Origin of the sequence: Anabaena subtropica FACHB-260, from assembly GCF_014697105.1 — a bacterium.
In the GTDB taxonomy this organism is placed as follows: domain Bacteria; phylum Cyanobacteriota; class Cyanobacteriia; order Cyanobacteriales; family Nostocaceae; genus Trichormus; species Trichormus subtropicus.
The window spans coordinates 173,015-227,437 of record NZ_JACJRF010000003.1; the positions used below are offsets into that span (position 1 = coordinate 173,015).

Consider the following 54,423-nt stretch of genomic DNA (forward strand, 5'->3'; position numbering starts at 1 on the left):
CGAAGATAATATCATCACCATCGCCACCCAAGACAATATCATTACCTGCTAAGGCAATCACAATATCATTACCCCCACCAGCAAAAATCAGATCGTTGAAGGGAGTACCAATAATCAGATCATCTTTTTCTGTTCCATCAATGCGGATTAATGATGACTTGGTAGTATTTTCTAACGCTAGTTTTGCTGACAATGCTTCACTAGGTGAGAGCAAGCTTTGTAACTCGTTCAGATTATATTGTTTGGGAATAAGGGAAGAGTCGCCAACAATTGTATTATCCACGACCTTATTAGCGATCGCATCTCTAATTAACTTCAGTTCTGGATAAATCTCTGAAAGTTTTTCGAGAACATCGCCCACAATTACTTTTTCTTTTACATCCACCACGTTTATTTCTCCTATTCAAGGTCACTTGAGTTGCTGTGATTTAGCCATGCTGGAATGTGATACCAATTCAAAATTCAAAATTAAGAAAGCCAGACATGACAAAGCTTTGGTTATGGGTATCTGTCGCCTTCTTTTTTCAAAGTGGTATGATTTTTCATCCAAAACCACAAAAAATCATTGTTATGTTTCAATTTAGGTCTTAAATATTAAGAAAATATAAAGATAAGAGAAAAATCAGAATTATTTGCTTTTATTTAGCCAGAAAAAAGAAATATCAAGAGATTAAAGGATATGTATAGCAGGGGACAAGAGACAGACTTGAAAGCCTGTGAGTATAACGGTTTTATTATTTCTTGATTTTTGTTGGCGTAGCCTGCGCTATGTTGGCGCTAAAAAAAAAGAGCAGGCATAAAACCTGCTCTGACAAAAAAATAAGTTGAGATGATTAAGCACCCGTTAATTACCAATTACTGGCGCATTCAAAGAAATTTTTGGTGCTTCTTGTTTTTCTCGTGCCAAGGTCGGCACAGAATCGCGCAACCTTGCTGTCAGTTGTACAGTTGTAGAGTCATACATCTGAGTCAGCAGCTTGGGATAAAAACCAATGCCAATAATTGGTACTAGCAGACAAGCAATGACAAAGACTTCGCGGGGTTCAGCATCGATGAGTTTTTGATGAGAAACTAATTCTTCGTTTTCTTGACCGTAGAAAATTTCTCGCAACATTGATAACAGATAAATTGGAGTTAAAATCACTCCAACCGCCATTAAAAATACCACGATGACTTTAAATGTGGAGCTATAAGCATCGCTGGTAGCAAAACCGACAAATACCATTATTTCTGCTACAAAACCACTCATTCCTGGTAATGCTAAGGAAGCCATCGAACAAGCAGTGAACATAGCAAAAATTTTGGGCATCCGCTTACCGACACCGCCCATTTCATCTAACATCAGGGTGTGTGTCCGGTCATAAGTCGCACCGACAAGGAAGAACAAACTTGCACCGATTAAGCCGTGGGAGACCATTTGTAATACTGCCCCACTCAAGCCTAAATCGGTAAAAGAGGCAAACCCAATCAGCACAAAGCCCATGTGGGAAATTGAGGAGTAAGCAATCTTCCGCTTGAGGTTACGCTGGGCAAAGGATGTCAAAGCAGCGTAGATGATGTTAACTACCCCCAAAACCACAAGCACGGGTGCAAAATAAGCGTGAGCATCGGGTAAAATACCTGCATTCATGCGAATTAGGGCATAACCACCCATTTTCAACAAAATACCTGCCAATAACATATGGGCGGGTGCTGTCGCTTCACCGTGGGCATCTGGTAGCCACGTATGTAAGGGAATGATGGGTAACTTGACAGCGTAGGCAATCAGGAAGCCAGCATACAGCAACAATTGGAAATTCAGAGCATAATCTTTGAGAGCGAGCGATCGCATATCAAAGGTGACTGTATCGCCATAAAAGGCCATTGTCAAAGATGCCAGTAAAATAAACAGCGAACCGCCAGCCGTGTACAAAATAAATTTGGTGGCTGCATATTGCCGCTTTTTACCTCCCCAAATTGCCAGTAGCAAGTAAACGGGAATCAATTCCAACTCCCACACCAAGAAGAACAGCAGCATATCCTGTACGGCAAATACAGCGATTTGACCGCCATACATTGCCAGGAGTAGAAAGTAAAATAGCCTGGGTTTTAAGGTGACAGGCCAAGCTGCTAAGGTGGCTAGGGTAGTAATGAATCCAGTCAAAATAATTAGGGGCATAGATAAGCCATCTGCCCCCACTGACCAATTCAAATCCAGTTGGGGAACCCAGGGGTAACTCTCCACCAGTTGTAAATTGGGGTTGGCGAAGTCGTAGCTGGTATAAAATGCGTAAACAATGAGAGCGAAATCAATCAATCCGACAATCAGGGCGTACCAGCGTATGGTTTTGCCGTCTTTATCGGGAATGATGGGAATCAGTAGCGACGCAGCTATCGGTAATAAAATAATCGTCGTCAGCCACGGGAAATTAGCTGTATTCATCACAATTCGTCTGCTATTAAAATCATGTTTGCCAATGAGCCACTAGCTTATTAACTAACAGCTTTTTGACGATTTGGCATTGAATGTTAGGTTGATTTAATCAAATTGGCAATCCCCTATTTTTTTCTTGGCAGTATCTTTTGACTTGAGGAGTTATGGAATATCGACTGGGGTACTGCCGCCAAGTCAACAATTTTTCGTCAAAAAGTAGTTAAACTAGAACTCTGTCGATGCTGTGATGTAGCCACAAACCAGGCATTGCTAAGAACACACGCTGCTGTTTGGTGCAGAAAAAGCATGACAAGAGAATTAACCCTATGATAATGACACAAATTGAAAGTCAGATTCGTTATGTCACAAACATAGATGGAGACACAACAGATATACTTGTCCCTATAGAACTTTGGCAACAGCTGATGAGTTCAGTAAATTCTGATAACGTCAGTCGTTTAGGTTGGGTTGACGAACAAGAGCCAAAAGCAAAAATATTAGGCGATTTGCAGGAGTCTGTGCGACAAGCAGCAGCAGGACAGAGTTTCCCAGTGTCGGAACTTTGGGATGATATGAAAGCCTAGATTTATGGCAGAAGTTAGGTTCACATCTCCTTTCAAGCGCTGTCTCAAAACTCTGACTAAACGCTATCGCCAAATTCAAATTGACATTCAACCCATTATTGATCAGCTATAGGCTGGGAATTTTATTGGCGATCAAATTTCTGCAATAGACTTGACCGTTTTTAAAGTTAGAGCAAAAAATAGTGATATCCCTACGGGTAAGAGTGGTGGATATCGGTTGATTTATCAAGTTGTCTCACCTGAATGTGTCTTGCTTCTACTCAATTTATGCAAAATCGGATCAGGCAGATGTGAGTTTAGAAGAGATTGAAGATGCAATTAACAAGACATAGAAATACATAGATCAAGCGCGATCGCCTACAATATCATATCAATCAACAGTGATTCTAAAAATCCCTCTGTTTGCCGCCCTCGTAAATGAAACACCGATTAAATCGTTCCCATAGTGGCGATTGCTACATCAGAGTAGGGTTGTTGCATGAAAGAAAAAAAGACACACCAATTCGTATCTACCATTTTGCCTATTCACGCAACAATGCCCCTATAAACCCCAAAATCATGGCGTGCATCACTCCACAGAACCCCAAAACCAGTTACCTACAGCACCGGGTTCTTTTTCAGTTAGAAATTCTCTTTTAGCAGAAACAAACTCTTTTTTAGAGAGGATGCCGTCCTGATCAATATCAAGCTTAGAGAAGACAAAAGCTGATTGCTCAGCATCTAGGTCAAACACACTGAAGAAGAGACTATGCTCTTGTTGTGATATGTGACCATCACTGTCTAAATCAACAATGTCAAACACAGTCTCTATTAAAGGGTCGTTGTAATCTGGATTTGAAACTGCTTTCTCTATGCCCTGACAAAATTCTTCAGAGCTTACCTTACCATCTCCATCCAAATCCGCTTTAGACCAAAAATTCTCCCAAATATCAAGCCACTTAAACAACAAATCTTTGTGAATATTTGAACCAATTTCTGCGCCACGGATTTTGGCGAACCTCTGAGCAAAAATCTCAGCATCTTCTTTCCCAATGAAGCCTGAATTATCGGCATCCAGACAATAAAAGTGATGCAGTAACTTTTTTCTATGATATTCGCTTAACAATGCTTTTCCTCTTTGCTGACCAAACATACTTACACTACCACACCAGTACGTAGTCGATAATCACACCCACCTACTTATTGTTAATAAAGTATTTAAGGATCAGGCTATTCATGTAGTCGTAGATTCGACTGGATTAAAAGTCTATGGTGAAGGCGAATCGAAAGTACGTACACATGGAGTTGCTAAAAGGCAGACATGGCGCAAGTTGCATTTAGGCGTTGATGAGGGGAGTGGAGAAATTTTGGCTGATGCCTCTCGGCTCTGGGTTTTTTAAGTGGTTAAATACCCTGACCACTATAATGCTTACTTCTTATTTTACTGGAAGCACAAACCATAAAACCTCATATAGTGAAGACTGCTGAAGAATTCAAGCCAAAAAAAAGGAGTCTAAATTAGACTCTGAAAAAACTTAGGGGCAGACACCCGCCCACCCCCTGATTAAAATTAGGTAACACCGAAGACAATCACTAAGCCCAAAACAGCCCCGAAGACAATCAAGGCATAGAATTGAACCCGACCGTTTTCGAGATATTTTAGACCTTCACCACTGACGAGGGTGAAAAAGCCTGTCAAATTCACAGCACCATCAACAACCCGGAAGTCCACTTCCATAACTTGTCTAGCGAGGCGGCGTAAACCAAGCACAAAGACACGCTGGTAAATGTCATCGAAATACCATTTATTCAGTGATAGTTCGTAGAGTGGTTTAATTTTAGCAGCGATCGCCGCCGGGTCGATTTTACGTTGCAAATACATCAGTGAAGCCAATGTGATCCCAATCAAGGAAACACCGACTGAACCACCAGCCATGATGTAAAACTCATTGGGGTCAAATTCAGCCGCTTTTTCCAGCACTTCAGCTAGGCTTTCTGTGGGCGAAAAAATAAACCGTTCAAAGTAGTTGTTGTAGGGTGTACCTACTAAACCAATCAACATTGAAGGTATAGCCAAAACCAGCAATGGCAGAGTCATTGTCCAAGGCGACTCATGGGGAGAACTGCTGTGATGACCGTGACCATCATGATGACCACCAGTAGCAGCCAATTCTCCTTTCTTCATTGCCCCAGGGCCAAAAACAGGTGCGGGTTCTGCCGACTCTAATTCTAGAAGGATTGTTTTAGCTTTGAGGAGCTTGTCCTTGATTTTTTCGTCATTACCCCGGAATTTGCCCTCAAATGTCGAGAAATACATTCTAAACATATAAAAAGCGGTAATCCCGGCAGTCATCCAGCCAATAAACCACAGTAACGGGTTAGCAGCATAAGCAGCACCGAGAATTTCATCTTTTGACCAGAAGCCAGCAAAGGGAGGGATACCGGAAATTGCCAAACAACCAATCAAAAATGTCAGTCCGGTAGCAGGCATATATTTCCGCAGTCCACCCATTAAGCGCATATCCTGCGCTAAAGCTGGGTCATGACCAACAACAGCTTCCATGCCATGAATTACAGAACCGGAACCCAAGAACAGCATCGCCTTGAAATAGGCGTGGGTCATCAGGTGGAATAATCCAGCACTGTAAGCCCCTACACCCATCGCCATCACCATGTAACCCAACTGGGAGATGGTGGAGTAAGCCAAGCCCTTTTTGATGTCGTTTTGGGTAATTGCAATGGTAGCGCCCAAAAATGCCGTTAATGCCCCAGTGAAAGCAATCACGTTCATCGCTGCGGGAACGTGTTCAAAAACGGGATACATCCGGGCAATCAGAAACACACCAGCCGCCACCATCGTTGCCGCGTGGATTAAGGCAGAAATGGGGGTAGGGCCTTCCATCGCGTCTGGTAGCCAGACATGGAGGGGGAATTGGGCAGATTTAGCAACTGGGCCGAGGAAGACCAAAATAGCAAACAGGACAGCCAGGAAATTGCTGATAGAACCTGTTTGGACGAGTTCGGCTAGGCGATCGCCCATAACATCGAACTCGAAGCTACCTGTAGCCCAAAATAACCCCAGAATACCCAGCAGTAAACCAAAGTCGCCTACCCGGTTGGTGACAAATGCTTTTTGAGCTGCATCTGCGGCTGACTTGCGATCGTACCAGAAACCGACGAGTAAGTAGGAACACATCCCCACCAATTCCCAGAATATATAAATCTGGACTAGGTTAGGACTAACTACCAAACCCAACATCGAGGAACCAAACAGGCTGAGATAGGCATAAAACCTGACATAGCCTGGGTCATGAGCCATGTAGCCATCAGTGTAAATCATGACTAGCAAAGCTACTGATGTGACAATCACCAGCATTAAGGCTGTGAGATTGTCGATTGTGTAGCCCATGTTCAGGTGGAAATTGCCTGCTGCTGCCCATTCTAAAGTGCGGAGATAAGTAGGGTGTCCTTGGAGTTGACTCCACAGCAAGGCTAATGACAGACCCAAGGCTGCGCCCATGAGGGAAATGATCAACGCAGCATTTAGCTGCCGCAGGCGGTTTGTCCCTTGATTGAATGAAATTAAGCCTAAACCGACCAGCATTGCTCCTAAGAGAGGGAATACCGGAATTAGCCAGGCATATTGATAGATTACTTCCATCACTGACGCTTACTTTTAGGATTCTTGACTAACGTGTCGGAACTGTTAACAATTGTGACACACACCCTTGAGGATAAAATACCCCACCCGATAACAATTGGGTGGGGTATTAAGCATGGTTTTATATTTGGAGGGTGGGCAGTCATGGATCTGACAGGTGTTTGTTTTTCATCCAGTAACGGCTGACGGTTGCAAAACTGACGAAAAAATCATTATTTCATCAACCGTGGTCTGCTAAACCCTCAAACCACTGAATTTTATAATGTAAAAAAACCGTACCCTCAAAGGTTTGGGGAACGGACAGTGAGTATTAAAGGATTTAAGACTCCTCTTTGTACAAAGTTCTCATCGCCTATTTCCGGCTATCAGAACTTTGTGCTAAGTCTAGACTTAGCATCAGTTGAGTTAAGGTTGAAATCTCCAACGCCAACTGTCTTGAGGGTTGTACTTTTGCGGAGAACCCGTAGGGTATTTTGAATTTTGAATTTTGAATTGTTATGCTGTCCGACATTCCAAGTCTGCTGTTTTCGAGCTACTGTATGCTTTAGGACGGTTGGTGTAACTGAGTTTGATTTCTTCTAAAGCCAGCCTTAAGTCGTCTCTGCCACGGAAACCTTCTAGACGATGGCGAATAATCCCATTTTCAATCAAAAGTAAGGTGGGCAATGACTTTAAGCGATAAGTGTTAGAAAGTTTGAAATTTTCGTCAGCGTTAACCCCAACTAGTTTAATTTGTTCGCCACACTGAGACTGAAACTGTAATAACAAAGGGTGGATAATGCGACACAATCCACACCAAGGCGCTTCAAAATTTACTAAAACCGGAACTGGAGATTCTAAAACTTCTTGAGTAAATGTCCGCTCACTAACCGACAACACCATGACGCCTCTAGAATTATAGGGTTTTACTATCAAACTAGCTATCACCAGAAGAAGTTAGCAAGCTAGTTAATGTTTTATGGCAGCTATATTTCAACATCGCTTTTGATTTTGAGAAAAAAGCCAGCAGATTTTAAAAACTAATCTTAGGCTTTTGTCCTGCCGATCGCTTCTACTGGAAAGAGTATTTTGGCTACTTTGGCGGATACTCCCCAAGAGATTTTATTGCTCGGCAATGTGCCACTATAAAAATTGCAAAACGGATCAGCAGGCCCCCACTAACAGCTGTTTCAATTTATCCTACATTGATTTGGTAGCAATTGATAGGCTGAATTTTTCACTTAGTTAGTATTTTCTTTTGATAGTGGGGATCATGTGAAACTACCAGTTTAACCTACTAGTAGCTACAAACAACAGGGGGTGCGCCCACCAAAGTAAAGCGACAAAAATAGCAACTCCTAAATAAGCAGGGCGAAGAAATTCTTCCCACTTCATGGATTGACGACCATCAATAATTGCTGCAAAGGGAATAATTGATGTGCGCTGTTTAACAATTTCAAAAGCCTCGCCGTAACGCTTGCTCAGACGGCGATCGCCATGCCAAACTCCAAATAAATGGTGCAAAATCAACCCAAAAGAAGTCACAAGGGTAAAGCTCGTACCTAGCCACAGAGTATGGGCAACACACCAAATTACCTGTCCTACCATCTGGGGATGACGGGTAATGCGAATAATGCCCGTTTCATATAAGTATACTTGGGGCTTTTGAATAGCAGCAATTTCTAGTAGATTGAAGGTGGCAGGATACAAAAACAAAAATGAAATCGCTGACAATACCCAAACTACAGCCTTCACTCCTGGTGCGTTCTGTACCTGCCAAAGTTGTACCCCTTCATAGCGGTGATTAAAAAAGTAAACAATTAATATGACAGCCAACGGTAGACTGACTAATGCAAAAAAAATGCGATAAAGCCTTGGCCCAATGTATTTTTCTGCCCAAGGTCGCAAAGCTGCTCCGCCACTGTGGGCGATCGCAAAAGTTAATTGTAACCCCAGCATGACAAAATGACTCGGAGTCAACCAAGGATTCAACATCATATACACAAGTGAAGTAATTTAAAGAAAAGTTAATTCCATACAACCAATACCACAAAGTATTCAACAGGAGACTTTCATTAAGATGTTGTGGTACTGTCTTTTTCGATTTAAGCCTCCAAGTTATAAGATGCAATAAATCATGCCAAGTACCGCCACGGGGAATTCAACATATCCTGCGGGAAGCGAGGCGCTACAAAATTCAAAATTCAAAAAGCTGATATCTTAAGCTTTTCCCTGATTTAGAATTAGCGTTTTATTTGCGCCATCGTGTACTAATAGTTACAAAGCTATAAACATGATTTATTGCTAACGTTGCTCCTTTCAAAGTTTGTGGGTTGAACCTTATGTCTGACCTTCCTTTCACTTTAGATCAGTTACGCATTCTCAAAGCGATCGCCGTAGAAGGGAGCTTCAAACGCGCCGCTGATAGTCTCTATGTCTCCCAACCAGCAGTTAGTTTGCAAGTGCAAAACCTAGAACGACAGTTGGATGTCCCTTTATTTGACCGTGGCGGCCGTCGCGCGCAGTTGACTGAAGCTGGACATCTACTATTGAGTTACGGTGAAAAGATCCTCAGTTTGTGTCAAGAAACTTGCCGCGCTATTGAGGATTTACAAAATCTCCAAGGTGGCACTTTAATTGTCGGTGCTTCTCAAACTACTGGGACATACCTTTTACCCAAAATGATTGGGATGTTCCGCCAGAAATACCCGGATGTGGCAGTACAACTCCACGTCCATTCAACTAGGCGCACTGCTTGGAGTGTCGCTAATGGACAAGTGGATTTAGCAATTATCGGCGGGGAAATTCCTGGTGAATTGACAGAATCTCTAGAAATTGTCCCCTATGCCGAAGATGAACTAGTCTTAATTCTCCCGGTATTTCACCCTTTCACCAAACTGGAAACAATTCAAAAAGAAGATTTATACAAATTACAATTCATTACTTTAGACTCTCAATCAACGATCCGCAAAGTAATCGATCAAGTTCTATCTCGCAGCGAGATTGATACTAGGCGATTCAAGATTGAAATGGAATTGAATTCCATTGAGGCGATTAAAAATGCTGTGCAGTCAGGTTTAGGCGCAGCTTTTGTCTCTAATAGTGCGATCGCTAAAGAATTACAGATGGGTGTACTGCACTGTACCCCCATTGATGGTGTAGTCATCAAGCGCACACTATGGCTAATTTTCAATCCTAATCGTTACAGATCCAAAGCAGCAGAAGCTTTTAGTCAAGAGATTTTACCCCAGTTTGCCACCCCTGACTGGAATCAAGATGCGTTAAAATTAGCACATAAAAAACTAGTGGTAAATGTACTGGATGCAGCCATCCCCAACACTTCCGACGGCTAATATTTTGTCAAAAGTCAGTAGAGACGCGATTATACTCTTACGAGCAGCTCCTCTCAGAGTGTCTACGCGTCTGTACTTGTAGTCAATAGTAAGTAACTTTTGACTAATGACTATTGACTACGGACTATTGACTAAAAACTAAGATGGAAGTTTACTGTACTCGTCCACGCTGTCTACGTCCAAAAAATCATTGTCCTGATTTGGATGATACGACGACGCTGAAGACAACACCGCAAAAATACTGCACTAGCTGTGGTATGCCACTATTGCTAGATGGTCGATACGTGCCAATTAATCTGTTGAAAAGGGGCGGGTTTGGAGCAGCCTTTTTAGCACGCGATCGCCGCATTCCGGGGATGCCTCTTTGTGTAGTTAAACAGTTACAACCTGCTGGCAATTTAACACCAGAACAGTTGGAAACAGCAGAAAGATTATTTGAAACAGAAGCAGAAGTATTAGCTTATATAGGCAAAGAACACGCGCAAATACCTGATTTATTTGCTTATTTCCCTGTAATAGTCTCTAGCTTGCAATCAGGACTGACAGACCAGTTTTTTTACCTAGTGCAGGAATACATCGACGGGCAAAATTTAGAGGATGAATTAATCCAAAAGGGTAAATTTTCTGAACAAGAAGCCTTAGAGGTAATGCAAGAGGTTCTGAAGATACTCAAGTTCATCCATGACAAAAAAATTATTCATCGAGACATCAAACCCTCTAACATCATGCGTCGTCAAGATGGTAGACTTTTTCTCTTAGATTTTGGCGCAGTTAAACAAGTCACCGCCGCCTCCGTATCTGCTGGTTCTTCCACTGGCATTTATACAGTGGGGTTTGCAGCACCTGAGCAAATCGCTGGCAATCTAGTATTCCCTGCTACCGACATATATGCTTTAGCTGCAACGATTCTCAACTTATTGTCAGGTGAAGAGCCTAGCCAACTGTTCGATCCCTACATAAATAAGTGGACGTGGTGGAAGAAAGTCAATATTAACCCGGATTTGAGTTACATTTTAGACAGGATGCTCCTGCCTGCTGTGAATGAGCGTTTTCAGTCAGCCAATGAAGTGCTGGATGCTCTTGGTCAGTATTTAACACCACCAACGATCATCCCAAAGTCAAAATCCAGTACAAGTGCAAATACAGGTAATAACACAACTAAACCTGTTTTTTCTACCTGGGAATTATTGGCTGGTGCAGCCTTTAGCGGCTTTGAGGCAGCATTAGTTGCGATCGCTCTCTCTACTTTAATTCAATCACCAATAATTTCTTTAAGTCTTGCCTCTGTTATTTTAGGTTTATTAATATTTGCTCAAACAAAGCGCTGGATTAAAAAATTCAATTTATTGATTATTGCCGTAGTTAGCTTTGCTACTCTCTTGTTTATTCCCGAAATTGTCATCCCGCAAGTTGTATTTCTATCCGTTGCTGCCAGTTTAATAGCGATCGCTATCACAGCACTATTTCGACTTATTTATAAATTCCTGTCTCGGATTATGTAAAAACTTCTGGGATTATATAGACAACTATGTCTCAAAAAAACGAAACACTGATCCTTTTTTTAGCAAGCATTATCCCGATTGGCTTAATCTTCAGTGGCTTATGGTTTTTTAGAGATAGCTTGCCAATTAGGACAAATGATAGCAAAAACCAGTTAGCCAGCAGATGTGAAATACCATCGGAAGGAACATTTAATTATGGTGGTAGTACCACTTGGGCCCCTATTCGCAAAGATGTAGACTCTGTATTGCAACAAGTTTGCCCTAAGTTTATCTTGCGTTATGTCCAACCCCCAACTAAAAACCCAGGTTCGGGAACTGGGATTGAAATGTTAATTGATAATCAATTAGCTTTTTCTCAATCTTCTCGCCCAATTCAAGGAGCAGAAAATATAGAAGCCCAAAAAAAAGGCTTTAGTCTACAAGAAATTCCCGTGGCTATTGATGGAATTGCGATCGCCGTTAACCACGATCTAAATATTCCTGGTTTAACTGTTAACCAAATTCAAGGTATCTACACTGGTAAAATCACTAATTGGCAGCAAGTTGGTGGAGAAAATTTACTAATTACACCAATCACTCGCACGAAACAGGCCGGTGGTACAGTGGAGTTTTTTGTTGATAATGTCCTGCAAAAGGCCAATTTTGGTCAAAATATTAGCTACATTGCCACAACTACTCTAGCTCTGAGAGAAGTAGCTAAGATTAAGGGTGCTATTTATTACGCTTCTGCACCAGAGATAGTACCTCAATGTAGTATTAAACCACTACCAATAGGTCGCACTTCTCAGCAATTTTTCACCCCCTATCAAGAACCCTATATACCTCCATCAGATTGTCCCGATAAACGTAACCAACTAAACATTCAAGTTTTTCGCAATGGCGATTACCCGATTACCCGTAATTTATTTGTGATTGTGAAACAGAATGGTCAAATAGATGAGCAAGCTGGAAAAGCCTATGCAAATTGGCTTTTAACACCCCAGGGACAAAAATTGCTGGAAATAGCCGAATTTATCAGAATTAAGTAATTAACAAGTAATAGTGAGATAAAAAGGTACACTAATTTGAATAATAAAAATATCTTAACCAATTAAAACTTGTTCATGTCGCAAAAGAATGAAACTATAGAAAGCAACCCTACACGTTCTGGAGTGCAGCAAGCTCTTTCTTCTGGTGACTTTTCTGCTACTGGTGCTTCTGGTGTAATTCGGTTTGCCGGTTCAGGCGATCGCCGACGGCGGGGCGTAGCCCATCGCAACTCTCCAGTTCAACTTGTCAGAATAGTTACTGGCGATCGTTCTCGTACTGGATTTGACTTTGAGCCAGTGCGATAATGAGCGCTTGGATGACAAAAATTATACCTGATGAATTATTGAATGTATCCCATAGATGGGTTCCTCAATGTTCAAACTGCTCCTTGCCGTTGGTGTAACCGCAAAGGCGATGAATCACTCCACTCTGAGAACTCATCGTCCTCTGAATTTCTCAGTCAATGGAAAAAATTGAACACTGAGGCTTTTAAACGTAAGTTTGCCCGATTACACAATCTGTTTGTGGTGGTCAAACAGATTGATTTAACTGAGCAGTAAGTGAGTGTTGCTGGCGACAACTTACTGCTGACTGATCGGGGGTAGGAACTGATAAGCGGAGCTTGACCGTTAAACTTGACCGAAATCTGTTATTGCTGTTAATCAGACTGGTAGTTCCCAACCGTAGATGCCCTATAAACAGTCAATTACGCTTTAGCTAGCTCTATTGATTGACTCTGCTGGCAAACAAATCAAATTATCCCCTTGAGTGAGAATTAAACCACGTTGACGCAATTTACCCATCAAACGAGTGACGGTTACACGAGTTGAACCGATAGCGCTACCAATTTGGGCATGGGTAAGGGGGAAAGGCAGACAATAACCACGAATGACATCGGGATCAGTGTCACTCATAGCTGGTTCTCCATATTCCTCAATCAACAAGGTGAGAAATCCTAGAAGTCTATCAATTGTACGCCGTTGTCCCAAGGCACTGAGCCACAGCAGCTTACGCTGGTGTTGGTATCTGAAGGCATCCATCACTTCACGACGGAAGTGAGGCCAGTTGTCTAGATCGTGCCAGTACATCCACAGTACGGCTGTTTGGTCAACGTGGGCGTAGGATTGGAGCGTGAATGGAGACTGGGCAACAATTTCAAATGGCTGTCCCGCGCCTACAAATCCCAAGAAGGCTTCTTCTGGGGTTCTGTTGATCCGCCGAGAAGTCAATTGACTTGCAGTAGCACTAACCTGAGCGGTTCCTACCATGCGGATCGCACCCCTCTGCACTAAATAGAGCAAACCAGGACGTGCTGGAATCCGCTCATCTTTGCTAAAGGTGCGGCAGCGATAGTGTTCTTGAGCCCAGTCAAGAATTCGTTGCCAAGTCAAAAAAGGACGTGATGCCTCAGAAAAGGAGGATGGAGATTGCATAGGTAACAAAGAGCGTTCGGCTGAAGACAAAGACGACATAAAAAGGTGCAAGGAGTGTCTTTGTGTTTTTTGAGGTAGGCTTAACGCCTAACAGCGTCAGCCATCCAAAAAGTAGAGGGCTATTTGCGCTCTACTATTTTGTTATACTTCCTACTGTACAATGATGGTAGTAAAGTTTACATATTATTCATCGAATATTTATCAAATTTTATGCTATTCTCATTTTTCTTCGATCGGAATAATATTCTATCTCACGACAGATGACAAGCTCTCAAGTATTTTATGAAACCTAGTCTCTCATAAAAACCAAGTGCATCATAGTTTACTAGTAAGTAAAAATACGGCAATCAGACAGTTACTATACTGTTATTTACTAGCAGTTGTGGATAGCTTTAACTATCATCAGAAACAGCAAAGCACAATACAAACCAAAATTCCTCTACACAAAGGTAGAGATGATCAAAATATATTATATATTTCTGGAGTAGCTCTACGGCTCTCAAAATCTCATAATCGAGATGGAATGGAGATAGCAAGTATTATCACTTCCCAGTTATCAGTTATTTGTCAAGACAACTTACTGGTGCGAATTGTTGCTCCGGGGTGGATTCATCTAGAGTTAGCTGATTCTTTTTTAGCAACTTGGTTACAACATCTTGCAATTGCAGGTTTAGGAGAAGATGGAGAAATCATGGAACAGCAAGGCGTTGCCATTATTAAACCTTCTGGCTTATTTGCAATACAGTATGCTCATGCACGCTGCTGCTCGTTAATATTGCTAGCTCAACGCAAAGGACTAATACAATTTAGGGAAGCTTTACCAGATAACTGGCAAAGTTTGTCACTAGGCAATTTAGTTTCAGCAATGCAAATACCTTGGGTGAATGGTGAGATAAAACTGCGCCTCAATCACCCAGCAGAGAGATGTTTAATTTCTGAGTTAATACAAGCGGTAGATAATCTGATATTTCCTAATGATAGTAGGGCGATGAATTGGGAAAAATTAGGGATAGATTTAAGCCGAGCTTTTACAGATTTTTGGAGCCAGTGCCGTATTTGGGGTGAAGTTAAAACTGCCTTTCCAGAGCTAACTTTAGCCAGACTGGGATTAGTTTTAGCTACCCAGACGGTATTAAGGTTTTTACTCATAACAAAGTTGGGCAGTGTTGCACCTTGGGAACTTTAAAGGGTTTAGGGGTTAGAGACAAGAGTAGAAAAAAGACACTTTGATCCTGAGGACACAAGAATTCCCTGGGGAAACTGCTCCTTCTTTTTTCATATTTGATTGTGGAATTTTTCGGTGATTTATACTTTATAAAAAAAGATAATAAAAACTTTTATAACTAGGTATTGACGCATTACCTAATGTCGGCTATATTATCTGGTGTGTGAGGAGCGAACCAGCAGGAACACCGAGACGAAACACGGCCAGTCGTCGGTGTTCTTTCTGATTTTTAGGGTTTTTATATCCAAAAAACAAACAGGGATTTAAGCCCCTGAGTTGTGCGGGAAGATTAATTTTTAATCTACAAAATTTAACAAAGTAATTTTAAGAAAGTAGAAATTTTTCGATTGCAACAGCCGCGCCATCTTCCTCGACCGTGGGGGCTACCCATTGGGCGATCGCTTGCACTCCTGCGGGAGCGTTTCCCATAGCGACACCAAGACCGGCGTATTCCAACATTTCTAAATCATTGAAGTTATCGCCAATAGTCATAACATTTTCACGTTGTAACCCTAGCAACTCTTCGGCTAGGTAACGTACAGCATTACCCTTGTTAACAAAGGGATTCGTGGCTTCAAAGAAAGTAGCAACGGATGTAGTGAGGTAAAGTTCAGCAGGGGTATATTGCAGGCGCAAACTACCTAATAGTTTGTTAATTACTTCTGTGTCATCACACAAGGCTAAGATTTTTGTGGGTTCATTAGTTAAAGTTTGGCGCAAATCACCCACAGCAATGGGAGTAATGCCAGATCGTTGTGCGTAAGTTTCCGTTTCCTTGGTGACTTCCCGCACGTAGAGTTGATCATTAATGTAGAAATGGATAGATAGAAGCGATCGCCACTGTGGTTGTTCAAAATAATCTAATAATTGTTCAGCAGTTTCTCTAGCTACGGGTAGATGTTGATGGATTTTTTGGTTATTTGGGTCTTGAATCCAAGCTCCTTGATAAGCTGATAAGGGCAAAGTCGAGTTAATCTCTTGATGAAACCGGAGTGCCGAGCGATACATTCTGCCAGTAGCGATCGCCACTTGAATACCTCGTGCTTGAACTGCGGCGATCGCTTGCTTGACAGATTGGCTGATGGTGTTCGACTCTCCCGAAATGGTGCCATCTATATCTAGTACAAGTAGTTTAATCATTTAGTCATTAGTCCATAGTCATTAGTCAACAGTTAAAAATTGGTTTTTTTCCACAATTTACCAATCTATGGGCAATCCCAACTGGTTTAAAGTCTCTCCATTTTGCAATAGCGGCTGAATGTCGCTGTCTATTTGAATACGTCCACCAGATAGTACTAAGGCGCGTTGAGTGACTTTTCCTAGCCAATGTAGTTCATGGGATGCTATCAACATTACTTGCACTGGCAAATTTAATAATACTTGGGCTAAATGTCTTCGCCATGCTGGATCAAGACCAGTAGTTGGTTCATCTAAAATTAAAATAGCAGGCTCTAGTGCCAAAATAGCGGCTAAGGCAGCAAGTCTTCTTTGCCCACCAGAAAGTTCATGTGCTGAACGATTGGCGTAGGCTTCTAAACCAAAATCAGCTAATAACTGCCGTGCTTGATCCTTTGCTACGGCGGCTGGTACACCATAGTTACGCGGCCCAAAGGTAACGTCTTCTAAGATGGTAGGCATAAATAATTGGTCATTGGCATCTTGAAAGCCAAAGCCGATGTATCGCCTTGCTTGAGGTAGAGTGTGAGGCTCTAAAGGGATACCATTAATCCAGATTTTTCCTGATTGTGGTTGTTTGATGCCAATGAGGTTTTCTAATAAGGTACTTTTACCAGAACCAGTTGCACCCATCAAGGCCACGCGATCGCCTGATTTTAAGGTAAAAGAAATATTTTGCAGAACTGGCTCTTGACGCGGGTAAGCATAAACCAAGTTCTGCACCTCGACAACACCTGTATGGGAATTATGGCTGGAAGGGTGGGGATGAGAAGTCAAAGATTTCAAAATTTATTACTCTTTGTTGTTGGGGAGTCGGGAGAAGAAGCAGGGGTGCAGGGGTACAGGGAGCAGGAGACAAAACTAATGACTATTGACTCAAAGGTAAGAAGTGAGAGTAAAACAAGCTGCGATCGCCCAAGCAAATATGAGGATAAAAAGTTCTTTTGGCTTGAAGGTTGGATCTATGGGCAATTGACCGTTGTAACCGCGAATTGCCATTGCGGCGTAGACTCGTTCTGCCCTTTCTAGACTGCGGATATACAAGGTGCCGATCATAGATGCGCTGGCGTAGCGTAACCAGCCACCAGGGCCTTTTAGTCCTCTTAATTGAGCGCTACGCTGCATACGTGTTACTTCCGACAGCAAAATTTCTAAGTATTGCCCAGTCAAGAGTAAGTTTTCTTTGATTGCGGTTGGTACGGGTAAGCTCTTCAGGGCAATGCCGAAACTGTGGGGCGGTATGGTTAATAAAAAGCTATTCATGACAATTAAACACACGAGAGAACGAATCAGCAAAAAACTCGCTCTCTCCCATCCCAAGGGCAATGCTACTACTGACAAGAAGATTAACTCTGTACCTAGCATTCCTCCCAACTTGGGTAGAGATACGCGCAATAGAGCTACCCAAATTAAGGCGATCGCACCATACACACCCAACCAATACCAGGCATAATGCTTGAGTAAAGCTGTTCCCACAACAATCACCAGGGACAGATGCAGGCGTAACGGCAAGGCCATTTTAAGCATTCTTGGGTCTCACTACTTTGGCAATTCCAAAAGCAACAATAAAGCAAACCGCAGCCCCTAGCAGTCCAGCAATACTTGTACCAATCATTCCCAAACCCTCAATACCGTAGTCTGCTAGTGGTGTTGGTACATTTACTCTAACTTCTTCACCTAGCTGGATAAAACCTAAGTCCTCCGCAACCCTTTCTAAACCGTCAGGCCAAGCTGATGCTAGCAATGACAGCACACCAGCAACTAATACTATGCTAACAACAGGTACTAGCCAACCGCGAAACTCTTCTTGCTCTCCTGGTAATAAATCTGGTCTTGCTTGGGCTAGATAAGCCAGCACACCACCTGTAATTAACCCTTCGCCGATACCAATCAAAATATGAACACCTGTCATCGCGGGTAAAACAGCGATGGATGCAGTGCCAGAGATGACTAACTCAAGGGCGCAAGCTAAGGCTGCTACTACTACACTCACAGCCGCCGCTATACCAGCAGCCAAGGGTAAGCGGGCTTTAGATCCGCCAAATAACCTTTGTAAAGTTTGGGTTAACATCCAGCCCACCCAAACGCCGACGAATGCCATATTCAGAATATTTGCGCCCAAAGCCGTGATCCCACCATCGGCAAATAACACAGCTTGGATAATTAAAACTGTGGCAATACACAAAGCTCCAGCCCAAGGACTACCTAAAACGATAGCAGCTAAAGTTCCTCCCAATAAGTGACCACTGGTTCCTCCGGCTACCGGGAAATTAATCATTTGGGCAGCAAAAATGAAAGCAGTCGTTAAGCCGAGTATGGGGGCGCGACGAACACCAAAAGCTGCTTGCGATCGCCCACTAGCAACCAGGAGTCCTGCCAAACTTAGCAAACTCGTTGCGCCTGCTACTGGCACAGACACAAATCCATCAGGAATATGCATGATTTTCCCCGTAACTAACGTGTTATTTCACTCAGTAAAAATAATCTAATTTACATATCAAACTAATAAAAAACACTATTTTTCTTTGGTTTTCAATACCCTATTGGGGGATGTTATAATGGTTCTTAGGGAATATTGACAATTGACAAATGATCTTTGTATCTAGCGCTACGGTTCTCGATACAATTTTTGTCTTCAACCGTAGCTCTGGACTCAGAAATCAAGTTTTTATGAATGTTTCCTGACTGCTGCCTTTTTCCCGTAGTTTTAGGATTGCAAACGTACTGCTACACTACCTGCATGGGCTGGTAAACCCTCAGTTTCTGCCAGGGTGACAGCTGCTTTACCTATTGTCTGTAATGCGGCTTGATTACATTCTAAATAAGTAATTCGCTTGAGAAAATCGTAGACACTTAAGCCAGAAGCAAAACGAGCAGAACGGGAAGTAGGTAAGACATGATTGGGGCCGCCTAAATAATCTCCGATGGCTTCTGGGGTATAGCGTCCTAAGAACAGGCTACCAGCGCACCTAATTTGACTAGCCAGCAATTGGGGGTTATCTACGCACAGTTCTACGTGTTCTGGTGCTAGTTGATTGAGCAAGGGGATAGTTTCGGCAAAATCGCTGACAATAATTACTGCACCATGATTTTGCCAACTGCTACTAGCTACTTGTTTAGTGGGTAAGGTAGTAAGTATTTGCTCAATTGCTGTGACTACTTCCTGTGCAAAGGATTCAGAATCGGTAATCAAAATTGATTGCGCGCTGGGATCATGTTCAGCTTGAGATAATAAATCCCAGGCAATCCATTCTGGATTATTTTGGCGATCGGCTACAACGAGAATTTCCGAAGGCCCGGCAATACTATCAATCCCCACAGTACCAAATACTTGGCGTTTGGCTTCGGCAACGTAAGCATTACCAGGCCCGACTATTTTATCTACTGGGGTGATGGTTTCTGTACCGTAGGCTAAGGCTGCTACTGCTTGCGCCCCACCAATACTATATATTTCTGTGACACCAGCGACTTGGGCAGCAGCTAAAACGGCTGGATTTATTTCCCCACCAGGCATAGGGACGGTCATCACGATGCGTTCCACGCCGGCAATTTTGGCGGGTAGGGCATTCATCAGCACAGAACTAGGGTAGCTGGCGCGTCCTCCAGGGACATAGATTCCCACTTGTGATAGGGCTACCCAATTTAAGCCTAGTTTTACGCCTGCGGTGTCGGTGTAGCCAATATCTTGGGGTAGTTGTTTTTGATGAAAAAAACTAATGCGTTCAGCTGCTAATTCTATGGCTGCTTTCACCTCAGGAGAACATTTTGCTGCTTGTTCGGCGATGAATTCCGCACTCAAATGATGGGAATGGGGACTGTAATGGTCAAATCGGCTAGTATATTCCTTGACTGCGGTATCACCATGAACTTTCACATTAGCCAGGATCTCGCGTACTGTACCACTAACGTCAACCGTTGCTTCCCGGCGATCGCTCACCAAGGTTTGAAATCTGGGATAAAATTCTTGGTCGGTTGTTTTTAGGAGTAGCATGGAAAGTATCTCTGAACTAATGCAGGTTTGCAGTAAGGATAATATTTAGTGTAGAACTATGCTTCATCCTCAGCAATCAGCTTTTGTGTATTCTGCAAAAAAGGGATGGCTAAAAGCTTGCACTGTCAATAATCACAGGCATTTTCTGTCTACTACTGATATTGTGATTAGTATTAAAAGTTGACGATTTTGGCATTCTGGCAGGCCGAAACAGGGCAGCGATCGCTACATTAGTAGAATACAGTCACCCATTATCTGCGGTTCACATCAAACCATGAGTGCTAATCCTACCATTACTCATAATCCTTTACTTAAAGGTTCTGGTTTGCCTCCGTTTACGGAAATTCAACCAGAACAAGTACAACCAGCTTTTCAACAACTATTGGCGGAACTAGAACAAGAACTTTCTACATTAGAGGCTAATGTCCAGCCTACTTGGGATGGTTTGGTAGAACCTTTAGAAAAGTTGAGCGATCGGCTGACCTGGAGTTGGGGTATAGTGAACCATTTAATGGGTGTGAAAAATAGCCCAGAACTTCGTGTAGCCCATGAAACTGTACAACCACAAGTGGTGCAGTTCATCAACCAGTTTGGGCAAAGCCAACCCATCTACAAAGCTTTTAAGGAACTCCGCGCCAGCGATCGTTGGGAAACATTAGAATCAGCCCAACAGAGAATTGTGGAAGCTGCTATTCGTGATGCGGAACTATCTGGTGTAGGCTTGCAAGGAGAAGCAAGGGAACGTTTCAATGCCATACAAATGGAGTTAGCAGAACTTTCTACAAAGTTCTCTAACCATGTCCTCGATGCAACCACAGCCTTTAGTCTTACCCTCACCACTAAAGACGAAGTTGACGGTTTACCCCAAAGTTTACTCAGTTTAGCCGCACAATTAGCACGGGCTACTGGAGAAGAAAACGCCACCCCAGAAAATGGCCCTTGGCGCATTACTCTAGACTTCCCCAGTTACACCCCCTTCATGCAGCACAGCACTAGGCGTGATTTGCGTGAAAAGCTTTACAAAGCTTATATTACCCGCGCCTCCTCTGGTGAGTTAGATAACAACCCACTCATCGAACGGACTTTAGAGTTACGACAAGAACTAGCGAATTTATTGGGCTTCCAAAATTATGCCCAGTTGAGCCTAGCTAGTAAAATGGCTCCCAATGTTGAGGCGGTTGAGGCACTATTAGAAGAATTACGCAGTGCTAGTTACGATGCAGCAGTCAAAGACTTAGAAAATCTGAAAGCCTTTGCAGCCAACAAGGGAGCAGCAGAAGCCGCAGATTTGCGACACTGGGATATTAGCTTTTGGGCTGAACGTCAACGGGAAGAAAAATTTGCCTTCACCGCCGAAGAACTACGTCCTTACTTTCCCCTACCCCAAGTTCTAGACGGCTTATTTGGACTTGTTAATCGCTTGTTTGGTATCACCGTTACCCCTGCTGATGGTCAAGCCCCAGTCTGGCATGAAGATGTCCGTTATTTCCAAATTGCTGATGAAACTGGTAGTCCCATAGCTTATTTCTACTTAGACCCCTACAGTCGTCCCGCCGAAAAGCGTGGCGGTGCATGGATGGATACCTGCATCAATCGCGCCAAAATCACAGACAATGGTGTAACTACTGTACGCTTACCTGTGGCGTATTTAGTATGCAACCAAAGTCCGCCAGTGGATGGTAAACCTAGTTTGATGACTTTCTATGAAGTAGAAACCCTGTTCCATGAATTTGGTCATGGGTTGCATCATATGCTCACTAAGGTTAACTACACTGGAGCCGCAGGTATTAATAATGTAGAGTGGGATGCGGTAGAATTACCAAGCCAATTTATGGAAAACTGGTGCTATGAACGCAAGACATTATTTAGCTTGGCTAAACATTACGAAACTGGCGAACCTCTACCAGAGCATTATTACCAAAAGCTCCTAGCCGCCCGCAATTATATGAGTGGTAGCTCCATTTTGCGGCAACTCCATTTTAGTAGCGTGGATGTAGAATTACACTCTCGCTATCGCCCAGGTGGTAATGAAACCGCCGCCGATGTGCGTCATCGTGTTGCTCAGAACACTACTGTTTTACCCCCCCTACCAGAAGACGCTTTTCTCTGTGCTTTTGGACACATTTTTGCTGGTGGTTATGCTGCTGGTTATTACAGCTACAAGTGGGCCGAAGTCTTGAGTGCTGATGCTTTCGCTGCTTTTGAGGATGCTGGGCTAGAAAATGAAGCAGCTCTTGAGGCTACAGGTAGACGTTATCGAGATACTGTGTTAGCTCTTGGTGGTAGCAAACATCCAATGGAGGTGTTTGCAGCTTTCCGAGGCCGGGAACCGAGTACAGCTTCTTTGCTCAAGCATAATGGATTGTTACCATCTGTTGCTTAGGACTGAGGTGGAAAATTGAAACGCAGAGTGGCACAAATGTTTACGCAAAGGAATGCGGAGAATTTGCTACCTCTCTGCGTCTCTGTTTTAGAAAAATCATCTCGCAAATATACAATCCTAATTATTTAGATGGAAATTAAACCAATCTGTGAACTATTTTCTACTACAACAACTGAGCTAACTTCTTTCTGTGTCGTTCTATTGACAAAGTAAGTAATTCTTCTATTTTACAAAAATACATATATTGCTCTCATTTAAATATATAAAAATTAGTAAAATCCGTTGATGTTTCCAACTCAACAGTAAAAACAGATTTTAAAAAAATTGCTGATTATTATAAGATTTATGTTTGATTATCTGAAATATAAAAAAAATCTATTAATACAGTGATTTTTTTCTATATTTTGTGTGTAAAACCTCCTATAATCCTAGCCATTCATGGAAACATTAATGTTGCAATATTTAACGTTTCTCTAATTAAAAATATTTAATATAGATTAAAAATAATAACTAATATCATAAATTGTGAATTTTATCAGGCACTATTGAGAGTAAGCTTAATTATTACAACCCAGTCAAAAAGTTAAGTAACTCAGGTGCAGTAAAACTTAAAGAAAAATTAGTCTCTTAAAATGAATTAATTTTTGAGTGTTAATGACTAATATCTATAAAGTGGCATTGTGCTAACTTAATTACTAGGTTGTTGAGTCAGGTGGTGAACATTTCATCCGAACCAAGAACAAAAACTAAACCCCAAGCAACCTTAAGAACAAGAACTAACAATGATAGACAAGATTTTGCTAGCTGTTTCGGGATTGGGACACGCAGAAGAAATGCTCAAAACTTTGAAAGAAGTGCCATCAGTCCAATCTGCAAAAGTTACAGTTCTGCACGTAGTTACTCCCCAAACTACATCTTCTGCTATGACAGATAAGTGGGAAGAAGGCGGCAAAATTTTAGCTAGTGCAATTCAGACTTTGAATTTAGACCCTAGCCAGGTTTCTTCGATTTTACGCCAAGGCGATCCTAAAGATGTTGTTTGTCAGGTAGCTGATGAAATTGATGCTGACTTAATTATTATGGGTTCACGGGGGCTTAAACGCCTGCAATCGATTTTATCGAACTCGGTTAGTCAGTATGTCTTTCAATTGTCCTCGCGCCCAATGTTGCTGGTGAAAGATGACATTTATGTCAAAAAAATTAAGCGCGTCATGGTAGCGATGGACAATTCAGATGCAGCAAAACATTGCTTAAGTCTGGCTTTATTCTTACTGCGGGGTATTCCGGGTAGTCAATTAATTCTGGCTAACGTGACGACTGATTTGCGCGGTAAAAACTCAGAAGTAGCAGAAATTAGCCCAGACAAAAATCCTGTTTTGGCTTCAGCTGTGGCGGAAGCGCAAAAATATGGTGTTCAAACACGCTGCTTTAGCAGTAGTGGTAAACCAGGAGAAGAAATTTGTCGCTTGACAGACGAGTTGAACATAGATTTATTATTACTCGGTTCTCCCGATCGCCGTCCATCGGTGGCCAAGAATTTTGTCGATATAGACAGACTCATCGGCGCTTCTTTGTCAGATTATGTGCGAGTTAATGCTAGTTGTCCCGTATTATTAGCACGGACAAGTGGTTAATGTTTTTCCTGTAAAATCGGTTGATAAATAAAAACCCCTCAACCATTTGGTATAGGGGTTTTTTATTTTATACGAAAAGCAATCAACTATCTTTTTTACCTTCGCGGCTAGCTGTTTGAATGTACAGGATTATTAAAAACACAGAGGGTACTAGTACGAACAGAATGCTCGCTACGAACCCTAAGTCATTAACTTGCATGGCAAAGAAGCCTCTCTTTAATTTCCAGTCAACAATTTTAGAATAGCATCAACCATGCCAGTGTTAGCTCTTTTTTTTACGTCTCTAGCTACCAACACTTTAAGGTTTGGTGACTACGCTTACGGGGCCATTTACTAAAGTTTGACAGGCTAAACGGTAATTGGCTGGCTTTTTCTTTAACATCCGATTTTCCACATCTGTCGGAGTAGAAAGATTTTCTATTCCTTCTACTATCTCGACAACACAAGTACCACACTGACCGACACCACCACAATTCGTGAGTTTGCCAAAAAACTTATAGATGTCAACGCCATTTTCCATTGCTTTAAGCCGCAGATTAGCACCATCCGCAGCTATTACTTCTTTATCTTCTTTAACAAATTTGATATTACCCATAGCTGACTAATTCCTCGTTGACACTAAGCTGGTCAGGCTTTACACATATATTACTGAATTTATACCAATTTATTACAAAAAGTTAAGAATTATCAATATAGAATAATTACAAAAAATAGGACAGGTATTATTTACCAGTTTTCCGAAATTCAGCAACCTATCCAAACGCAGAAACCCTTATCAAATGTGGCTTTCTTAATTTTGAATTTTGCGGAAAGTTCTGTAGGCGGGTTTCCCGCCGAAGGAAACTTTTCAAGACGAATTTTGAATTGGTATTACCTGTCCTAGTAATTGATGATGGTTTAATTTACCTAAATCCAACAGCTGCTTGCCATACGAAAGCAAGCAATAAAAAGAAAACGGGAATAACTGGCAAAACATCAACCAGTGGGTCGAAGATTTGGTAAGCTTCAGGCAATTTTGCGAGTAATAGTGCTGCTTCCATGTTTTTTTAAATCCACCTAATCCAACACAGCTTTCATAATTGAGATGTATCTTAACATGGATTGGTCACTAGTCAGTTGTCATTAGTCAGTTGCATTATCCTCTGCTTCTAATTCTGGTGAATTGAGCCAATGTCCGAATTCTTCTAAGAAGCGATCGCTTAATATTGCTTCACGAATTTTTTGGGTAAAACGAATGAGTTCAGTAATGTTGTGAATGCTCAATAAAGTGTAGGCTAAAATTTCTTGCGATCGCACTAAATGGGATATGTAAGCACGACTGAAATTTTGACAAGCATAACAAGGACAAGTTTCATCCATTGGTGCAAAATCTTCACGGAACTTAGCATTTTTTAAGTTCCAACGTTCGCCTTTGACGATTGCTGTACCGTGTCTCGCCCAACGGGTGGGAATCACACAATCAAATAAGTCTATACCAGAGGCGATCGCAATTACCATTTCTCGATAAGTTCCCACACCCATCAAGTAACGGGGTTTGTGTGGTGGTAAAAGTGGCGCTGTAGCTTGGACAATTTGCGCCATCAGTGCTGGCGGTTCGCCCACACTCACGCCACCAATAGCATAACCAGGTAAATCTAACTGAGTCAAAGCGTTGGCAGCCTTAGCTCGTAAATCTAGATATACACCACCTTGAACAATCCCAAACAACGCCTGATCCTGGCGTTGATGAGCCGTAACACAGCGTTCTAACCAACGGTAAGTCCTATCAGTCGCCGCTTCTACCTCTGGGCGAGTGGCTGGGTAGGGAGGACATTCATCAAATGCCATGATGACATCAGCCCCTAAAGTATTTTGAATCTCTATAGAGCGTTCTGGTGTTAATTTAATGATCTGACCGTCATGTGGTGAGCGAAAAGTTACACCTTCTTCCGTAATTTTTCTCATCTCACTCAAGCTGAAAACCTGAAACCCACCAGAATCTGTGAGCATCGGCCCATTCCAGCCCATAAACTTATGTAACCCACCACCCCCAGCCACAATGGCTTCCCCTGGTTGGAGATGGAGATGATAAGTATTAGATAAAACCATCTGCGCCCCAGTTTCCTTAAGCTGGGCTGGGGTGACAGTTTTGACATTCGCCAGTGTTCCTACTGGCATAAATCTGGGAGTTTCTACAGGGCCGTGGGGAGTGAAAAACACCCCTGCTCTAGCTTTTGTTTGGCTACAGCGAGCTAGGGATTGAAAAGAAAATATGGCACTCAAGGTAAAAGTAAGGCGATCGCGTTTTCTGAACAAACATAACACGTTGCTGTTCTATTTAACTCACTATTTTCTATGGTTTCATTAGTGAGACGAGCAGCTATTTTAATATACTTGCGGTTAATTTAGTTACTGTGATTGTCAAATAGTTAAATAAATTATTTTCTTTGAAGGCAATTTTTAAGACATCTTCATAAATAGCGATCGCTATAGCTAAATTGTCAGAAAGCTCCTGTTTTATCCTTTCATTGCAAGAGTTAGGAAAAATTATCAAGTTTTCTAAAGTTTCTGGAATAGAGGGATTTTTCGGTGAATTAAACTAGGAAACAAGTATGCTCGATACAATTAATTACGTCAGGATTTTTATCCACAATTTTTTGTATTCCGATACTTAAATCAACTCAATAATATTTAGTAACCCAAATGAAAGCTGTAAGTTCCTTAATTATTTCCAGCCTATTATCCCTACCAATCGTGTTGAGTATAGCACCAGCAGCTAAAGCTGATTTGATTGTCTGTAGTAACTCAAAAGATAAGGCCTATGTGGCAAAAGCTTGGTACTCTGGAGGTCGTTGGGTAGCTAGTGGATGGACTCACATCTATTCAGGTCAATGTGAAGTTGTTCTTGTAGGTGATATGAGAAAAGCTTCTACCTATATTTATGTAGCCAATAAGAATTGGGAACCTTGGAGATTACAAGGAAGGAAAACATCTATATTTTGTCTTCAGCAATCATCTTTTCAAATCACTAATGCTGACAAAAGATGTTCATCACGCATGATTCCCAAGGCATTTTATCAAGTTACATCACCCGGTAACTACGACCACACAATCAGACTGAGGTAGGATATCTATTTGTTAATGATTTGGGCAAAATTTAGCTAGAACGTATCCGAACAATCATCGTCAATTTCGGCATCCCATCTAGCTGCAAGAACTTCGTCCATCATGGCTTCGATAGCGCTGACATTCCACATCCGTTCACGACGTTCTTGCACAGGTGTAGATAAAGGAATTAGCCGCAAACACGCACCCTCTTGCATCAAATCAAAGAAAGTTTCTTTTTGGGGTGATTGTTTCAACTCCAAATAATCAAAGCTAGCAATATTAAGATAAATGGCACTGTTAGCCACCAAGGTAGACCTTTGCGGGTTAGCAAACACTTCCATCACATCTCCTTCACCCTCGCTCTGTAGTTTGCCTTCTTGGGTGTAGATGTAGCGGACTCGACCTAAATCTGCTAATAAGCGCTTCATGTCGAGCTTGTTTACAATTATGCCCGTGTTGACAATACACGGAGCGAGTATTTTGGTGTCGGGTAGATGATGACTCATAAAAAAAATAAAAAATGAGCAAAGTTTTGATCCAACACAGCTAGACAAGTGCTTGCACAGCCCGTTGACCCTCTACATTAAAAAAATATCAACTTTTGGGAGCAATGGAGTAACAGCCCACCGTAGATGATCGCTTAATTAATCTTTAGGTAAAAAACAAGACTAATTGTATGGAAAATTTAGGTTGCTAAATTAAATAGTGTTGCGTTATAATCAGCACTCAAAAAAAACTAAATTATCTAGTACAGCATAGCAAAAACTGCTGAGTTATGCCTTGATTAACAGCAATTTTATTTAAATATTTAAAATACGCCGACGTGGGGAGCAGGGGGTAGGGGGAAAAGAGAATTTGATGACTACTATTGACTAAGGGTGCGACGGTCTACTACTTCTTTTAATATACAAGGGTGCGCTACTTGCGAGAAAACCTAGCTGTACCAAGAAATTATTCATACTGACGCACCCTACAAATCGTCAATTTGGAATAATTTGTTTTTTGGTGTTCCCTAATGACTATTCATACCAGAGCTAGAAGGCAGAAGCATGAGTTCCTATCTACTATACAAAGGTCAACAAGGGTAATGTACCTCTACGTCGATTACTAAGAACCACAGTTGTTGAGGAGAAAAAAATGAGGTCGTGACCTGGCTCAAGTTCTGGAAGTCGTCATGCACGAACTATTTCACCCTATTTTGGCCAACAGTGAAGAAAAAGCTGCTCTACAACAGTTGATATTTGCATTAGATGGTTCGGGTAAGCGTTACTTCTTGAGAAATGAGATTCTACACACTTTTTCCAAATACTGTCACCAAGCCCAAAAACCTACATACTTTTATTACTCTTCTTCTGTGGGCAAACTGATTCAGTATACCCATGAAATAATTTTGGCAGAAGACAGTATATGGTTTGTGGTGCGTCCGAGAATTGCTAGCCAAGAAATTTGGCGACTGACATCAGATTTGGCTCAGTTTGATTCTATGTCACTTGAGGCGTTTTTAGATGTGAGCGATCGCCTAGTCAATGCCTATGAACCTAACATCTTAGAAATTGACCTCAGTTCATTTTACGAAGCTTCCCCCAGTATTAGCGACCCCAGAAATATCGGTCAAGGTTTAGCCTTCCTCAATCGTTATCTATGCAATCAGATGGCGGCTGACCCGCAGTATTGGTTTGAACTTGTGTATTTAGCCTTACGCCGATTGGAATACGATGGGATTAATCTGATGATTGGGGATGCTATTCCTTCAGGTCTGCACCTAGCCAAACAAATTCATCAAGCGATTAAATTCCTCTCTCAGCTACCCCCGGATGAACCCTACGAAAAATTCCGCTTTGAACTAGAAGCACTCGGTTTTGCACCAGGGTGGGGTAATACAGCCCAGCGAGTCCTCGAAACTATTACACTGCTAGATAGACTGATTGATTCTCCCCAGCCTGCGGTGTTAGAAGCATTTGTGGCGCGTGTTCCTGCTGTGTTTCGCGTCGTCCTGGTTTCTATCCACGGCTGGGTAGCCCAAGAAGATGTCATGGGAAGGGATGAAACATTAGGCCAAGTCATCTACGTCCTAGAGCAAGCACGTAGTTTAGAAAACAAACTACAGCAAGAAATCAAACTGGCTGGACTCAATGTACTCGGTATTAAACCCCAGGTGATTATTCTCACCCGCCTCATTCCTAATTGTGAAGGCACATTTTGTAATCTGCGTTTAGAAAAATTACATAATACAGAAAACGCTTGGATTTTACGCGTTCCTTTTGGGGAATTTAATCCAGAAATCACTAATAATTGGATATCTAAATTTGAGATTTGGCCTTATCTAGAAAACTTTGTGTTGGATGCACAGGCACAAATATTAGCGCAATTTCAAGGCAAACCCAGCTTAATTATAGGTAACTACAGTGATGGTAACTTAGTGGCGTTCCTCCTCGCTCGTCGTCTCAAAGTCACCCATTGCAACATTGCCCACTCTTTAGAAAAACCGAAACATCTATTTAGTAACTTATATTGGCAAAACTTGGAAGACAAGTACCACTTTTCAGTCCAATTCACCGCCGATTTGATCGCCATGAATGCGGCTGATTTTATTATCACATCATCCTATCAAGAAATTTTCGGCACACCCGACAGCGTGGGACAGTACGAGTCTTACAAGTTTTTTACCATGCCCCATTTATATCATGTAGTTAATGGGATTGACCTGTTTAATCCTAAATTCAACATGGTTCCGCCAGGAGTCAATGAGCGAGTCTTCTTTCCCTATAGCCAAACAGCAGACAGAAACCCCAATCTCAGTAAACAAGTCAAAGACCTACTCTTTCATCGTCAAGACTCCCAAATCTTTGGTCATTTAGACCAACCCCACAAGCCACCAATCTTTGCTGTTGCGCCTATCACCTCAATCAAAAATCTCACTGGTTTAGCTGAATGCTTTGGAAAAAGTCAGGAATTGCAAGAACGTTGTAACTTGATTCTGCTCACAAGCAAGTTAAACCTCGATGAAACAACCAATCCAGAAGAAGCCAGGGAAATTCAAAAGCTTCACGACATCATCAACCATTATCAACTTCATGGACATATTCGCTGGCTAGGGTTAAGACTTCCCAATACAGAAGTAGGCGAAGCTTATCGCTTAGTTGCCGATTATCGGGGAATTTATATCCATTTTGCTCTTTTTGAAGCCTTTGGACGGAGTATTTTAGAGGCGATGATTTCTGGCTTACCCACTTTTGCCACTAAATTTGGTGGTTCTTTAGAAATTCTTGAGGATCAAAATAATGGATTTCGGATTAATCCTACAGACTTAGAAGGAACAGCCGAGAAAATTTTGGCATTCTTTAAACAGTGTGATGCTCATCCCGAATACTGGCAAGAAGTGTCTGAATGGATGAGCCAACGAATTCATCAAAAGTACAATTGGCAGTTACATACTACTCAATTGCTAGCGCTGACTAAAATCTACAGCTTCTGGAACTTTATCTGTCCAGAAAACAGCGAAGCCAGAGTTCGTTATATGGAAAGCCTATTTCACCTAATTTATAAACCCAGAGCAGAGCAGATTTTAGCCAATCACATGGGTGGTCAATAGTCAATAGTGATTAGTCAACAGTCAGTAGTCGTTCGCCATGAATACAAAATGTCCTTCTCGTGATTTTGTTTATCAAGATTGGATATTAACTGAAACTAAGTTTAACCCTGAGCAGTTGCATTCTAGAGGAACTATCTTCACCATCGGCAACGGCTATTTAGGCACAAGGGGTAGCTTAGAGGAAGGTCATGCTCGTGGTTTACCGGCTACTTTTATTCATGGTGTCTATGATGATGTGCCTGTAGTTTACACGGAACTTGCCAACTGTCCTGATTGGTTGCCAGTGATAATTGCGGTTAATGGCGATCGCTTCCGCATGGATCAGGGTGAAATATTACAATATGAACGTAAACTAGATGTCAGCCAAGGTTTGCTCAGTCGTTCGTTGCGTTGGCGTAGTCCTAGTGGCAATATTATCGATATCCACTTTGAACGCTTCGCTAGTCTGGCAGATCAGCATATTTTAGGACAACGCTGTCAAATAACATCGTCCGACAGCGATTGTTTGATTGAAATTCAGGCAAGTATTAACGGTTATGCCGAAAACCAAGGTTTTAATCATTGGGAAGGAATAGACCAAGGTAAAACTGATCAAGGTATTTGGTTACAAAGTCGTACCCGTGGAACCCAAATTGAAATCGGTATGGCAGCCAAAATGACCATATCAGGTGTAGAGGCATCGTTACAAGTGAGCATCGTCCCCGGATATCCCACTATCAGCGCGTCTTTCTTGGCGACAGCACAACAAACCATAACGATTGAGAAACTGGTGACAGTGTTTACCTCGCGGGAAAGAAATCAACCAGTCACCGCCGCCAAAGAAAAACTTGCACAAATACCTGATTACAGAACTTTGCTCACAGCTAACAAGCAAGCTTGGGATAAAGTATGGCAAAAAAGCGACATACACATAGAAGGAGATATTACCGCCGCTTTTGCTGTCCGCTACAACCTATTTCAACTGCTAATTACAGCCCCATCCCATGACGACAAGGTGAGTATTCCCGCTAAAACCCTTTCAGGTTTTGGTTATCGCGGTCATATTTTTTGGGATACAGAAATTTTTATCCTGCCTTTTTTCACCTTTACCCAACCAGCCATAGCTCGTAACTTACTCAGTTACCGCTATCACACCATCAATGGAGCGCGACGCAAAGCCACTCATTACGGCTTTAAAGGAGCGATGTATCCTTGGGAAAGTGCTGATACTGGGGATGAAGTCACTCCTCGTTGGGCTTTACCTGATGATTATTATGGCGAAGATGTGCGGATTTGGTGCCGCGATCGCGAAATTCATAACAGTGCAGATATTGCCTATGCTACGTGGCAATACTGGCAAGCCAGTGGGGACGATGAATGGATGCGCGATTACGGTGCGGAAATTATCTTAGATACTGCCATCTTTTGGAGTAGTCGAGTTGAGTATAATTCCCAAGGCGATCGCTATGAAATCCGTGGCGTGATTGGTGCAGATGAGTACCACGAGTTTGTCCACAACAACACTTTCACTAACCGAATGGTGCAATGGCATCTGGAAAAAGCGCTGAAAGTTTATGGCTGGCTACGTCATACCTTCCCCGAACGAGCCACGGAACTAGAAGATAAGTTGCAACTGACCACAGAAGTAGAAATTCATTGGCAAGACATAATCGAAAAAATTTGGATTCTCTACGACCCCTCAACCGGATTAATTGAGCAATTTGAGGGATTTTTTCAATTGCAAGATATCAATTTGGCAGACTACGAACCGCGCCAACGTTCTATGCAAGCCGTTCTGGGTATCGAAGGCGCTAACCAACACCAAGTTCTCAAGCAACCAGATGTCCTCATGCTGCTGTACCTGATGCGCCCGTCAGCAGAATTTCCCTACAACGAAAAAGTCTTAGCAACTAATTGGGATTACTACGCACCCCGAACGGATATTAGCTATGGTTCGTCATTAGGCCCGGCAATTCAGGGCATCTTAGCCTCCGATTTAGGTCAAAAAGCCACAGCTTACGAAAGGTTTATGCAGGCACTTATGGTTGATTTAGAAGATAGACGAGGTAACACCAACGACGGCATTCATGGAGCTAGTGCCGGTGGTATTTGGCAGGCTGTAATTTTAGGCTTTGGCGGTATCCAACTCACAGAACAAGGCCCCATCGCCAACCCCCATATACCCCCTACTTGGACACGCCTAAAGTTTCAACTACATTGGCGCGGGCAGTGGTATGGGTTTGATTTGTCTGGCGAAGAAGCAGGTGGGCAGGGGGAAAAGCATAATTTCTTCCCCACTCCCCACTCCTCACTTCCCGACTCCCCCAATATCCAAGGATTTATCTTTGATCTGGATGGTGTATTAACAGATACAGCAGAATACCATTACTTGGGGTGGCAAAAACTAGCAGATGAAGAGAATATACCTTTTACCAGGGAAGCAAACGAAGCTCTGCGGGGTGTATCTCGCCGTGAGTCCTTGATGTTGATTATTGGGGATAGACCTTATTCAGAAGCGCAAATTCAAGAGATGATGGAGCGTAAAAATCGCTACTATGTAGAACTGATTGAAAATATTACAGCCAAAGATTTGTTACCAGGAGCGATCGCTCTTTTAGATGAACTAAGGCAAACTGGAATGAAGATAGGTATTGGTTCAGCTAGTAAAAATGCCCATACCGTGATCAAGCGATTGGGGATTGCTGATAAAGTAGATGCGATCGCTGATGGTTATAGTGTCCAAAAACCCAAGCCAGCGCCTGATCTATTCCTCTATGCTGCCCAGCAACTAGATTTAAAACCACAACAGTGTGTAGTCGTAGAAGATGCCGCCGCAGGCATTGAGGCGGCTTTAGCCGGGGGAATGTGGACGGTAGGACTTGGCCCCGTTGAGCGTGTAGGGGCAGCTCATGTAGTCTTCCCCAGTCTTGCAGGGGTAACATGGGCAGATTTACGCGCCAAGTTAAACGAAGCAGCGAAGAAGTCTTGAGATCAGGAGGATACTTTGCTAAGGGAACACCAAAAAATAGATTATTGCAAATTGACGGTTAGTAGGGTGCGCTACTTGCGAGAAAACCTAGCTGTACAGGGAAATTATTCATACTGACGCACCCTACCTACTTGGATATTTTTTTATCTGGACGTCCCTAAGAGGTGAACTTAAATATGGAACTAAAATCAGTTACCATCGAAATTCTCCAAGACTGTAATCTCATATTGGGACAAACCCACTTCATCAAAACCGTAGAAGACCTGTACGAAATTATGGTAGGGATATCATCACAGGTCAAATTTGGCATTGCTTTCTGTGAAGCATCAGGCCCTTGTCTCATTAGAATTGCAGGAAACGATCGTACTCTACAAGATATCGCAACGAAGAATGCTCAGGCTATTGGTGCAGGTCACAGTTTTGTAATTCTACTCAAAGAAGCCTATCCAATCAATTTCCTCAATGCTATTAAGCAGTGTCCTGAAGTCTGTAAAATTTACTGCGCTACCGCTAATCCTGTAGAAGTGATTGTAGCTGAAACACAGCAAGGAAGAGGTATTCTTGGCGTAATTGATGGATTTTTACCCAAAGGAATCGAAGGTAGTGAGGATGTGAAGGCACGTCAAGATTTACTCCGCCAAATTGGTTATAAGCTTTAGCTATTTAGCAGTGCTGAGTTACGATTCATGAGTGAATATTTTTACTGTTATATCACTCTTAAAAATAACTTTAATGGCAAAAGGAGCTAGCTAAAGAATATGGCAACAAATTATCAAACAAAAATTGTGGCTCTGTGGATGGTGTTTCTTCTGGGAACATTGTTTCATACCCAATTGGCTTTAATGCCGCTTTTCCACGGTTTGAGTGTAATTGAATCTCAAAAAGCCACAACTATTAATGAAATTTCAGGAATTATGTGGTTGATGTTGGGCTTTTTTATATTGCCGATGTTGGCAATCATTGCCACTGTGTTCACTGAAAATAAAAGCTATAGAGTAGTACATTTTGGATTGACTATAGTCTATAGCGTTTTAAACTTCATACATCTATTATTAGATATGCTGCTCCCACAGGTAATTTGGTATCAAATTACATTAATGGTGCTATTGTTTCTAATTGGTTTATTATTAAATTTTGTAGCTTTCCAATGGATGAAATCACCACTACGAAACAATAATTCTCCAGAACGTTTGACGGCTTACCATTAAGAATAGCCAAAATAAACTCATTAAAAGGTATTTTTTTAGCTATCTGACAGGAGATAAACATAATATAGAGGAGTTTCTGTAGTCAGTTTAGACGTTTTTTGATACTTTTCTAGTTCCTGAGGAAACTCACCAGTTTTTTTAATTTTATAGTTTCCTAATGATTCATATTTGGGATGAATAATATAAAAGCCAGCTTGACAATTAGGAATAAAATTTAAGCTTCGTTTAGTAATATAACGGTCAATATACTCATCGTTTCTAAGATTTCGATAATTTCCGTTAGGTTGACAAAGGGTTGATTTTTCAGGCAATTTTCTAAGACTATCTGCTACATCACGCGTACTAAGAACTCTGGGAATACCCGATGTACTGTTTATATAAGTATGATGAAAATTAAGATTAATTACTATAGAAATTGTTATACAAGCAATGATAAAAACTGAAAGGAATTGATTAATTCTTTTAGGAAAATTTAGATAAGCTAAACTGCAAATAGTGAAAATAATAGGAGCTAGATAAATTAATAATTTATAAAATGTAGGGTTATAAGTTTTTTCCATGTCTGTGGAAGAATAAGCCAATAGAAAAATCGACCAAATCAACAACAGGACATTCAAAAGTATCCGATTTCCTCGGAATTTAAACATTCCTATAAATAATACTAAAGAAAGAAATATGATGGAAATTAATAAACTTTTCCAAGATTCACCAATAAAATATACTTCTTGACCTAATCCGAAATAACCGTTAAATATAGCCTTAAATCTCGACAAGAACGCAATTCCATATTCTTTTCCACCACTTGATTTTGTCACTACAGAGATAATTCTCGCTGTATTTATCCAGTTTCTGCCAATTTCGCCGATCCAGTATGGTGTCATAGCCAGTATGGCAGTGAAGGCAGCTACACCAGATAATATCCATCTTCTTTTTTCCTGGAAATTCCTAGATATATAAAAAATGACGGTAATAATAAAAACTACTGGCATTACATACAAAGGAGAGAAGTGTAAATTGGCTATTATTGCCAACACAAGACCGTAAGCTATCCAAGATAGCAATTCTAAAGTTGGAGATAGCTTACCTTCCATTTGATAGGTGTACAGCAATACAAAACAAAGCAGGAAAAAGGTAATTGATACAGGATTTCCCGCCAAGCTATTTCCTGTACTCATGACAATATTTTGAAATAGACAAATGTACCAAAATCCTGCTAATGCTGATAAAAATAACCTCTTATTATGTTCAATATTTTCCAGAAGTTTATAGCTGGTTAAAATGAGTAATGGAATGGAGAATAAAGTAAGCAGGGCATTTGGCATTGCTTGAGCAGATAAATCCGCAGTCAATGCAGTAAAAGGAAACACTAAATAGTAATATAAAGGTGGTAGATAAAATTCTCCCACCAGTCCTGACCAGGCAGTAGGCCCTGATCCTAAGGTAGGCCACTTGCCATCCCATATTGCCATCACTCTGTAGGCATCGTTAATTTGATCGCCACTATAATTAGTGAAATTTATTAATACAAAACTTAGAATAAAAAGTCCAAAAATTGAAGATAAAAATATAAGGATATAGCTAACTTTTTCAAGACTTAGCTGTTTCAACATAGCTCCTCGACTTATCTTATTTTCTCGGAAAGTGGACAATGTTATAATAATATAATGACTGTTTTATTAAACTTCTTAAATAAAAGCTATACAAATTCTTTATAAATCGCAGTTAATTATAAACTTGTCTATCGTTTCTTTGTGAAGCTGCAATATATTTACACCCGGTTGTGCCGTTCTCCTTTGCCAAGGTGGAACTACAGGGCTGACAAGTGAAAGTTTTTAATAAAGGAATGAGTGATGAATCTCAAATCAATGAAAAAAGGATCATTCCTTCAAGCCTTACATCTTTACGTTCCTACACTAAATAATTAAAGGGGTGTAGTCAGGAGTTTAGTCATTAAAAAAGGGCTGTTCTTGTAGGGTAGCTCTGACTATGAGCTAATTTAATTAATTTTACATTGTGTAACTTAGTTTGATTCTTGCCCAGTTATTTAGAGCATAGGGATGCTCAGGAATATAGCAAGTTAGCTGAATTCATGTCCAAAAATAAAGTTGCTTGTGGTTGTTGGCGGAGAACAGAAGCTGGACAATTTGTGCTAATTGACCCTTGTAACATTTGTTTTATAACTTGCGCTTTACGTTGTTCTGGAGCTAGACAGAATATTTTTTTAGCTGAACATATTAACGGCAATGTCACTGTAAAAGCATACTGAGGAACACTATCCAGATTGGGAAATTGACCTGTATTGACTTGTTGTTGGCGGTTCATTGGATCTAGTTTTACCAGCTTGACGCTGTAAGGGTCTTGAAAATTCGCTACAGATGGATCATTAAAAGCTAAATGTCCATTTTCACCGATACCAAGACAACACAAGTCGATTGCTTGTGCTTGCAGTAATTTAGTATAGCGATCGCATTCTGCTAAAGGTTCCAAGGTATCACCTTTAATATAGTGAAATTGTCGGGGGATAACTCGCTTTTCTACACGTTCCTGCATATAGCGGCGAAAACTAGCAGGATGATCAGCCGTAATTCCTAAATATTCATCTAAATGAAACAAGGTGATTTTTGACCAATCTACATCACCCAAAGCAATCAACGCATCCAAAAATTTGAGCTGAGAATTTCCTGTCGCCAACAATACAGCAGCTGTATCTTTTTGTTGCAGTACGGATTGCAAATACTCGCGTACAATCGTTGCAACATCCTCAGCCATGTCGGTTTCAGATTTGTAAATTTGTACCGACAAATGATCAACACGAAAAAACTTTGTAGCGGCTACCATTTGCTTAAATATTAGGGAGTGGGGACGGGGAAATTTTAGATTTTAGATTTTGGATGGAAAAATCTAACATACTCGCTGCGCTGCGTCTGCTACGCTAACGCAAATTTAAAATTGCAGGGGGGATGAAATTGGCTAACTTATCCATTATTTGTTCTCTAGCCTCTATTTCCAAGCTAGCAACAATGACTTAAGGACACAAAACAATGTAAACTATGTAAATTAAGTTAACAATTATTTACATCTTGCCTAATCATCATGCTAGCTGCAATTCTCTTTGATTTGGATGGTACTATTGTCAATACTGATCCTATACATTACCAAGCTTGGCAACAAATGTTGTCGAGATACAGTATAGAAATTGATGAAACATTTTACAAATCCCGAATTAGTGGTCGATTAAATCCAGAAATTATTAAGGATATTCTGCCGGAATTATCATCAGCCGAAGGTATCAAATTTGCAGATGAAAAAGAAGCACTTTTTCGGCAACTAGCCGCCTATCTTCAACCATTAAGCGGATTTAGCGAATTGATAGCTTGGACAGAAGCATATGAATTAAAACGTGCTTTAGTCACTAATGCTCCGAGATTAAATGCAGAGTTTATGTTGGAGACTTTGGGGATAACAGACGCTTTTGATAAAATCATCCTAGCTGATGATTGTTTAGCAGGTAAACCAGATCCAGCACCTTATCAAGCTGCTTTAAGCGAGTTGGAGATTCAAGCGGAAATGGCGATCGCTTTAGAAGATTCTCCCTCTGGAATTCGTGCAGCAGTTGCTGCGGGTATTAGTACTGTTGGTATCGCCTCCACTCACGACCCCAGAGTTTTGCAAGAAGTCGGTGCATTTATGGCTATTCCTGATTTTACTGATTTGCAGTTGTGGGGATTACTTAACTCCTTAATCAAACCAGATTTAAGTGTAATTCGTAACTTATAATTGTAATTACGAATTATCTTTAATTATTGTAACTATTTCCATAATTTTTTCAAACTGGAAATTATGAGCTAAGTCCACAAAATATTCTTTTAAAGCTGTATCTTCTGATGAAATTTCCTCGATCAAATTTAGAATCAGGTCATCGCTACATTGAGCAGCAGCATTATATAAATGTGTTACCAATTCTTTTGGTAATGCAGAGAGCAAAGGCAACAAATCATCATATAAGAAGATTTTTTCCCTAGTTTTTAGTGCTTGAGAATTATCTTCTTGGTAAACATATTGTATATCTAGATATTGATTGAGCTTTTGTAGAATTTGTTCTTCTGAAAAAGGCTTGTTAATCAAATCATCACAGCCAACTTGGAGCATTGCCTGACGTTGTTCTTCAAAAGCGTGAGCAGTCAATGCAATGATAATTGTGTGAGGATTGGGAATTGTCGCCTGATTTTCGCTTTCATGGGTGCGAATTAAACCTGTAGCTTCATAACCATCCATGATAGGCATTCGCATATCCATAAAAATCAACTGTGGATGCCATTGTTGCCATTGAGTAAGAGCTTCCTGACCATTTTTAGCTTCCCGGACTACAAAGCCAACAGATGTCAGGAGTTTCACTAGCAACAACCGACTATCTGCCACATCATCCACTACCAAGATGCGGTATTCTCCTTGCTGCGGAGCTAAACCAATGACTGAGCGTGCAGTTGGTTGATGTAGAATTTCACTCGAAGAACCTAAACCCACTTTTATGGCGAAGCTAAATGTACTTCCCATCCCCACAGTACTACTAACACTAATATCACCTCCCATCAGTTGCACGTATTTACGGCTAATAGCTAAACCCAATCCTGTACCTTGTTGTGATTTCCTTCCGGTTTCTGTTTGTCCAAAGGCTTCAAATAACAAGCTCACTTCATCAGACGAAATGCCGATACCAGTGTCTTGTACCTCGAAGATCAAGGATTGAGGATTGGAGATTGGGTAAATTTCTGCTCCTCTGCTCCCTAGTTCCTCTCCCTTTGCCTCTTTTTCAGTTCCCAACTTCACCCGTAATATCACACTGCCAGTTTCGGTAAATTTGATGGCATTGCCTAGAATGTTGAGCAAGACTTGACGTAGTTTACTTTCGTCTGTTTCGATATATCGCGCTGTATTTGCTGCATATTCAAATTTAAGTTGTAAACCCTTGGCGCTTGCACGGCCTTGCATCATTTCTTGCAAGTTATCTAGTAAATGAATTAAATCGAAGGTATTAATATTTAATGTTGTTTTGCCTGCTTCGATTTTCGACATTTCCAGAATGTCATTGATTAAGTCGAGTAGATGTTCTCCAGCACGGTTAATAATTGCTAAGTTCTTTTGGTGTTCTTTCGACAGAGTTTTGTCATGGCTCATGATTTGGGTGAAGCCTAAAATTGCGTTGAGTGGTGTCCGCAATTCGTGGCTCATGTTGGCGAGAAATTCGCTTTTGGCTCGGTTAGCTGCATCGGCGGCGATTACAGCTGCTTCTAATGCTTGTGATTGTCTTTGGGTTTGTGTCAGCAGTTGTGCTTGCTGCAAAGCAACTTCTAACTGATTGCCGATTTGAACTACGATATTAATTTCGCCAGTTTTCCATTGACGAGGGCCAGAATTTTGGTAAGTTGCTAATAATCCCCACACTTGATCACCAGATAATATGGGGACGATAATGTAAGCCTTTGCTTGCAAGCGTTCTAAAAATTCGATGTAACAAGAATCGAATCCAGCTTGGTAAATATCTGGAACACAAAAAAAAGTGGAGCCTGGGTTAACCTGTGGATTATTTGTGATTTCTAACAGTTTGGCAATACAATGACTTTCTGCTTGGGTATTTGCCAGATGGGTGTGATGTTTGTGTTCTTCTATCAGAGAAATCCAATCTTTCCCCCAAGATTCGGCGACAAATTTGCCATTCTGGTGGGAATCGAAACGATAAACCACAACGCGATCGCAGTTGAGGACTTGTCTTAATTCTTCGGTTGTGGCGGCAAATATCGTTTCTAAATCTAGTGTCTGGCGCATTCTTTGAATGACTTGGGCGATCGCTCTTTCTCTTTCTACGCTTTCTTGGAGGGCTTCTTCAGCGCGTTTGCGCTCTGTAATGTCTTTATGAGTACCTGTCATCCGCAGAGGCTCACCCTGTTCGTCGCGTTCCACAATCTGACCGCGAGACTGTATCCATTTCCATTCCCCAGAGGCGCAACGCATCCGCAACTCCATTTCATAAACGGGAGTAAGGTCTTGCAGGTGAGAGGCGATCGCTGATTTGACTAGGGCTAAATCTTCAGGATGTATTAATTCATTGATTGCTATTTCTTCATCTTCAATGTCCTGTTCTGCATAACCCAACATCTTTTGCCACTGCCAGTCCCGATAAATTTTACCTGTAGTGATATTCCAATCCCACAACCCTAAATTACTGGCTTCTAAGGCTAGTTGTAAACGTTCTTCACTGTTTCTGTGAGCAGCTTCTATCAGTTTGCGTTCAATTAACCCACCTAGTTGGGTAGCGATAGCGCCTAAGAGCATGAGTAAGCGCTTATCGACTGGAACTGGACTGCACTTAAAAAATACCAAAACAGCTAATACTTTTCTCCCGGCAATGATGGGAATACTAAAACCGGCTTTTAAGCCTACTTTTGCTGCTTGTGGCGATCGCAGAAATTGTGGTTGTTTTAGCTGGGAAACATCTTCAATCCATTCTGGTTGCTTGGTTTGCCAAACTCTTCCTGGTAGTCCCTCACCGGGAGCAATTTTCAGATGTTGGCTTTGGTGACAAAATTCTTCTAAACTGTTTTCTTCACAGTAACAGACCAAACTATGTTCTAAAACATGAGATTCACGACTAGGTGTCCACGCTTCTGCAAAATCCCAGCCAATGGTTTGGCAAATTACCCGTAATACTAGCGTTAAGGCACTTTTAACATCAACTGCGCGAGCGATCGCCTGAGTTGTTAAGAGTAATAAACGACTTTCTGCTTCTGCTTGCTTGCGTTCTGTAATGTCTTTAGCTGTACCCAGAATGTATTTTTGTCCATCAATTTCAATCATTTCTGCACTAAACAGTGCGGTCTTGATTTCTCCATTACTAGTGAGAAAGTCAGCTTCATGGTTGCGAATTGCCTTTGCTTTTTCCAGGATCTGGGAGATAAAATTACACTCTTGTGGATTTAACCAAATATTTAATTCTTTATCAGTGTTACCAATGACTTGAGAACGAGAATAGCCAAATAAGCGACAAAAACTATCGTTCACTTCGATGTAACGCGTTTCTGGATAAGTACAAAGAGCGATGGGGTCAGGGGATGCTCTAAAGGCTGATGCTAATTTTTGTTCGGAAATTCGATGTGCTGCTTCTGCACGTTGACGTTCTCGCACTTCTAAGACTAAGGACACTAAATTAGTTAAAGAACGAGCAAAGTTTTGGTCTTCTGGTGTCCAATGATGAGGTAATCCCACTGCTTCTAAACATAAAACTCCTACAGTTTTTCCTCCTAGCCGAATTGGTGTATCCAGCAGAGAAGTGATATTCAATGAAGCGAGATAAGTCTGAGAAAATTCTTTGGTTCTGGGATCTGTGTGAGCATCCTCTGTGGCGATCGCTTCATCTTGATGTAAAGCTTGAAAATAAGCTGGATAATCTTTTGCTGATAAAAAAAATCCTTCGCGGTGGTGATTGCGACTATACTCAAATAGGTCACAACATTGAATTTTAGTAGCTGTTTCGTCATACAACCAGATACTTGCTCGCTCTACACCCAGATTCTCAGCAGCAGCAGTTGTAATTTCTGCGAAAGCTGCTTTTAAGTTTCTTTGATAGAGTACTTGATTTTTTGCCAATTTTGTTAATACTAAATTATGGTTGCAGAGCTTGATAGTATTGATTTGTAATTCTTTTTGCTGTCTGTTTTGTTTTATGATATTGCTATTTATATCTACTGTTGCCATTCTATTGAATGACTGATTAATTAATTCTTCATTGTTAAATTTTGGTAATTGAAAACAGCATTCTTGTTTATTGCCTATAACAATGTCTTTTGCTGTACTATTCAGTGATATTGATTTATCAGTTTTTAAACCTATTTGATGATGTATTTTTATTGATTCTTTATGTTTATCTTGAATGATTAATTGATTCTTGACGCGGAGAAAGCATTCTTCTTTTCGTAATGGCTTGCTAATAAAGTCAGATACACCTAATTGAAAATAACTATTATATTCCGAAAGCTGATCTATATAAGTTAACAAGATAATAGATATATGCTGAGTTTTGGTTTCAGCTTTTAATTGTTGACAAAAATAATGCCCATCTATTTTATCAATAGAACTATCTATAAAAATCAAATCGGGCATTAATTTGCAAATGCTACTAATTGCGATTTTAGCAGTATTAACTCGTTGTAATAAATAATCTGACTCTGAAAAAAAAATTGATAAAGAATACCAATTCTCTAAAGAATTATCAATTAATAAAATTTTGGTTCGTTGATAATCTATAAGCATATTATCAAGTTAAAGAGCAAATTAAAAAAAAAGACAAAATAATTAAAAAAATTATCAAAATCTCATCAATTTAGTGAAAACTGGTGCATCATGTTTTGGTGAATCTTCCTGAGCTAAGGCGCACGCTATGCCAATAGACTAGAAGACTGGGGAGATACAAACTAATTCCTCATCAGCCTACGGACAAGCTCCCCGAACCCGGACTTCGTTTGTATTGCCGAGATTTCTAATCGCCAGGTCTTTTTTCCAAAAGGGAATGCTCCCAAACTTGGTCAAAATAACTAAATTAGTAATAACCGGTTCAATAATTATTCACAACTATAACGTACATTTGTTACAGAGACTATAAGAGACTGGGGAGTGGGGATCAGGGAGTAAGCGAAGAGTTTTGATGGTTCACAAATTTTTTTACACTCTGCAAAGTTAACTTGCCATACCACTAAAAGCGGCGTAAATAAAGCTACCAGGTCACGTCGATTCTTTACGAAACGCTACGCGAACGCACTCAATCAAAAATTCAATATTAACAATCCTCATAAATAAATTTAGGAAAATGTATCCTTTTTTACTTCGGTAAAACAAGCGCAAATCTTGATATACACACCTTTTGACTTCCGCCTCCACGATAGTACTAGCCTCACAAGTTCCTCATGTTATGGCTATAAATTTTTGCTTATGAGTCTCAGGCGATCGCCCCTACAGTGATAGAACAAATATGAGTGCTATACAATCAACAAAAAGTTCCCGGTGTTCCTCTGTGTATGGGCCTGTCAAATCCTGGCGATTTGGGAATTCTCTAGGAATAGATCCCATTGGGGATGTATGTACCTGCTCCTTCAACTGTGTCTACTGTCAATTAGGACAGATTCAAGCACATACCACCCAGCGTCAGATTTTCGTACCGACAACCCAATTTTTTGAGGATTTGCAAGGGTTTGCGCCTTATGATCAAGTAGATGTTGTCACCCTCAGTGGCAGTGGCGAACCTACTTTAGCATTAAATTTAGAGGAAATTTTGGCGATCGCCAAGCAGATAACACAACGACCAACGGTAGTCTTAACCAACAGTACATCACTGAGGGACACTACAGTACGTCATGCGTTGAAATCAGCAGACACTGTTGCTGTTAAATTAGATGCTATTTCGTCAAATCAATTGCAGCGCATTAACCAACCTGTAGCGACAATTAGTTTACCGCACATCCTAGCAGGTATCGAGCAATTTCGAGGGGAATATCCAGGGAATCTCGCTATTCAAACAATGGTGTTATCTCCCTGGACAACGGAAATGGTAGAACTTTACATCCAACATATACAGCGTTTGCATCCTGATGAAATTCAACTAAACGTTCCTACTCGCTCCCGTGTTTTAGTTCGACAATTAGATGCTAGAGGAAATAATCCCATTGAATCCGTTCCTCACGCTATGCGCCAACTTAAACGTATTAGTGTTGATATCCTCAAAGCACTAGCTGACACAATTCACTATGCCACAAAAATTCCGGTGCGTTGCGCTCCCATAAATTAGGGGTATGGGGGTAAATCATTCTTTCCCTCACAACCTTAAACTCTCATCAAAACAAAAAAATTCCTACGTAAGTCCTAATAGTTAACAAGTATGGTTCCAAGGAGAAAAAGATGGAAACTCAGTCAACCAAGCAATCTATTACACTTCCAGAGATTCCCCCTGGCTATCTCAACATTATGGGTTACATTGATGAGTCAGAGGTTAATGGCCCTGGTTGTCGTGCAGTAGTTTGGGTACAAGGTTGTCCCCGTGAATGTCCAGGGTGTTTTAACCCTGATTCCTGGACGTTTGAAGTTAACCAACTAGTTTCTGTAGATTCTCTGGTTGAGCAAATTTTGAGTAAACCTCAAAATCAAGGCGTGACATTCTCTGGTGGAGAACCGTTTTATCAAGCAACAGCATTGGCGGAATTAGCTCGGAAGCTGAAAGCTGCTGGTTTAAATGTCATGTCCTTTACAGGGTTCACCTTAAAACAACTAGAGTCTGAATCTGCTCCCCCTGGTTCTCAAGCATTATTAGAACAACTCGATATTTTGATTGACGGGCCTTTTGTCGAATCTCTAGCAATTAACTCTCCCGATTCGCCTGTTTCCTCCAAAAATCAAAAAGTTCGTGTTTTTAATCCCGCCTTTGCAGATAAAATTACCTGGGCTAGTGATCAAATAGAGGTTCATATTCTCAAAGATGGGAACCGGATTGTTACAGGTTATCAAGGTTGGTTGGAATGGACTTAAGTAATTGATAGTTAGTAATTCGTAATTGGGTTTTGTGTTGGGTATATACTTTGACACAAAACCGTTTTTATTGATTATGCTGACTTTGACGCAACTGAAACCACCGAATCCTCATGTAACAGTTACTTTGACTTTGCCACTTTCCGCAGAAGAACGTTGTCGTAGTCGTCACCGTTTTGAGACAGAAGATGGTAGGGTTGTGTTTCTGCGTTTACCTAGAGGTACAGTTCTGCGGGATGGGGATATTCTTCAAGACGAAACTAATGGTAATTTAATCAGAATTGCGGCTAAACCAGAACCAGTGTTAACTGTGGTTGCCCAAACCCCACTTTTATTAATGCGGGCAGCGTATCATTTAGGTAATCGTCATGTAGCTGTGGAAATTACCCCGGCTTATTTACGCTTATCACCTGATACAGTATTACGTACAATGTTAGAACACATGGGGTTGGAAATTACTGAAGAAGTTCTCCCCTTTCAGCCAGAATTGGGTGCTTATGGACACCATCACGCTCACTGATAGCCATTTTTTACAAATTTTACAACTAGCTAGTTCTGCTTTACCTGTGGGAGCATACAGCTATTCTGAAGGATTGGAAACACTAATAGAAAATGGTGCGATCGCTAATCAAAAAACTCTGAAACAATGGTTAGAGGCGGAACTAACTTATGGGGCAATTCGTTTAGAAGCGGCTGTGATGGTGAGAGCTAATCAGGCTGTAACAACTGGTGATCTGGAAAGGTTACGCTACTGGAATCTGTGGTTATCTGCGGCGCGGGAAACCCAAGAATTACGCAACTCTAGCTGGCAGATGGGGCGATCGCTCATGCAGTTACTTGGTAAAATACAACCAGAAATATTACCTTTAGCCAATGCTGTGGGTCATCCTTGTAATTATGCGATCGCTTTTGGAATTGTTGCTGCTCATTGGCAAATTAATATCTCTGTCGCCTTATTAGGATATCTGCATAGTTGGGCAAATAATTTAATTACTGCTGGGGTAAAAATCATCCCCCTCGGACAAACAGCAGGACAAGAATTATTACTTCAGTTGCAACCATTAATTAGTCATGCCACAGTAGAAATTATGTCTTTAAAGGATGACGAACTCAGTTGTTGTAGTTGGGGTTTATCTTTAGCCAGTATGCAGCATGAAACGCAATATACAAGGTTGTTTAGAAGTTGAAGAATTAGCAAGACTATTGATTTATGAATGCTTTTCGTGTTGGGGTAGCAGGCCCGGTGGGTTCGGGAAAAACAGCTTTGGTGGATGCTTTGTGTAAAGCATTGCGCGATCGCTATAAACTGGCGGTGGTGACAAATGATATATATACTCAGGAAGATGCTCAGTTTTTGGTGCGTTCTCAAGCCTTGACAAGCGATCGCATTTTAGGTGTGGAAACTGGCGGTTGTCCCCACACAGCGATTCGGGAAGATGCTTCCATGAATTTGGCAGCAATTGAACAACTAGAACAGCGTTTTAGTGATTTGGATTTAGTGTTTTTAGAAAGTGGTGGAGATAATTTAGCCGCTACCTTTAGTCCGGAATTAGTAGATTTGACTATTTATGTGATTGATGTGGCTGCTGGTGATAAAATTCCCCGCAAAGGAGGCCCAGGAATTACCAAATCTGATTTATTAGTAATTAATAAAACTGACTTAGCGCCTTATGTCGGTGCAAATTTAAGCATTATGGAAAGAGATGCAAAAAAAATGCGCGGTGATAAAAGTTTTATTTTTACTAATTTAAAAACTCAACAAGGACTCAGCGATGTGATTGAATTTGTCTGCTCCTACATATAGCAACTAATTACATCATAGAATGACTTACCACTTACCACTCACCACTCATTACTCATTACTCATTACTCATTACTCATTACTCATTACTCATTACTCATTACTCATTACTCATTACTCATTACTCATTACTGCTGTGTTCATGATTAAATGTTGAGTGTGAAGGGTGAGTAGTATTTAATGCAAACACAAGACAGCGTACAAGTTAATCCGCTTGCAGAGGCGATCGCTTCTAGCCAAAAATATCTGCTATCACTACAAAATCCGGCTGGTTACTGGTGGGCGGAGTTGGAATCTAATGTCAGCATCACATCTGAGGCTGTTCTACTCCATAAGATTTGGGGAACAGATAAAACCAGACCTCTCCATAAAGTAGAAGCTTACCTGCGATCGCAGCAACGGCAAACAGGAGGCTGGGAATTATTTTATGGCGATGGAGGGGAACTTAGCGTATCGGTTGAGGCCTACATGGCACTAAAATTGCTTGGTGTACCCGCAAGCGACCCCGCGATGATGCGGGCGCGAAATTTTATTCTGGGGCGTGGTGGTATCAGTAAAACCCGCATTTTTACCAAGTTTCACCTTGCACTTATCGGCTGTTACAACTGGCGTGGTCTTCCCTCCCTCCCCGCTTGGGTGATGCTACTACCCAAGGATTTCCCAGTGAATATTTATGAGATGTCCAGTTGGGCGCGTTCCAGCACAGTCCCACTTTTGATTGTCTTTGACCGCAAACCTATTTATCAAGTTAACCCAAATATCACCCTTGATGAACTGTACACCGAAGGCGTAGAAAACGTCCGCTACGAATTACCCCGCAGTGGTGATTGGACTGATTTATTTCTAACTTTAGATGAAGGCTTCAAGCTGGCGGAAAGTTTAAATTTCATTCCTTTTCGAGCAGAAGGAATCCAAGCTGCCGAACAATGGATTATAGAACGTCAAGAAGCCACAGGCGACTGGGCGGGCATTATTCCCGCCATGCTTAATTCAATGTTAGCTTTGCGCGCGCTAGATTATGATCCCAACGACCCCGTTGTCCTCCGGGGGTTTCAAGCCTTGGATAACTTCGCCATTGAAACAGAAGATTATTACCGCATCCAGCCTTGTGTGTCGCCTGTGTGGGACACCGCTTGGGTAATCCGGGCGTTGGTTGACTCTGGGATTGCACCAGACCATCCGGCGATAGTCAAGGCGGGAGAATGGTTATTACAAAAGCAAATTATTGATTATGGTGATTGGACAGTCAAAAATCCCCAAGGTACACCGGGGGCTTGGGCGTTTGAGTTTGAAAATCGCTTTTACCCAGATGTAGATGATACAGCTGTAGTCGTCATGGCACTTGATGCGGCTAAACTCCCTAATGAACAATTAAAACAGAAAGCCTGCGATCGCGCTCTCCAGTGGATTGCATCCATGCAATGTAAACCAGGCGGTTGGGCTGCTTTTGATATTGATAATGATCAAGATTGGCTAAATGCCATACCTTACGGCGACTTAAAAGCCATGATTGACCCCAACACGGCTGATGTCACCGCCAGAGTATTAGAAATGTTGGGCGCTTGTAACTTATCCATAGATTCCCATAATTTGGAGCGATCGCTGACCTATCTCTTAAATGAACAGGAACCAGAGGGCTGTTGGTTTGGGCGTTGGGGCGTGAATTACATTTACGGTACTAGCGGCGTTCTCTGCGCCTTAGCTTTAATCAATCCGCAAAAATATCAACAGCAGATTGCACGAGGGGCTACTTGGTTAGTCAGTTGTCAAAATCCTGATGGCGGCTGGGGTGAAACTTGCTTTAGCTACAACGACCCCAGTCTGAAAGGTAAAGGCGACAGTACACCATCCCAGACGGCTTGGGCGTTAATTGGGTTAATCGCCGCCGGAGAAGCTACGGGTAAATTTGCCCATGATGCTATGGAACGGGGAGTTAACTATCTCGTCTCTACACAAAAGCCTGACGGTAGTTGGTTTGAGGCATATTTTACCGGGACGGGTTTCCCCTGTCACTTTTATTTGAAGTATCACTACTATCAACATTACTTTCCTTTAATTGCCCTTGGTCGCTATCAAGCAATAGTTTCGTAGTCAAAACCACAAATAGCGCCAAAAGTCCAAGGATTAGCAAACGAACTGACTTGGTTTAAAGTAAAACTTGGCGTATTTACGTGAGCTTTGAAACTCAGAGCCAGAATCATCATAATAATTTTTAAATCCGCCTGCGCTCAAACTCCAACTTTGATGTTTCATTCTCGAACGTTCATGTTCTGAACGAGAATTTTCCTGTTCAGAACTCAACGTTTTATGTTCCAAACGAAAACGTTCCTGTTTTACACTCAAAGTTTTATGTTTCAAACGAGAATTTTCCTGTTTTACACTCAAAGTTTTATGTTTCAAACGAAAATTTTCCTGTTTTAAGCTCAAAGTTTTATGTTTCAAACGAAAATTTTCCTGTTTTACACTCAAAGTTTTATGTTTCAAACGAAAATTTTCCTGTTTTAAGCTCAAAGTTTTATGTTTCAAACGAGAACTTTCCTGTTCTGATGTGGAATGATAGTGTTCTAAGGACTAATACTCTACATATAATTGTCAACTGGTAAGCGATATTACCGAAGATTGTAAAATAACGCGATGTGCGACTTATCCTTGAAACCCCTCTCCATAGCTTGCTTCCCGCAGGGTACCTCTCCCCTACAAGGAGGAGCCACTTGCTACAACGCGGGTTCCCCGCGTTGTAGCAAGTGGCGTAGAGGCTTTAATTCTTGCTCCCCTTCCCTACAAGGGAAGGGGTTGGGGGTTAGGTTCGAGAGAAAGTTGCACGCCGCGTAAAATATGAATCATCTATTCATCTAAAATTGTGCCTTCTATATTGGCTCCTTCTAAATTTGCGCCGTTTAAATTCGCTTGATTCAAATCAGCTTGGTTGAGATTTGCCTGTGTCAAGTCTGCTACGGTTAAATCTGCGCCACTGAGATCGGCTCTATCGAGATTTGCCGCTTGTAAGTTTGCTTCGTGTAACTCCGCTTCATTTAGATTAGCTTGAATTAGTTTCGCAACTGTTAAATCAGCCTGGTTCAAATTAGCACCATCTAAAATTGCACCATCGAGAATTGCACCATCGAGAATTGCACCACCTAAGTTGCTACCTGTGAGGTTAGCATGGCTTAAATTTGCGCCATTTAAGTCTGCTTCTATTAAACTACTGTGAGTCAAATTAGTATTACTCAAATCAGATCCATCTAAGATAGCTTGATCGAAAATGACTCCACTCAAATCGGCTCCCCTTAAGTTTGCCTCACTTAAGTTAACAGCCGTAAAATTTCTCTCACCCGCAGCGTAGTTTTTCAGAAGTTCATTTGCTTTCATAGCGTTACTAACCTATGTTAATTAGATACTGAAAAAATTCCCAATACTCGCCATTGGGAATTTTGTCTTTAATTAGGAAACACACATTGAGATAGTCTAACTAATATTAACTATGATTACGACTATCTTTAGTTATGAATTCATTTCATACCTGAGATAGACATTTGGTAATTTGTAATTTTTTCCTATTCCCTAGAACTGACGCAGTTGCCTTTCCATCAGCATTTGTGGTTCTACACTCTCCACATTAGGTATGGCTATTAGTTGAGTTATTCCCGTGAGAGCATCAGCAATTTTACCTGTTTTGGCACGTAACCAACCAGCGTTAGGGGCATAGGCTAGGGTTTGTGCTAATTCGTAACCAGCTTGATTGATAGCAGCTTGTTGTGATGTAATATCAACGTCTCCACCAAAGCGAATGAACACCATACCAGTAGGTACAGCAAGGGTTCCGTTATTTTGTAAGGTATAGACTGGACTCAATGTATCTGTGTTAGCAGTGTCCTGAATTGCTTGATTGGGTTCGCCGGGGAAAATAGCAATTGCCCCTGCACCCTCATTCAGTACTAAAATTGCATTAGATGGCGTGGTCTTGGCTTGTTTGTAGTGTGCGGCGTAGTACCCAGACTGGCGATTGTAGAAGACACTTGGATCTGTGCCAACACAAATTTGTTGGGGATACTCAATAAAGTAGTCTCTTTGGGGTCTCACTTCAGCAATTAAAGGTAGAGAGTACGCCTGTAAAAATAATTCAGTGGGAAAATAAATCATTCTTTTTAAATTCTAATGATTTCCGGTAATTAGTAACTTCCTCTCATAAATTGAAAATGGGCAGGATAATAAGCAAGGGGGCAGGGGGAGAAGAGAATTTGATGACTAATGACTAAATAATTACAAATTAATTAGACAACAGGAGATGTGAATAAGTTGCCGTTCACATAAATTTGTAATTCCCACAAACTCGATTCTGGAAAGCTAGATTGATAGCTTGTATCAACAGAAAATTCTTTCTCATCTGCGTCTTATGTGTGACTTGACTATAAAATTACACACAAAATACAGAGGCTAAGTATCAACTTAATAGTAGGAGATTAAGTATGGTTCAGGTTCGCTATGGTGGTCAGAACGGTGAACAGTATGAACTGGTGATTAGTGATAATCACATTGTAGTTCGTACCGAAAGCCGTAGTGCGCTTGTCAGTGATAGACCGTTTGAAGTTGCTTCTGTCTCACCCCAAGCCCGTAGCATCCTCAATCAATTTGATTTATCAACTCGGTTCAGCCAAGCGGGTGTAGAAGTTCTCCAAGCTAAAGAATCGAGTCAGGATGCTGCTTTGCGTGACACAGCCAGGGAAATTCTCAATCAAGAACCGGAGGTGGAATTTGCTGGACGTGTTTTGATTGACCCCATCAGTAGGCAGCCGATAATTTATACTGAAAACCTCTTTGTGAAGTTTGACCACGAAGAAGATGTTAGCGTCTGCCAAGAACTTTTAGGACGCTACGGCTTAACGATTAAACGTCAACTGGAATACGCCCGGAATGCCTACTTTGTCAGCGCACCCCCCCATACTGGTTTAGCCATCTTTGATATTGCCGAAAGGTTGCTCAACGAGGCATCGGTGGAATTGTGCCATCCTGAATTAGTGCGAGAATTGAGGCAGCGTCAGGTGTTTCCGCAGCAATGGCATCTCAAGCAAACCACCATTAATGGTAAGACTATCAATGCCCATGCCAATGTTGAAGCGGCGTGGAAGTTGAGCGATGGTACGGGGACAATTATTGCCATTGTTGATGATGGCGTAGATGTTGACCATGAAGAGTTCCGTTCCTCTGGTAAGATTGTGGCTCCCAGAGATGTGACGCGAAAAACCAACTTTCCCACACCAGGAAACAGAGATAATCATGGTACAGCCTGTGCAGGTGTAGCCTGTGGTAATGGCAACTTTGGGGCTTCTGGTGTCGCGCCTGGGGCTAAGTTGATGCCGATTCGTTTCGTTTCATCCCTGGGTTCACAAGATGAAGCAGACGCTTTTGTTTGGGCTGCTCAAAACGGTGCGGATGTCATTTCTTGTAGTTGGGGGCCACCAGATGGTAAGTGGTGGGATGACAAAGACCCTCTACACAAGCAGAAAGTGCCTCTACCTGATTCCACAAGACTGGCGATGGACTATGCCATCAATAAGGGGCGTAATGGTAAAGGGTGTGTAATTTTATTTGCCGCAGGTAATGGCAATGAAAGTGTAGATAATGACGGCTATGCCAGCTACAACAAGGTAATAGCTGTAGCGGCTTGTAACGACTTCAGCACTAGAAGCGCTTACAGCGATTTTGGTCAAGCGGTCTGGTGTGCTTTCCCTAGCAATAATGGCAACCCTTCTCAAACTCCTGGTATTTGGACAGCCGATCGCTCTGGTGTACTGGGCTATAATTCCGGTAATACCAATCTCGGTGATCAAGCTGGTAATTACACCAACAGTTTCGGTGGAACTTCTAGTGCCTGTCCTGGTGCGGCTGGTGTTGTCGCCTTGATTCTCTCCCGCAATCCAAATCTGCGTTGGGATGAGGTACGAGACATCATTAAACGCTCATGCGATCGCATTGATCCAGTTAGTGGTAAATATGATGCTGATGGACGTAGCCCATTCTACGGTTATGGGCGGATCAATGCACTCAAGGCTGTGGAATTAGCACTACCAGAACATCCTGCACCTGTAAGTATCTTCAAAGCAGTGCAAGATGTCCCCATTAATGACTTGCAAACATCTCAACTCAGTTTAGCGATCGCTAATACCAACCCCATCAAATCTATCAAAGTTGAGGTAGATATTGAACATACTTACATTGGTGACTTGGTAGTTACACTCAAACCCCCTATGGAAACTAGTGTATTACCGATAATTCTCCATGATCGCAAAGGTGGAGGTGCAGATGATATCAAACAAACTTACGATGAGGTGAATACACCAAGGCTAACTGCTTTTCACGGTAAAAGTCCCCAAGGAAACTGGACTCTGGAAGTAGCAGATAAGGCTGAGGCGGATACAGGTAAGATTCGCAGCTTGACTATTGAAATTGGGTTCTAAAGTTTTGCTGAGGAGTGGCTCATAGGTGTAGGGATATGAGGGTGTAAGGGTTGATGAAATTATTATTTTTTCATTACTCATTGCTTGGTCAAAAACCTACACTTGTCAGAATGGACTACTCCCCAGATGAGGCGATGGTATTCGACTGAACGCTGACTTTTCACGTTATGTGGAAAAGCTAACGTAAAACCTAACCCCCTAACCCCCTTCCCTGCGAGGGAAGGTGGAAAATTAAAGCCTCTACGCCACTTGCTACAACGCGGGGAACCCGCGCAAAGCAGTGGCTCCTCCTTGTAGGCTACGGTGTACACACAAGTTTGCCCAGAGCGAGTTTCCAGCCAAAAAAAGTGGATTCAAATTGCTCAAGACCGCGAACCAAAGTAGTAATACCAGGAGGTTTTTGA

Annotated in this window: 45 protein-coding genes and 1 pseudogene (1 of these 46 running past the window's edge); 23 read left to right on the forward strand and 23 right to left on the reverse strand. The window is 41.5% G+C overall.

Annotated elements, in window-relative coordinates:
- Positions 1-388: the start of a calcium-binding protein gene (locus H6G18_RS02990; protein WP_190405595.1), read on the reverse strand. The gene continues 1,214 nt to the left of window position 1, outside the view; 388 of the gene's 1,602 nt are visible here — the first part of the coding sequence; it begins with the start codon at positions 386-388; its stop codon lies beyond the left edge, outside the window.
- Positions 389-844: 456 nt separating this feature from the next.
- On the reverse strand, positions 845-2,422 hold the full coding sequence (gene ndhD1 / locus H6G18_RS02995; protein WP_190405596.1) for a photosynthetic/respiratory NAD(P)H-quinone oxidoreductase subunit D1: 1,578 nt from the start codon (positions 2,420-2,422) through the stop codon (positions 845-847).
- Between the two features lie 317 nt (positions 2,423-2,739).
- Here ndhD1 and H6G18_RS03000 point away from each other — a divergent pair, with 317 nt between their 5' ends.
- Entirely contained in the window at positions 2,740-2,997 is a 258-nt protein-coding gene (locus H6G18_RS03000; protein ID WP_190405597.1) for a hypothetical protein, read from the forward strand.
- 568 nt (positions 2,998-3,565) lie between these two features.
- Here H6G18_RS03000 and H6G18_RS03005 read toward each other — a convergent pair.
- On the reverse strand, positions 3,566-4,129 hold the full coding sequence (locus H6G18_RS03005) for an EF-hand domain-containing protein (RefSeq protein WP_190405598.1): 564 nt from the start codon (positions 4,127-4,129) through the stop codon (positions 3,566-3,568).
- Between the two features lie 79 nt (positions 4,130-4,208).
- On the opposite strand from H6G18_RS03005, the pseudogene H6G18_RS03010 reads away from it, so the two are divergent.
- A pseudogene (locus tag H6G18_RS03010) lies at positions 4,209-4,349 on the forward strand (transposase); the annotation flags it as partial.
- Positions 4,350-4,546: 197 nt separating this feature from the next.
- Here H6G18_RS03010 and H6G18_RS03015 read toward each other — a convergent pair.
- The 3 genes from H6G18_RS03015 to H6G18_RS03025 form a co-directional block, all read right to left on the reverse strand.
- Positions 4,547-6,637 carry an NAD(P)H-quinone oxidoreductase subunit 5 gene (locus H6G18_RS03015; protein ID WP_190405645.1) on the reverse strand — a complete coding sequence of 697 codons (2,091 nt, stop codon included), beginning with the start codon at positions 6,635-6,637 and terminating at the stop codon, positions 4,547-4,549.
- A 495-nt stretch (positions 6,638-7,132) separates the two neighbouring features.
- Entirely contained in the window at positions 7,133-7,519 is a 387-nt protein-coding gene (locus tag H6G18_RS03020) for a thioredoxin family protein (RefSeq protein WP_190405599.1), read from the reverse strand.
- Positions 7,520-7,897: 378 nt separating this feature from the next.
- Positions 7,898-8,614, reverse strand: coding sequence for an NnrU family protein (locus tag H6G18_RS03025; protein WP_190405600.1), 717 nt, complete (start codon positions 8,612-8,614; stop codon positions 7,898-7,900).
- 344 nt (positions 8,615-8,958) lie between these two features.
- On the opposite strand from H6G18_RS03025, the gene H6G18_RS03030 reads away from it, so the two are divergent.
- The 5 genes from H6G18_RS03030 (at position 8,959) to H6G18_RS03050 (ending at position 13,060) form a co-directional block, all read left to right on the forward strand.
- On the forward strand, positions 8,959-9,969 hold the full coding sequence (locus H6G18_RS03030) for a LysR family transcriptional regulator (protein WP_190405601.1): 1,011 nt from the start codon (positions 8,959-8,961) through the stop codon (positions 9,967-9,969).
- A gap of 143 nt (positions 9,970-10,112) precedes the next feature.
- Entirely contained in the window at positions 10,113-11,471 is a 1,359-nt protein-coding gene (locus tag H6G18_RS03035) for a serine/threonine-protein kinase (RefSeq protein ID WP_190405602.1), read from the forward strand.
- Between the two features lie 26 nt (positions 11,472-11,497).
- Positions 11,498-12,499 carry a substrate-binding domain-containing protein gene (locus tag H6G18_RS03040; RefSeq protein WP_190405603.1) on the forward strand — a complete coding sequence of 334 codons (1,002 nt, stop codon included), beginning with the start codon at positions 11,498-11,500 and terminating at the stop codon, positions 12,497-12,499.
- Positions 12,500-12,574: 75 nt separating this feature from the next.
- The gene (locus H6G18_RS03045; protein WP_313954411.1) at positions 12,575-12,805 is read left to right on the forward strand and encodes a hypothetical protein; all 231 of its coding nucleotides are present in this window, start codon (positions 12,575-12,577) and stop codon (positions 12,803-12,805) included.
- A 42-nt stretch (positions 12,806-12,847) separates the two neighbouring features.
- Entirely contained in the window at positions 12,848-13,060 is a 213-nt protein-coding gene (locus H6G18_RS03050) for a hypothetical protein (protein WP_190405604.1), read from the forward strand.
- Between the two features lie 153 nt (positions 13,061-13,213).
- Here H6G18_RS03050 and H6G18_RS03055 read toward each other — a convergent pair whose 3' ends face one another.
- Positions 13,214-13,972, reverse strand: coding sequence for a Crp/Fnr family transcriptional regulator (locus tag H6G18_RS03055; RefSeq protein WP_190405605.1), 759 nt, complete (start codon positions 13,970-13,972; stop codon positions 13,214-13,216).
- A gap of 343 nt (positions 13,973-14,315) precedes the next feature.
- On the opposite strand from H6G18_RS03055, the gene H6G18_RS03060 reads away from it, so the two are divergent.
- Positions 14,316-15,119 (forward strand): DALR anticodon-binding domain-containing protein, encoded by an 804-nt coding sequence (locus tag H6G18_RS03060; protein ID WP_313954412.1) that lies wholly within the window; start codon positions 14,316-14,318, stop codon positions 15,117-15,119.
- Between the two features lie 363 nt (positions 15,120-15,482).
- Here the strand turns inward: H6G18_RS03060 and H6G18_RS03065 are convergent, their stop codons facing one another.
- The 5 genes from H6G18_RS03065 to hisD all read right to left on the reverse strand — a co-directional run bounded on the left by H6G18_RS03065 (position 15,483) and on the right by hisD (position 20,325).
- Complete coding sequence (locus H6G18_RS03065; RefSeq protein ID WP_190405607.1) at positions 15,483-16,298, reverse strand: Cof-type HAD-IIB family hydrolase; 816 nt, start codon at positions 16,296-16,298, stop codon at positions 15,483-15,485.
- A 57-nt stretch (positions 16,299-16,355) separates the two neighbouring features.
- Positions 16,356-17,120 carry an energy-coupling factor ABC transporter ATP-binding protein gene (locus H6G18_RS03070; RefSeq protein ID WP_190405608.1) on the reverse strand — a complete coding sequence of 255 codons (765 nt, stop codon included), beginning with the start codon at positions 17,118-17,120 and terminating at the stop codon, positions 16,356-16,358.
- 90 nt (positions 17,121-17,210) lie between these two features.
- Positions 17,211-17,861 carry an energy-coupling factor transporter transmembrane component T family protein gene (locus H6G18_RS03075; protein ID WP_190405609.1) on the reverse strand — a complete coding sequence of 217 codons (651 nt, stop codon included), beginning with the start codon at positions 17,859-17,861 and terminating at the stop codon, positions 17,211-17,213.
- Positions 17,854-18,774: an energy-coupling factor ABC transporter permease gene (locus tag H6G18_RS03080; protein WP_190405610.1), complete on the reverse strand. Its 921-nt coding sequence runs from the start codon at positions 18,772-18,774 to the stop codon at positions 17,854-17,856. The genes H6G18_RS03075 and H6G18_RS03080 overlap by 8 nt, the downstream gene beginning before the upstream one ends.
- 267 nt (positions 18,775-19,041) lie before the next feature.
- Positions 19,042-20,325, reverse strand: coding sequence for a histidinol dehydrogenase (hisD, locus tag H6G18_RS03085; RefSeq protein ID WP_190405611.1), 1,284 nt, complete (start codon positions 20,323-20,325; stop codon positions 19,042-19,044).
- Between the two features lie 274 nt (positions 20,326-20,599).
- Between hisD and H6G18_RS03090 the strand changes: the two genes are divergently transcribed.
- Together H6G18_RS03090 and H6G18_RS03095 are read left to right on the forward strand one after the other, a co-directional pair.
- Positions 20,600-22,708: a M3 family metallopeptidase gene (locus H6G18_RS03090; protein WP_190405612.1), complete on the forward strand. Its 2,109-nt coding sequence runs from the start codon at positions 20,600-20,602 to the stop codon at positions 22,706-22,708.
- 782 nt (positions 22,709-23,490) lie between these two features.
- Positions 23,491-24,342, forward strand: coding sequence for a universal stress protein (locus tag H6G18_RS03095; protein WP_190405613.1), 852 nt, complete (start codon positions 23,491-23,493; stop codon positions 24,340-24,342).
- An 82-nt stretch (positions 24,343-24,424) separates the two neighbouring features.
- Here the strand turns inward: H6G18_RS03095 and psbM are convergent, their stop codons facing one another.
- The 4 genes from psbM to tgt form a co-directional block, all read right to left on the reverse strand.
- The gene (gene psbM, locus H6G18_RS03100) at positions 24,425-24,541 is read right to left on the reverse strand and encodes a photosystem II reaction center protein PsbM (protein WP_010995057.1); all 117 of its coding nucleotides are present in this window, start codon (positions 24,539-24,541) and stop codon (positions 24,425-24,427) included.
- Positions 24,542-24,640: 99 nt separating this feature from the next.
- Positions 24,641-24,937: a 2Fe-2S iron-sulfur cluster-binding protein gene (locus tag H6G18_RS03105; protein ID WP_190405614.1), complete on the reverse strand. Its 297-nt coding sequence runs from the start codon at positions 24,935-24,937 to the stop codon at positions 24,641-24,643.
- 307 nt (positions 24,938-25,244) lie between these two features.
- Positions 25,245-25,382 (reverse strand): photosystem II reaction center protein K, encoded by a 138-nt coding sequence (locus tag H6G18_RS03110; RefSeq protein ID WP_006195022.1) that lies wholly within the window; start codon positions 25,380-25,382, stop codon positions 25,245-25,247.
- Positions 25,383-25,464: 82 nt separating this feature from the next.
- A complete protein-coding gene (gene tgt / locus H6G18_RS03115) occupies positions 25,465-26,604 on the reverse strand; it encodes a tRNA guanosine(34) transglycosylase Tgt (protein ID WP_190405646.1) in 1,140 nt (379 codons plus the stop codon).
- A 420-nt stretch (positions 26,605-27,024) separates the two neighbouring features.
- Between tgt and H6G18_RS03120 the strand changes: the two genes are divergently transcribed.
- On the forward strand, positions 27,025-27,447 hold the full coding sequence (locus H6G18_RS03120) for a DUF1036 domain-containing protein (RefSeq protein ID WP_190405615.1): 423 nt from the start codon (positions 27,025-27,027) through the stop codon (positions 27,445-27,447).
- A 35-nt stretch (positions 27,448-27,482) separates the two neighbouring features.
- Here the strand turns inward: H6G18_RS03120 and H6G18_RS03125 are convergent, their stop codons facing one another.
- Positions 27,483-27,935: a hypothetical protein gene (locus H6G18_RS03125; RefSeq protein WP_190405616.1), complete on the reverse strand. Its 453-nt coding sequence runs from the start codon at positions 27,933-27,935 to the stop codon at positions 27,483-27,485.
- 668 nt (positions 27,936-28,603) lie between these two features.
- Here H6G18_RS03125 and H6G18_RS03130 point away from each other — a divergent pair.
- The 4 genes from H6G18_RS03130 (at position 28,604) to H6G18_RS03145 (ending at position 35,197) form a co-directional block, all read left to right on the forward strand.
- Positions 28,604-31,021, forward strand: coding sequence for a sucrose synthase (locus H6G18_RS03130; protein WP_190405617.1), 2,418 nt, complete (start codon positions 28,604-28,606; stop codon positions 31,019-31,021).
- A 37-nt stretch (positions 31,022-31,058) separates the two neighbouring features.
- Complete coding sequence (pgmB, locus tag H6G18_RS03135) at positions 31,059-33,989, forward strand: beta-phosphoglucomutase (RefSeq protein ID WP_190405618.1); 2,931 nt, start codon at positions 31,059-31,061, stop codon at positions 33,987-33,989.
- A 176-nt stretch (positions 33,990-34,165) separates the two neighbouring features.
- Complete coding sequence (locus H6G18_RS03140; protein ID WP_190405619.1) at positions 34,166-34,648, forward strand: adenosine-specific kinase; 483 nt, start codon at positions 34,166-34,168, stop codon at positions 34,646-34,648.
- Positions 34,649-34,747: 99 nt separating this feature from the next.
- On the forward strand, positions 34,748-35,197 hold the full coding sequence (locus tag H6G18_RS03145; protein ID WP_190405620.1) for a hypothetical protein: 450 nt from the start codon (positions 34,748-34,750) through the stop codon (positions 35,195-35,197).
- 35 nt (positions 35,198-35,232) lie between these two features.
- Here the strand turns inward: H6G18_RS03145 and H6G18_RS03150 are convergent, their stop codons facing one another.
- Complete coding sequence (locus tag H6G18_RS03150) at positions 35,233-36,807, reverse strand: hypothetical protein (protein ID WP_190405621.1); 1,575 nt, start codon at positions 36,805-36,807, stop codon at positions 35,233-35,235.
- Positions 36,808-37,258: 451 nt separating this feature from the next.
- Entirely contained in the window at positions 37,259-38,035 is a 777-nt protein-coding gene (locus H6G18_RS03155; protein WP_190405622.1) for a glucosamine-6-phosphate deaminase, read from the reverse strand.
- Positions 38,036-38,290: 255 nt separating this feature from the next.
- On the opposite strand from H6G18_RS03155, the gene H6G18_RS03160 reads away from it, so the two are divergent.
- Positions 38,291-38,974 (forward strand): HAD family hydrolase, encoded by a 684-nt coding sequence (locus tag H6G18_RS03160; protein ID WP_190405623.1) that lies wholly within the window; start codon positions 38,291-38,293, stop codon positions 38,972-38,974.
- A 6-nt stretch (positions 38,975-38,980) separates the two neighbouring features.
- Here the strand turns inward: H6G18_RS03160 and H6G18_RS03165 are convergent, their stop codons facing one another.
- A complete protein-coding gene (locus tag H6G18_RS03165) occupies positions 38,981-43,501 on the reverse strand; it encodes a GAF domain-containing protein (protein WP_190405624.1) in 4,521 nt (1,506 codons plus the stop codon).
- Between the two features lie 715 nt (positions 43,502-44,216).
- Between H6G18_RS03165 and H6G18_RS03170 the strand changes: the two genes are divergently transcribed.
- The 6 genes from H6G18_RS03170 to shc all read left to right on the forward strand — a co-directional run bounded on the left by H6G18_RS03170 (position 44,217) and on the right by shc (position 49,655).
- Entirely contained in the window at positions 44,217-45,029 is an 813-nt protein-coding gene (locus tag H6G18_RS03170) for a radical SAM protein (protein ID WP_190405625.1), read from the forward strand.
- A gap of 110 nt (positions 45,030-45,139) precedes the next feature.
- The gene (locus H6G18_RS03175) at positions 45,140-45,763 is read left to right on the forward strand and encodes a 4Fe-4S single cluster domain-containing protein (RefSeq protein WP_190405626.1); all 624 of its coding nucleotides are present in this window, start codon (positions 45,140-45,142) and stop codon (positions 45,761-45,763) included.
- Between the two features lie 76 nt (positions 45,764-45,839).
- Entirely contained in the window at positions 45,840-46,283 is a 444-nt protein-coding gene (gene ureE, locus H6G18_RS03180) for an urease accessory protein UreE (protein ID WP_190405627.1), read from the forward strand.
- Positions 46,261-46,950, forward strand: a complete 690-nt coding sequence (locus H6G18_RS03185) for an urease accessory protein UreF (protein WP_190405628.1) — start codon at positions 46,261-46,263, stop codon at positions 46,948-46,950. The genes ureE and H6G18_RS03185 overlap by 23 nt, the downstream gene beginning before the upstream one ends.
- Positions 46,951-46,973: 23 nt before the next feature.
- Entirely contained in the window at positions 46,974-47,567 is a 594-nt protein-coding gene (gene ureG / locus H6G18_RS03190) for an urease accessory protein UreG (RefSeq protein WP_190405629.1), read from the forward strand.
- Positions 47,568-47,744: 177 nt separating this feature from the next.
- On the forward strand, positions 47,745-49,655 hold the full coding sequence (gene shc / locus H6G18_RS03195) for a squalene--hopene cyclase (RefSeq protein ID WP_190405630.1): 1,911 nt from the start codon (positions 47,745-47,747) through the stop codon (positions 49,653-49,655).
- Between the two features lie 33 nt (positions 49,656-49,688).
- Here the strand turns inward: shc and H6G18_RS03200 are convergent, their stop codons facing one another.
- The 3 genes from H6G18_RS03200 to H6G18_RS03210 form a co-directional block, all read right to left on the reverse strand.
- Positions 49,689-50,090 (reverse strand): hypothetical protein, encoded by a 402-nt coding sequence (locus H6G18_RS03200; protein ID WP_190405631.1) that lies wholly within the window; start codon positions 50,088-50,090, stop codon positions 49,689-49,691.
- Between the two features lie 318 nt (positions 50,091-50,408).
- Entirely contained in the window at positions 50,409-50,933 is a 525-nt protein-coding gene (locus H6G18_RS03205; RefSeq protein ID WP_190405632.1) for a pentapeptide repeat-containing protein, read from the reverse strand.
- Between the two features lie 192 nt (positions 50,934-51,125).
- Positions 51,126-51,704: a hypothetical protein gene (locus tag H6G18_RS03210; protein ID WP_190405633.1), complete on the reverse strand. Its 579-nt coding sequence runs from the start codon at positions 51,702-51,704 to the stop codon at positions 51,126-51,128.
- Positions 51,705-52,030: 326 nt separating this feature from the next.
- Here H6G18_RS03210 and H6G18_RS03215 point away from each other — a divergent pair, with 326 nt between their 5' ends.
- Positions 52,031-54,019 carry a S8 family serine peptidase gene (locus H6G18_RS03215; RefSeq protein ID WP_190405634.1) on the forward strand — a complete coding sequence of 663 codons (1,989 nt, stop codon included), beginning with the start codon at positions 52,031-52,033 and terminating at the stop codon, positions 54,017-54,019.
- Positions 54,020-54,423: the final 404 nt, after the last annotated feature.

Bases quoted from the DNA above. Each gene is read 5' to 3' on its own strand.
- ndhD1 (WP_190405596.1), bottom strand. From the start codon at position 2,422: ATGAATACAGCTAATTTCCCGTGGCTGACGACGATTATTTTATTACCG.
- H6G18_RS03055 (WP_190405605.1), bottom strand. From the start codon at position 13,972: ATGTCGTCTTTGTCTTCAGCCGAACGCTCTTTGTTACCTATGCAATCT.
- H6G18_RS03105 (WP_190405614.1), bottom strand. From the start codon at position 24,937: ATGGGTAATATCAAATTTGTTAAAGAAGATAAAGAAGTAATAGCTGCG.
- H6G18_RS03130 (WP_190405617.1), top strand. From the start codon at position 28,604: ATGCACGAACTATTTCACCCTATTTTGGCCAACAGTGAAGAAAAAGCT.
- H6G18_RS03170 (WP_190405625.1), top strand. From the start codon at position 44,217: ATGAGTGCTATACAATCAACAAAAAGTTCCCGGTGTTCCTCTGTGTAT.
- H6G18_RS03045 (WP_313954411.1), top strand. From the start codon at position 12,575: ATGTCGCAAAAGAATGAAACTATAGAAAGCAACCCTACACGTTCTGGA.
- H6G18_RS03090 (WP_190405612.1), top strand. From the start codon at position 20,600: ATGAGTGCTAATCCTACCATTACTCATAATCCTTTACTTAAAGGTTCT.
- H6G18_RS03000 (WP_190405597.1), top strand. From the start codon at position 2,740: ATGATAATGACACAAATTGAAAGTCAGATTCGTTATGTCACAAACATA.
- psbM (WP_010995057.1), bottom strand. From the start codon at position 24,541: ATGCAAGTTAATGACTTAGGGTTCGTAGCGAGCATTCTGTTCGTACTA.
- H6G18_RS03030 (WP_190405601.1), top strand. From the start codon at position 8,959: ATGTCTGACCTTCCTTTCACTTTAGATCAGTTACGCATTCTCAAAGCG.
- H6G18_RS03075 (WP_190405609.1), bottom strand. From the start codon at position 17,861: ATGCTTAAAATGGCCTTGCCGTTACGCCTGCATCTGTCCCTGGTGATT.
- H6G18_RS03040 (WP_190405603.1), top strand. From the start codon at position 11,498: ATGTCTCAAAAAAACGAAACACTGATCCTTTTTTTAGCAAGCATTATC.
- H6G18_RS03125 (WP_190405616.1), bottom strand. From the start codon at position 27,935: ATGAGTCATCATCTACCCGACACCAAAATACTCGCTCCGTGTATTGTC.
- H6G18_RS03145 (WP_190405620.1), top strand. From the start codon at position 34,748: ATGGCAACAAATTATCAAACAAAAATTGTGGCTCTGTGGATGGTGTTT.
- H6G18_RS03160 (WP_190405623.1), top strand. From the start codon at position 38,291: ATGCTAGCTGCAATTCTCTTTGATTTGGATGGTACTATTGTCAATACT.
- pgmB (WP_190405618.1), top strand. From the start codon at position 31,059: ATGAATACAAAATGTCCTTCTCGTGATTTTGTTTATCAAGATTGGATA.
- H6G18_RS03015 (WP_190405645.1), bottom strand. From the start codon at position 6,637: ATGGAAGTAATCTATCAATATGCCTGGCTAATTCCGGTATTCCCTCTC.
- H6G18_RS03205 (WP_190405632.1), bottom strand. From the start codon at position 50,933: ATGAAAGCAAATGAACTTCTGAAAAACTACGCTGCGGGTGAGAGAAAT.
- H6G18_RS03025 (WP_190405600.1), bottom strand. From the start codon at position 8,614: ATGATGTTGAATCCTTGGTTGACTCCGAGTCATTTTGTCATGCTGGGG.
- H6G18_RS03165 (WP_190405624.1), bottom strand. From the start codon at position 43,501: ATGCTTATAGATTATCAACGAACCAAAATTTTATTAATTGATAATTCT.
- H6G18_RS03020 (WP_190405599.1), bottom strand. From the start codon at position 7,519: ATGGTGTTGTCGGTTAGTGAGCGGACATTTACTCAAGAAGTTTTAGAA.
- H6G18_RS03095 (WP_190405613.1), top strand. From the start codon at position 23,491: ATGATAGACAAGATTTTGCTAGCTGTTTCGGGATTGGGACACGCAGAA.
- H6G18_RS03080 (WP_190405610.1), bottom strand. From the start codon at position 18,774: ATGCATATTCCTGATGGATTTGTGTCTGTGCCAGTAGCAGGCGCAACG.
- hisD (WP_190405611.1), bottom strand. From the start codon at position 20,325: ATGCTACTCCTAAAAACAACCGACCAAGAATTTTATCCCAGATTTCAA.
- H6G18_RS03150 (WP_190405621.1), bottom strand. From the start codon at position 36,807: ATGTTGAAACAGCTAAGTCTTGAAAAAGTTAGCTATATCCTTATATTT.
- H6G18_RS03035 (WP_190405602.1), top strand. From the start codon at position 10,113: ATGGAAGTTTACTGTACTCGTCCACGCTGTCTACGTCCAAAAAATCAT.
- ureG (WP_190405629.1), top strand. From the start codon at position 46,974: ATGAATGCTTTTCGTGTTGGGGTAGCAGGCCCGGTGGGTTCGGGAAAA.
- H6G18_RS03120 (WP_190405615.1), top strand. From the start codon at position 27,025: ATGAAAGCTGTAAGTTCCTTAATTATTTCCAGCCTATTATCCCTACCA.
- H6G18_RS03215 (WP_190405634.1), top strand. From the start codon at position 52,031: ATGGTTCAGGTTCGCTATGGTGGTCAGAACGGTGAACAGTATGAACTG.
- H6G18_RS03110 (WP_006195022.1), bottom strand. From the start codon at position 25,382: ATGGAAGCAGCACTATTACTCGCAAAATTGCCTGAAGCTTACCAAATC.
- H6G18_RS03050 (WP_190405604.1), top strand. From the start codon at position 12,848: ATGTATCCCATAGATGGGTTCCTCAATGTTCAAACTGCTCCTTGCCGT.
- H6G18_RS03210 (WP_190405633.1), bottom strand. From the start codon at position 51,704: ATGATTTATTTTCCCACTGAATTATTTTTACAGGCGTACTCTCTACCT.
- H6G18_RS03155 (WP_190405622.1), bottom strand. From the start codon at position 38,035: ATGGTAGCCGCTACAAAGTTTTTTCGTGTTGATCATTTGTCGGTACAA.
- H6G18_RS03005 (WP_190405598.1), bottom strand. From the start codon at position 4,129: ATGTTTGGTCAGCAAAGAGGAAAAGCATTGTTAAGCGAATATCATAGA.
- H6G18_RS03185 (WP_190405628.1), top strand. From the start codon at position 46,261: ATGGACACCATCACGCTCACTGATAGCCATTTTTTACAAATTTTACAA.
- shc (WP_190405630.1), top strand. From the start codon at position 47,745: ATGCAAACACAAGACAGCGTACAAGTTAATCCGCTTGCAGAGGCGATC.
- ureE (WP_190405627.1), top strand. From the start codon at position 45,840: ATGCTGACTTTGACGCAACTGAAACCACCGAATCCTCATGTAACAGTT.
- H6G18_RS03140 (WP_190405619.1), top strand. From the start codon at position 34,166: ATGGAACTAAAATCAGTTACCATCGAAATTCTCCAAGACTGTAATCTC.
- H6G18_RS03065 (WP_190405607.1), bottom strand. From the start codon at position 16,298: ATGATTAAACTACTTGTACTAGATATAGATGGCACCATTTCGGGAGAG.
- H6G18_RS03175 (WP_190405626.1), top strand. From the start codon at position 45,140: ATGGAAACTCAGTCAACCAAGCAATCTATTACACTTCCAGAGATTCCC.